This is a genomic window from Paenibacillus paridis, assembly GCF_006345825.1.
Classification (GTDB): domain Bacteria; phylum Bacillota; class Bacilli; order Paenibacillales; family Paenibacillaceae; genus Pristimantibacillus; species Pristimantibacillus paridis.
The window spans coordinates 115,124-166,498 of the sequence record NZ_VCIX01000084.1; the positions used below are offsets into that span (position 1 = coordinate 115,124).

At 49.6% G+C, this 51,375-nt stretch carries 35 protein-coding genes (1 of these 35 running past the window's edge); 28 read left to right on the forward strand and 7 right to left on the reverse strand.

Annotated elements, in window-relative coordinates; all coding sequences use genetic code 11:
- The 5 genes from FJQ58_RS13210 to FJQ58_RS13230 form a co-directional block, all read left to right on the forward strand.
- Positions 1-994, forward strand: the 3' portion of a protein-coding gene (locus FJQ58_RS13210) for an ABC transporter substrate-binding protein (RefSeq protein WP_139994103.1). It extends 317 nt beyond the left edge of the window; 994 of the gene's 1,311 nt are visible here — the last part of the coding sequence; its start codon lies beyond the left edge, outside the window; it ends in the stop codon at positions 992-994.
- A 100-nt stretch (positions 995-1,094) separates the two neighbouring features.
- On the forward strand, positions 1,095-1,991 hold the full coding sequence (locus tag FJQ58_RS13215; protein WP_139994105.1) for a carbohydrate ABC transporter permease: 897 nt from the start codon (positions 1,095-1,097) through the stop codon (positions 1,989-1,991).
- Positions 1,981-2,823, forward strand: a complete 843-nt coding sequence (locus tag FJQ58_RS13220; protein ID WP_139994107.1) for a carbohydrate ABC transporter permease — start codon at positions 1,981-1,983, stop codon at positions 2,821-2,823. Before FJQ58_RS13215 ends, FJQ58_RS13220 begins: the two co-directional genes overlap by 11 nt.
- A 16-nt stretch (positions 2,824-2,839) precedes the next feature.
- A complete protein-coding gene (locus tag FJQ58_RS13225) occupies positions 2,840-4,183 on the forward strand; it encodes an FAD-dependent oxidoreductase (protein ID WP_202915263.1) in 1,344 nt (447 codons plus the stop codon).
- 15 nt (positions 4,184-4,198) lie between these two features.
- Entirely contained in the window at positions 4,199-4,807 is a 609-nt protein-coding gene (locus FJQ58_RS13230) for an SGNH/GDSL hydrolase family protein (RefSeq protein WP_139994111.1), read from the forward strand.
- A 109-nt stretch (positions 4,808-4,916) separates the two neighbouring features.
- Here the strand turns inward: FJQ58_RS13230 and FJQ58_RS13235 are convergent, their stop codons facing one another.
- Positions 4,917-8,594 carry a glycoside hydrolase family 9 protein gene (locus FJQ58_RS13235; protein WP_139994113.1) on the reverse strand — a complete coding sequence of 1,226 codons (3,678 nt, stop codon included), beginning with the start codon at positions 8,592-8,594 and terminating at the stop codon, positions 4,917-4,919.
- Between the two features lie 1,335 nt (positions 8,595-9,929).
- Between FJQ58_RS13235 and FJQ58_RS13240 the strand changes: the two genes are divergently transcribed.
- From FJQ58_RS13240 to FJQ58_RS13270, 7 genes are all read left to right on the forward strand, one after another.
- The gene (locus tag FJQ58_RS13240; protein WP_139994115.1) at positions 9,930-11,570 is read left to right on the forward strand and encodes a response regulator transcription factor; all 1,641 of its coding nucleotides are present in this window, start codon (positions 9,930-9,932) and stop codon (positions 11,568-11,570) included.
- Positions 11,571-11,665: 95 nt separating this feature from the next.
- Positions 11,666-13,303 (forward strand): sensor histidine kinase, encoded by a 1,638-nt coding sequence (locus tag FJQ58_RS13245; RefSeq protein WP_139994117.1) that lies wholly within the window; start codon positions 11,666-11,668, stop codon positions 13,301-13,303.
- 134 nt (positions 13,304-13,437) lie between these two features.
- A complete protein-coding gene (locus FJQ58_RS13250; protein ID WP_420799833.1) occupies positions 13,438-14,421 on the forward strand; it encodes an ABC transporter permease in 984 nt (327 codons plus the stop codon).
- Positions 14,422-14,443: 22 nt separating this feature from the next.
- Positions 14,444-15,355: a carbohydrate ABC transporter permease gene (locus FJQ58_RS13255; RefSeq protein WP_139994119.1), complete on the forward strand. Its 912-nt coding sequence runs from the start codon at positions 14,444-14,446 to the stop codon at positions 15,353-15,355.
- Between the two features lie 78 nt (positions 15,356-15,433).
- Positions 15,434-17,035 (forward strand): ABC transporter substrate-binding protein, encoded by a 1,602-nt coding sequence (locus FJQ58_RS13260; protein ID WP_139994121.1) that lies wholly within the window; start codon positions 15,434-15,436, stop codon positions 17,033-17,035.
- A 111-nt stretch (positions 17,036-17,146) separates the two neighbouring features.
- Positions 17,147-18,505 (forward strand): hypothetical protein, encoded by a 1,359-nt coding sequence (locus tag FJQ58_RS13265; RefSeq protein ID WP_139994123.1) that lies wholly within the window; start codon positions 17,147-17,149, stop codon positions 18,503-18,505.
- 3 nt (positions 18,506-18,508) lie between these two features.
- Positions 18,509-19,657 (forward strand): glycoside hydrolase family 88 protein, encoded by a 1,149-nt coding sequence (locus FJQ58_RS13270; protein WP_139994125.1) that lies wholly within the window; start codon positions 18,509-18,511, stop codon positions 19,655-19,657.
- A gap of 6 nt (positions 19,658-19,663) precedes the next feature.
- Here the strand turns inward: FJQ58_RS13270 and FJQ58_RS13275 are convergent, their stop codons facing one another.
- The 5 genes from FJQ58_RS13275 to FJQ58_RS13295 form a co-directional block, all read right to left on the reverse strand.
- Entirely contained in the window at positions 19,664-20,767 is a 1,104-nt protein-coding gene (locus tag FJQ58_RS13275; protein WP_139994127.1) for a GerAB/ArcD/ProY family transporter, read from the reverse strand.
- A gap of 28 nt (positions 20,768-20,795) precedes the next feature.
- Positions 20,796-21,017, reverse strand: a complete 222-nt coding sequence (locus FJQ58_RS13280; RefSeq protein WP_139994129.1) for a hypothetical protein — start codon at positions 21,015-21,017, stop codon at positions 20,796-20,798.
- Complete coding sequence (locus FJQ58_RS13285; protein ID WP_139994131.1) at positions 21,014-22,225, reverse strand: Ger(x)C family spore germination protein; 1,212 nt, start codon at positions 22,223-22,225, stop codon at positions 21,014-21,016. The genes FJQ58_RS13280 and FJQ58_RS13285 overlap by 4 nt, the downstream gene beginning before the upstream one ends.
- Before the next feature lie 30 nt (positions 22,226-22,255).
- Positions 22,256-23,734, reverse strand: a complete 1,479-nt coding sequence (locus FJQ58_RS13290) for a spore germination protein (RefSeq protein ID WP_139994133.1) — start codon at positions 23,732-23,734, stop codon at positions 22,256-22,258.
- A 183-nt stretch (positions 23,735-23,917) separates the two neighbouring features.
- The gene (locus FJQ58_RS13295; RefSeq protein ID WP_162341483.1) at positions 23,918-24,799 is read right to left on the reverse strand and encodes a helix-turn-helix domain-containing protein; all 882 of its coding nucleotides are present in this window, start codon (positions 24,797-24,799) and stop codon (positions 23,918-23,920) included.
- A gap of 137 nt (positions 24,800-24,936) precedes the next feature.
- Here FJQ58_RS13295 and FJQ58_RS13300 point away from each other — a divergent pair, with 137 nt between their 5' ends.
- The 7 genes from FJQ58_RS13300 to FJQ58_RS13330 all read left to right on the forward strand — a co-directional run bounded on the left by FJQ58_RS13300 (position 24,937) and on the right by FJQ58_RS13330 (position 38,212).
- Positions 24,937-25,704: a phytanoyl-CoA dioxygenase family protein gene (locus FJQ58_RS13300; protein ID WP_162341485.1), complete on the forward strand. Its 768-nt coding sequence runs from the start codon at positions 24,937-24,939 to the stop codon at positions 25,702-25,704.
- Positions 25,705-25,844: 140 nt separating this feature from the next.
- Positions 25,845-27,362: a response regulator gene (locus FJQ58_RS13305; protein ID WP_162341487.1), complete on the forward strand. Its 1,518-nt coding sequence runs from the start codon at positions 25,845-25,847 to the stop codon at positions 27,360-27,362.
- Entirely contained in the window at positions 27,359-29,161 is a 1,803-nt protein-coding gene (locus FJQ58_RS13310) for a cache domain-containing sensor histidine kinase (protein WP_139994141.1), read from the forward strand. The genes FJQ58_RS13305 and FJQ58_RS13310 overlap by 4 nt, the downstream gene beginning before the upstream one ends.
- 133 nt (positions 29,162-29,294) lie before the next feature.
- Positions 29,295-34,631, forward strand: coding sequence for a golvesin C-terminal-like domain-containing protein (locus tag FJQ58_RS13315; protein WP_162341489.1), 5,337 nt, complete (start codon positions 29,295-29,297; stop codon positions 34,629-34,631).
- A gap of 166 nt (positions 34,632-34,797) precedes the next feature.
- Positions 34,798-35,754, forward strand: a complete 957-nt coding sequence (locus FJQ58_RS13320; protein WP_238404029.1) for an ABC transporter permease — start codon at positions 34,798-34,800, stop codon at positions 35,752-35,754.
- Between the two features lie 13 nt (positions 35,755-35,767).
- Positions 35,768-36,646 (forward strand): carbohydrate ABC transporter permease, encoded by an 879-nt coding sequence (locus tag FJQ58_RS13325; RefSeq protein WP_139994145.1) that lies wholly within the window; start codon positions 35,768-35,770, stop codon positions 36,644-36,646.
- Between the two features lie 36 nt (positions 36,647-36,682).
- The gene (locus FJQ58_RS13330; RefSeq protein WP_139994147.1) at positions 36,683-38,212 is read left to right on the forward strand and encodes an extracellular solute-binding protein; all 1,530 of its coding nucleotides are present in this window, start codon (positions 36,683-36,685) and stop codon (positions 38,210-38,212) included.
- 65 nt (positions 38,213-38,277) lie between these two features.
- Here FJQ58_RS13330 and FJQ58_RS13335 read toward each other — a convergent pair whose 3' ends face one another.
- Entirely contained in the window at positions 38,278-40,428 is a 2,151-nt protein-coding gene (locus FJQ58_RS13335) for a heavy metal translocating P-type ATPase (protein ID WP_139994149.1), read from the reverse strand.
- A 212-nt stretch (positions 40,429-40,640) separates the two neighbouring features.
- Here FJQ58_RS13335 and FJQ58_RS13340 point away from each other — a divergent pair, with 212 nt between their 5' ends.
- The 9 genes from FJQ58_RS13340 (at position 40,641) to FJQ58_RS13380 (ending at position 51,140) form a co-directional block, all read left to right on the forward strand.
- Entirely contained in the window at positions 40,641-41,009 is a 369-nt protein-coding gene (locus FJQ58_RS13340) for an ArsR/SmtB family transcription factor (RefSeq protein ID WP_139994151.1), read from the forward strand.
- Positions 41,010-41,186: 177 nt separating this feature from the next.
- Positions 41,187-42,812 carry a response regulator transcription factor gene (locus FJQ58_RS13345; RefSeq protein WP_139994153.1) on the forward strand — a complete coding sequence of 542 codons (1,626 nt, stop codon included), beginning with the start codon at positions 41,187-41,189 and terminating at the stop codon, positions 42,810-42,812.
- 1 nt (position 42,813) lies between these two features.
- Positions 42,814-44,598 (forward strand): cache domain-containing sensor histidine kinase, encoded by a 1,785-nt coding sequence (locus FJQ58_RS13350; protein WP_139994155.1) that lies wholly within the window; start codon positions 42,814-42,816, stop codon positions 44,596-44,598.
- 13 nt (positions 44,599-44,611) lie between these two features.
- The gene (locus FJQ58_RS13355) at positions 44,612-45,598 is read left to right on the forward strand and encodes a substrate-binding domain-containing protein (protein WP_139994157.1); all 987 of its coding nucleotides are present in this window, start codon (positions 44,612-44,614) and stop codon (positions 45,596-45,598) included.
- Between the two features lie 29 nt (positions 45,599-45,627).
- Positions 45,628-46,941, forward strand: a complete 1,314-nt coding sequence (locus tag FJQ58_RS13360) for an extracellular solute-binding protein (protein WP_139994159.1) — start codon at positions 45,628-45,630, stop codon at positions 46,939-46,941.
- 165 nt (positions 46,942-47,106) lie between these two features.
- Entirely contained in the window at positions 47,107-48,474 is a 1,368-nt protein-coding gene (locus FJQ58_RS13365) for an ABC transporter substrate-binding protein (RefSeq protein WP_202915264.1), read from the forward strand.
- Between the two features lie 89 nt (positions 48,475-48,563).
- Entirely contained in the window at positions 48,564-49,466 is a 903-nt protein-coding gene (locus FJQ58_RS13370) for a carbohydrate ABC transporter permease (RefSeq protein ID WP_139994161.1), read from the forward strand.
- Between the two features lie 13 nt (positions 49,467-49,479).
- Entirely contained in the window at positions 49,480-50,325 is an 846-nt protein-coding gene (locus FJQ58_RS13375) for a carbohydrate ABC transporter permease (RefSeq protein WP_139994163.1), read from the forward strand.
- Positions 50,326-50,519: 194 nt separating this feature from the next.
- Positions 50,520-51,140: a hypothetical protein gene (locus tag FJQ58_RS13380; protein WP_139994165.1), complete on the forward strand. Its 621-nt coding sequence runs from the start codon at positions 50,520-50,522 to the stop codon at positions 51,138-51,140.
- The last annotated feature ends 235 nt before the right edge of the window (positions 51,141-51,375 follow it).

Sequence of the window (51,375 nt, forward strand, 5' to 3'; positions counted from 1 at the left end):
GGAGCGGGCCATTCCCCAGTTTCTAGGGGCAGGCCAGCTGGCGGACTTATCCTCGCTTAAAACAGATGCGAGCTATCAATTCGATGATCTGTATCCTTCTACTCTTGATCTATTGTCGAAGGACGACAAGATTTATGGCATTCCGTTCTCGACTCCGCCGAACATGATTTATTACAACCAATCGTTGTTCGAGAGCAAAGGGCTCAAGACGCCTAAAGAGCTTTACAGCGAAGGCAAATGGACTTATGACGAAATGGTCAAGGCTGCAGAAGCGATTGCTGTGCCGGATCAAGGCTTGTACGGCATCAATCTGATCCGTCCGAACGGCTGGACGACGAGCTGGATCGAATCTTTGCAGACACTGGTATGGGCGTATGGAGCGGATTATTTCAGCGAAGACGGCAAGCAATTTGCGTTGAACAGCCCAGAGGGAGAGCAAGCGATTCAGTTCTTCAGCGACGCCATGTTCAAGACCCGCATTCATCCGAAGCCAGGCGACCAAACGACGTTTGAGACGGGCAAGATCGGGATGCAGCAGGAGCTGTTCAGCTATATGGGCAAAGCCAAAGCGATCACGGATTTCAAATGGGATATCGCTCCGATGCCATCGGGCGCGGGCGGGCAGGGCGTTACGCTCGGATATGCCGGTTATGTGGTGACGGAAGGCAGCCCGCATCAAGCGGAAGCCATTGAGTTTGTTAAATATTTGACCAATCAGGAAAATATGACGGTGACCTCGCAGTTCTTTGTGCCAAGCCGCAAGTCGGTGCTGGAATCCGATGCTTTCCTCAACCAGGGCCCTTCCCCTGAGAGCGTAAAAACAGCGGTGCTGGAGCAAATCGGAAAAGGAAAAGTAAGACAGGCCTTTACCAATTTTCAAAAAATAGACGAGAAGATGAAAATCGGGTTTGACTCGATTTACACGCAATCGGTCAGCGTTCCTGATTTTCTGAGCCATTTGGAAAAAGAGGTAACCCCTGTGCTTAACCCATAGAAAGAACAGAAGGCAATCGGGAGTCCATGTTCAGGCGCGCTAGTATTCACAAGTCGCCGAAGGAGGCGGCTCCCGGCCTTCCAAAGGAGTGGAAACCATCATGACAACCTATACCACCCGGGCAAACAGAAGGAACAACTGGTATGGCTATTTGTTCATATCGCCAATGATGCTGGGCTTTCTATGCTTTTTGGCCGGACCGATTCTATACGCCTTTGCGCTAAGCTTTACCGATTACTCCTTGCTGCATCCGGCTTCGTTTGTAGGCCTCGATAATTATGCACAGCTTATGGGCAAGGACCCGTTATTTTGGAAAACGGTTGGCAATACGCTGTACTTCTCTGCGGGGCTGATTCCGCTTAACCTGCTGTTAGCTCTATCGCTTGCACTGATGCTGAATCAAAAATTGCCCGGAACCGGCTTGTTCCGCACCGCGATCTTTACGCCGGTAGTCACCTCGATTGTGGTATGGGCTATCGTATGGAAATACGTCTTCGCTACGGACGCAGGACTCTTGAATCAAATTCTCGGCTATTTCGGCATTCAAGGACCGGCTTGGCTGTATGATACGGCTCTGGTCATGCCTGTCGTTATTGTAGTCAGCGTGCTTAAGAAGGTCGGCATGAATATGGTTATTTTTCTCGCAGCTTTGCAGGATGTGCCTAGTATGTATTACGAGGCGGCTACCATCGATGGAGCCTCCAAATGGAGGCAGTTCCACAGCATCACATTGCCGATGATTGCGCCTTCGATTTTTTTGACGCTCATCATTACGTTAATCGGCTCGCTTAAGGTATTTTCGCAAATTATCGTCATGACCGAGGGCGGACCCGGAACGTCTACTTATGTCTTGGTTTATTATATTTACCAGCTGGCGTACAAGGTCTTTGATATCGGTTACGCATCCGCAGTCGCATTTATTCTGTTTTTCCTCGTGCTAGTGCTTACGCTCGTGCAATGGATGCTGAGAAAAAGGTGGGTTCACCATGAGCAATAAACGAAAAAAAATCGCTTCAAGCACGCTGCGGTTTGTACTGCTTGCTCTGGTTGCCGCGGTTATTCTGACCCCGTTCTACTGGATGATTACGACCTCACTGAAAAACGAGACAAAGGTATTCCAGTTCCCGATGCAGCTGTTTCCTTCACCAATTGAATGGGGCAACTATGCAAAAGTATTCTCGGAGCAGCCGCAATTTTTGCTGCATTACTGGAATAGTTTATATATTGCGGCGCTTGTAACGCTGGGTACCTGTGCGGTAGCCGCATTGGCAGGCTATGCCTTCGCCAAGATTCCATTTAAGCTGCGCAACGTATGGTTTCTGGTTCTCCTCAGCGGCATGATGATTCCGAGCGAGGTGACGACGATTCCGAGCTTCCTATGGTTTTCAAAGCTGAGTTTGGTCGATACGCATTTTCCACTAATCGTTCCGCCCATATTGGGGGCAGGAGGCATCTTCGGAGTGTTTCTGCTTCGGCAATTTTTTATTACGCTGCCGAATGACTTGGATGAAGCGGCGGAAATTGACGGCTGCTCCAGATGGCAGATTTTGATTAAAATCATGGTCCCGCTTGCTAGTCCGGTCTTTGCAACGCTGTCGATCTTTACGTTTCTGAACAGCTGGGAGGACTTTCTCGATCCGCTGATCTTTATCAGCTCATCCGAGAAATTCACCTTGCCTATTGCAATGAAGCTATTTACGGATACGGCGGGCACGGCGTGGCATTTGCTGATGGCGGCTTCCGTAATGGCAACCTTGCCTTTGCTGCTGATCTTCTTTATGGCGCAGAAGAAATTTATCGATGGCATTGCAACGACAGGCTTAAAATAGGAGGAGTGTTCAGATAATGAAGATCATACAAGCAGATGTAGTAGTCATAGGCGGCGGGCCTGCCGGCGTAAACGCAGCCATCGCTGCCGGACGCGGCGGAGCCTTCACCGTGCTGATCGAGAAGTACGGCTTCATTGGCGGAATGTCGACAGCCGCGCTTGTTTACCCGTGGATGACCTTTCATACGGTAGACGGCAAACAGGTTATACGCGGCATTGCGCAGGAAATTGTGGACCGGTTGCAGGCGGCGGGAGCTTCGCCCGGGCATCAGGTGGATACGGTGGGGTTTGTGAAGACGATCACCCCTTACCATCCGGAGCACTATAAGATTTTGGCGGCGGATATGCTGAAGGAAGCGGGGGTTAAGCTTATTTTGCACAGCTTCGTGGATCAAGTCCGCATGTCGGCAGACGGTCGTATTCAGGCGGTGGAGCTGACGTCCAAATCGGGCCGATTGGAGGTTCAAGGCAAGGTATTCGTGGATACGTCGGGGGATGCGGATGTCGCTTATCTCGCTGGCGCTCCGGTAAGAAAAGGCCGCGATGGGGACAACCAAATGCAGCCGATGACGATGAAATTCCGCATGAGAGGCGTTAATTTGGAACGGGTCAAGCAGTATATGCTAGAGCATCCCGAGGAGTTTTACGCCAAAACGCCATGGTCGGAGCTAGAGCAGCTGCCGCTTACTGGCGTCCTCGGCTACTACAAGCATTGGAAAGAAGCGAACTTGCCCATTAACCGCGATCAGGTGTTGTTTTTTACAGGCCCCGAGAAGGACGAGGTGCTCGTAAATACGACGCGCGTTCAAGGGCTGGATGGAACGGACGTGGAGGATTTGACGGAGGCCGAGCAGCTCGGCCGCAAGCAGGTGATGCAGGTGGCCGCATTTATGACTGAGCATTTGCCAGGCTTTGAGCAGGCGTCTATTTCGCAGGTTGGGGCGCAAATTGGCGTTCGGGAGACACGGCGCATTGATGGTCTGTATAGCCTGCAGGCGGAGGATGTCATATCCGGCCGTAAATTCGAGGATACCATTGCGCGAAGCGGATATCCGATTGACATTCATGACCCCTCAGGTAAAGGCGTAACGGCTGCATGGGTAAAAGGAGACGGCGCCTACGATATTCCTTACCGCTGCTTGCTGCCGCAGAAGGTGACAAACCTGTTAATGGGCGGCCGCTGCATCTCAACCAGCCATGAGGCGCTTGCGACTACCCGGCTCACGCCTAGCTGCATGGCTACCGGGCAAGCGGCTGGCACAGCCGCGGCAATGGCCGTCAGGGATAACGTCAGCCCGGTTGATATCAACGTAACCGAGCTGCGCAATCAGCTCCGGCAGGACGGAGCAATTATCGATTAATGGGCAGGTGGAGCAATGGGGAACAAATGGCAAGGGAAAGCTTGGGCAACGCTTGGGGATAGCATTACAGAGACCAATGGCTATCAGCCCCTCGTTCAGGAAGCATTGGAGTTTGCCAAAGTCGACAATTTAGGCAAAAGCGGCTGTCCACTGACGGCAGGAGGAGAGACGGATCAGGGCTCCACCGTCAATGTCGGGGCGGGCATGGGTTCCTATGACTGCGTTACCGTGTTCGCAGGCGTAAATGATTTCCGTCTCCATAAGCCGCTAGGGACGCTTGAGAGCCGCAATCCGCACGACTTTTATGGCGCGTATGCCGAGTTAATTGAAGGGATTTTGCTTCGCAATCCCTATTGCAAGCTGAGCCTATGGACGCCGCTTCAGCGGAACAAGGATGGCTATGATACGGAAAGGCGCAACGACCAGGGCTGTCAGCTGCGGGATTATGTGAATGCCATTCGGGCTATTGGCGTACATTATGCTCTCCCTGTGCTGGATTTGTATGCACAGAGCGGCATAAATCAGCTTACGCTGCCTGCTTTTACCGTAGATGGCCTGCATCCCAATGAAGAGGGACACCGACGAATTGCAGGTATGGCCATTTCTTTTCTGGAGAGTCTGTAATTAAGACGATAGAGTAGGCGCAAAGAAAAGACTGCCGTGGGAAAACCGGCAGTCTTTGCGGTCCTACAGGGCCGCTTGTCATATAGGTGATGCAGCTCTGGTTGAATGTCTAGTTGACCGTAGGGCCAACTTGGACAGCTGTGCTGACGACGGCAGATGTAGTGTCGGTCGTATGGAAGTAATAGGAGTGGATGCCCGGCGGCAGCTTCGTTGTGTACGTGTAAGCTTTGCCGTCGGAATATGTCGTGTCGCTTGCATCCACGGCTTTCATGTAACGAATGACACCATCGAGTGCGAGCTCTACCGCAAAAGGCGTCTCATTGTCGACATCCGTATAGGTGACGTTAAATGTGAAATTTGTAGACTTGTCACCTGTGGCTTGGTCTACACTACCTAAGGTCAAGGTCGGTGCGCTTCCAGAAGCACTGTTTGTAGCTGTTATATCATCGATGTACAGCTCGCTATAAGTGCCGTTAGTGGACATAAGCCAAATCGATAATGCCACATTTTTCTTATTGACGCTATAGGGAAGATCATTCAAGTCTAATTTCAAATCTTTCCATGTCATTGGCACGGTAACCCAGCCTTTCGTCAGGTTGTGGGTTCGTGTGCCATCTGAAAGCTCAATTCTCATTCGTAAATTTTCGTAACCAGGGTTTCTTAGGCTAAAGTTCAAATACCGATAGCCTGACAGATCAAACTCGTCATGCCATGGCTGAAATTTGGCGTAGGAGGTACTGGAGGTTGGCGTTTGCGATAACACTCCAATTTTTCGAATGCCTTCGGTCGATCTAGCGAACGATCCTGTTCCTCCATTTTGGTTATACCAGTTGACCCACTGGCTTTTGCCTCCCGTTGCCCCCCAAAGGCCTTTCCCATCAAAATCATCATAAACCAGAGGTGTCGAGGTATCAGGCAGCGGTGCTGCAACTGTATAGTGAGTCTGGCTAAAAGTATGAGTGCCAGACGCTTCCGTTCCTCTAATTCGAATGATCTTATTACTGTAAGGTTCAGATAGGCTCTCATTGATTGTAGCGGAATAAACGGAGCCGGATACGGTCATTGGGCTGTATGTGGTACCATTAGCGTATTCAATCGCGTTCAGACTAGCTGCGGGATCAGCGAATAGGGTTACATTTCCACGAACATAGTCACCGATAACAGGGGATAGAATCGGGAGTTTTATCGGTTCAGTCCCCCCAATGGACAAGGAAGTATCGGTTGCGCTGAGGCCCATAATCGTATACAAAAGCCCAGCTTGTATACTGATGCTGAATTCGTTGTATCTCCACTGGCCTAAGTCGTCCAAATACACCGAACGGTCTTCATACCATGGGCTTACGCTTTTTTTGTTTCGGGTATCCTTCATATTAGGGCCGCTCACCATAGCTCCTGGCAGTACAACGCCAGGAGCAGTGGCGCTATTCGCTTCCTCATCAAAGCGTGTATGCGGATAGTTCACGAAGTTTGAGCCGATTCCAGAAACCCAGCTAATATTCCAAGGATTTTCACCAAAGACCCAGTACATGCCCTTGAGCACAGCACGGAGGGCAGCGGGATCACCGAAGAGCTCGTAATATCTCAGCATATCACCTAAATAGGATACATGCGGCTCATTAACCCCAAAGTTAGAGAATTGGTTTAAAACAGCGTAAGGTGTATCGTCAGTGTTGGACAGGAAATAATTAACCTGCTGCTTCAACAAGCTTTGGATGTGGGCTTGCGTCGTAGTGTCTGCTACTGGATAAAATTCTGCTAGCGACATGGGGCGCATATCCCAGTAGTTCGTTGAGTACAAATCTTTGAAGGCCAGCGTGTTAATATTGGTGGTGGCTGCATCTTTATATTTGGTATCATTGGTCAACAGGTAGAGCTCTACATCGGCAAGCAGCTTGGCATTAGGGAGTTTTCCAATTGTTTCATAGGAACCGTGTTCTTGATTCGGATTGGCCACGACATAGTCATAAAAAGTAACGGCTGCTGCTTCGCAAGCAGCAGCGAAGCTTGTAAGTGCGGTTACTTTGGCCGGGGCAATGTCGCCTTGTGCAATAGCCGTACGGATGGCACGTGCTGTGGCGGCAAGCGTGCCTGCAGATTTGGCGGAGCCACCCACACCGATTCCTGAAATTTTCCGGTCATCTGCCGTGCCTCGAATATTATCCGTCGATTTATGCGGATGGATGAAGCCTGCATTGTTTCCCAAATTATACATCGCACCGCCTAACTGATTAGCGAATTTAACCAAATACTCGCTTCCAAAAATTGCTTCATCAACGAGATCGGGAATGCCGTTGTTATCAATGTCATATTTGACGTTAGGTGAATCAGAGTAACGAAGATAAGCGAGCGCAATTTGCGCGCCAACCCACTGGTTTCCACCGTATTTGCCATAGTCTCCGGCATCGTACCAGCTGCCAGTTAGATCATATAGCGAGCCGCCGTCATCGAGATGGCCGGCTGGATGAAAGATTTTGGAAGAAGGCGCGACGCTGCTGTAGCCGGGCGGATAAGCATCAGAGGTAGCTACACTTGCACGCTGCAGACGATAGAAAGCGGTCATCTCGTCTTTGAACCCATCCCATATATTGGGCTGAATCGGAAAGGAGAAGGAGTCTATCCCGTTACTTTTTATTGAATAATGGTCTCCAGCTACCGTAATGGAGGATAAGTCAATGGCGTATACATGTTTGTCCCATACGAAGCCTTCATAGGCCAAATTTCCCGAAGTGGCAACGGTAGAGCCACTCAAAACTTCATAGGAGGTGTCCGTTAAAGGAATCGAAGAGATAACCTTGGCGTTTTTAACATCATTGGTGTTGTATCCAGCTTGGCTGACGACGACATCAATGACCTGCTCTGAGTTGATAACGACTGGTGTGGCTTGCGTTGTTGTTCTGACCTCGTTTGAGGTAAGATCGGTTGTACGGAAGTAGTAGGAATGGCTCCCGGCGGGCAGCTTGGTACGATAAATATAGTCTTTTCCATCGATGTAATTTGCGTCTGCGTTGTCGATCTGCCGCATTTCGTATGCCTTATCGTCAATGACTAACTGCATCACATAAGGCTTTTCATTGTCCAGATCTGTATAGGTTGCATGGAAGGTAAACAGTGTGTTTTGGTTACTGATTGATCCGGAATTTGTGGTCAGCGTCGTATTTGTCAGTGTTGGAGCAGTTCCGCCAGAGCCGGTTGTAGCGGATATTTCATCAATAAGCGTTTCGCCATATAATCCGCCTGATTGTCGGAGCCAAATTTCAATGTTAATTTTGGATTTATTGATGGCTGGAACTAGAGCGTCCAAATCAAATTGACTAACGGTCCAATCGGTGGGTACGCTCACAAAGTTGTTGGTCAGGTTGTAGTTTCTGGTGCCATCGCCAATGACAATCCGAATAAGGGAATTGTCGTATCCGGGATTTTTCATTGTAAAATTCAAATAACGGTAGCCGGATAGATTGACGGATTCATTCCAAGGTTGGAATTTTGCCCATGAAGCATTCGACGTTGGGGTCTGTGCAAACTTGCCTACGGTGCGGGAGTCTACGGTTGTTTTGGAGAAAGTGCCGGTGCCGCCAGCTTGGTTATACCAGTTCATCCAATTTTGCTTAAATACGCCGCCCCCGTTAAAATCATCATACAGCAGCGGGTTGCCCGGACCCGGCAGTGGAGGTACCGCTGCCGAAGAGGGGATAGGTGATAGAACAAGCGAGTTTATCAAAAGAATGACTCCTAAACTCCAATATAAAGCGGTCTTGACCTTTCGGCTCATGCGAGAGCTGCTCAACATCCTTCATTCCTCCATTTTTTTATTTCATCGTGCCTATACGGAATGCCTTGGCATTCGCGTCGAATATAAATTCACCTCCATCTTATTTGTAAACGCTTTCAAATAGATTGTAAGAGATGTTGCTTGCTGCTTCTATGATGTAATTTCAGCTTTTTGTGATCAATTCCAGTGTAATATACTCATTTTGGAAAAAGAAAGGTAAAGGTTCTGACCGATTAGACGGTATAGCTCGAGGCTACAACGGTATAAGCAGAATGGTGAATGGATGGGAAGCTCCAACCACCTTTGTTGCGATTATAGCTGCTGCTGGATTTAGGCGGCTAACTAAACATTCTGTTGTATGCTCCGAGCTACGCTTCGTATTAAGGCATAACTGGAGTCCAAACCCGTGTCGGTTTCCAGCAGCAGCTGCTCTACACGCACCTTACCTACCTCTAGCAGCTAGTTTAAATTCCTTTCATTGTACAAAGGGGTTGAATCCAATAAAATGGTTACAAGTAGAGATAATTTGGAGATCATGGGCGTTATCCCTCATAGAAAATATGTGAAGAATGCAGCATTACTTAGCATTACTCGGGAATGCCTTCGGGGCTTGTCACAATGGCGTGGCGTGCCTTTGTCAGTCCTTATGCTGAAGAGCTTCTCGTTTTGGCCGCTGCACGAGTAATCATTCTACGAGGTCGCGGTTGCAGCCAGATTCTTAGATTGGCTAAGACATGTAAGGGTAAGAATCGGCTGCATTTCCAAAAACCAACCCAAAGCTACTCATTTGAAGCCGCTGAGCTAGAATAGATCTGTTTTATAGACCTATTTCGTCGCTATCAAAAATTTTCACCAAAATAGATCTAAAAAATAGATCTATATCTCCAAAACCCAGCCCAAAGTTGTCCATATGAGGCCGCTTAGCTAGATTGGTTTGAAGGCAGGAGTGTGATCCATGATCATTCATGGAGGAAATCCCCAATTACTAATGGACCATCATTGACCAACTGTGCGTCTGTATGGAAGCCTGATTTCAGAAACTCATGAAGCCTAAAATCATCTGTTGAGCTTATATAGTTAGTGTGGCCAAGCTGAAGCCAGCGTTTTAATCTATGTCATAGTCGGCCTATTCAAATCCTCACGTTTTCCAATTAATTAAGCGCTTTCATATCCAGCCTCCCTCCAGATAGTTAGAACATACACAGCTTGAGCAGAAGTTCCTTGATTACATCACATTCCGATTAGGATAGATCATCGCAATGGCAATGTCGCTTCAATAAACTGTAAGAGTAGAATGGCGCTGAGTCTCAGCAGCCAAGGAATCCATGACATTTAGCCGGGAGCGGGGTCCGTATGTACAAAATACTGGTGGTTGACGATGAGCCGCGGGTGAGCATGGGAATTAAAAATTTCCTGCTTGGCTCGGATTTGCAGATTACGTTTGTGGAGACGGCGCTGAACGGGTTCGAAGCCATCGATTATTTAAGAATGGACAGCTTCGATCTGGTGCTTACCGATATTCAAATGAGCAGAATGAGCGGCATCGAGCTAATGGAAACGATCTACATGGAGCAGCCCCATCTGCCAGTCATTGTGATCTCCGCGCATGAAAAGTTCGATTTTGCCAAGAAGTCCATGCGCTTAGGCGCCAGAGACTATCTTGTAAAGCCCGTGGAGCAGGAGGATCTGCTGCGCGTGGTCCGCAAGGTGCTGAATGAGAAAGAAGAAATCGGCAAGAAATCATTGGAGCTCTCCAAGTGGCAGCGGGAAAAGGAAAAATCGGCGTCGTTAAGCCGCAATGAGCTGCTGATGGAGCTCGTGACGGAGAGGAACTTGACGAAGAGGGATTACAAGGAGCTGATCGCCGAGCTTGGCGAGCAAATCCAAGGCCATTATCTCGGCGTAGTCTCGATACGTTTGGGCTTGAATCAAGGCGGCTTCAGCAATCGGGAAATTACCCTTCAGGACCGTAAGCTGCTGAAATACGCATCGATCAATATTATGGACGAGAGTTTGTCGGAGTGGAGCGGATTAACGTTCAATGGGTTCGGAAACGAGCTAATCGGCATTATTCAATTAAATGAGCAAGAGGTATCCGGCCAGCGATTCAACGTCAAATCCCAGCTGCATCTCATCGGGCAGATGATTCATATGAACTTAAAGCAATATTTAAACGTGGAGACGACCGTGGGCATGAGTACGCTGCATTCTGATGTCTTCATGCTTCCCAAGCTGATGGAGGAGGCTAATACGGCAGCCGAATGGAAAAACCTGCACCCGAGCAATCAGGTATTCTATTACGAGGATGTGAAGGCGCAGGAGAATCTGAGCATCATCGAGTGGATGGCGAGAGTCGATGAATTTATGCTGGGCCTCAAAGCTGGATTCGAAAAGCCGCTGCCGATCGACACGGAGCCGATCATTAAACCGCTAACGGAGCTGGCCACGACGGAGGAGCTGTTCAACAGCTATTTCGGCATGCTGGTTTACCGCCTATATGGGTTAATGCTGGAATATGGAACCGCGAACGGGATTTCGCTGCAGCGGTTCGACCCTGATGCCTACTTCCGAAATACAGCAGGAACAGCGAAGATTGAAAGGCTGCAGGGTTACATTCAGGAGACGGCTAAGCTTGTCCGTTTGCTGGTGAAGGAACGGGATCAGACGATTCTTGCCAAGATTACCGGCTACATCCGTCTGCACTTCCGTAATCCCGCGCTGAAAATTCAGGATATCGCGAATGAAGTCCATTTCAGCACCGCGTATTTGAGTTATTTATTTAAACAGGAAATGAAAAAAAACTTGTGGGATTACGTGACGGAGCTACGCATTGACGAGGCGAAGCATCTGCTTGCCACCACCGACAAGAAACGGTATGAGGTGGCTTATGAGGTCGGGTATGAGTCTCCGGAGCATTTTGGCCGCATGTTCAAGCGGTATGCAGGCATCAGTCCCGCGGAATATCGAAAAGAAGGCCAGGGGGGATTGGGCTGAAGCTCAAGTATAAAGTCACGCTAGCGTTTGCTCTGTTTATTGTGGGGCCATGCCTCGTTGTAGGCTGGGTGTCGGCATACAAGGCTTCGGATTCGATGAGAGATGAGGTAGGCAGAACGACGCTTCAGCTCGCCAAGCAAAACCATGTCACGATTGAAAAAACGTTGTCGTCGGTCAATGACAGAACCATCACGCTGCTGGACAACCATTTTTTTAGCGATCCCAAGCAATACGGCTTCTGGACGAACATTGAAACGCTTGGGCAGATTAGAGAGGCCGATGCGATACTGGAACGGTGGTCCTCGGACGGAACCGAATACACCTTGTATATGATGAATACGGCGGAGAAGAGCACACCCTTTGATCTCTCGCATAAGACCAAAGGATTTAAATACTTCAACCAGGATATCGTTGAACAGCCGGAGTGGGCGGAGCGAGCCTTGCGGGAGGGCGGAGCCGGAACGCTTCATTTGCTGCCATCGGAGAGCGGAACGCCAACCGTCAGCTTTATGAGGAGTATACTGAATCCCGAGGAATATGAAGAGTCCATCGGATTTCTTGTCGTCTCCAAGCTTGAAGTACTGCTGACCAGGGACATCATATCCGTACAATTGCCCAAAAACGCAGGGATCTATTTGTTCAACGATCAGAATGAGCAGCTGATGAAGGCGGGACCGGAGGATTCACGGATGGCGAATATCGCCAAGGGGGCCGTAGGCCGTGGGGACGGCTATTATTTTGCAAGCGATGACAATAAAAAATGGCTGTATGCGTACTCCCATCGTTCCGCGTTCAACACCAGGCTGATTTATAAAATTCCGCTGGATTCCATTACGGGCAATCAAACGGTGTTTCAATGGACCATAATGATCGTATCCGCGGTTTACTTGGCTTTTGTCCTTATTTTCGTTCTTTATTTGCTTCGAATTATTGTCACGCCGTTGATTCGACTGGTGTCTATTACCAAAATCTACGAGCCCGGCAAGCAGTTGGATATGGACCAGAAGCTGCTGCGTTCCGATGAGTTTGGCATTTTGTACGGGGCATTTCTGAAAATGACGACGAGATTAGACCATTCCATTGAAGAGAATTACGGCATGAAAATTAAGCAAAAAGAGAATGAGCTTGCCACGCTGCATTCGCAAATCACACCGCATCTGCTCTACAACACGCTCGATTCCATCTATTGGTACGCGCTGGACAGCGGAAACACCGATGTTGGCGAAATGGTCAAGGATTTGTCGAGGCTGCTGCGGATCGGGCTGAGCAAAGGAAAGTCGATCATTACCGTAGCGGAAGAGATCGAGCATGTGAAAGCGTACAGCCGGCTTCAAATGAAGCGTTATCCCGGCAAATTTGAGGTGTTTTGGCAGATTGATGAATCCTTGGCCATGTATAGGACACCGAAAGTGATTTTACAGCCGCTCGTGGAGAATGCTATCTTTCACAGTGTCAGCAGCATGGACGGCGAAGGCGCAATTTGGATCGGGGTCCGGCGCGCGGACAAGGAAATTCAGATGACGGTGGAGGATAACGGCTTCCTGCCCGTCGATATGGAGCGGCTGGAAACCATCGTTAACGGCGATACCAACGACAAAGGGTACGGCATCCGAAATGTCCATCAGCGGATTCAGCTGCATTTTGGCGAGGCTTACCGTCTTCGTTATGAGAAGCGGGAAGGCGGGGGAATCGTGGCGATCATCAATCTTCCTATGCAAGAAAAAATTATCTAAACGAAGGCTCTGGCTGCTGGCTGGAGCCTTTTTTTTGATCGAGGCTGGCGAGTTTATTTTACATCACACTCTGATAGGAATAGATCATCGTCAGGAAGACGGCGCCAAACTATACTAAAGTCAACAGGAAGGAGGTGGACACATTGAAAGCAAAAACAGTGGTTCAGGGCACAAGCCTGCGGAGCCATTCGAAATCCGGGACGGCGTTATTTTTTCATTTGCTCTGGAAGTACAGGTATTTGACGATGATGATGCTGCCCACCCTAATCGTGCTCATTCTAAATAACTATCTGCCTATGTTCGGAGTGTTCATTGCATTTAAAAATATGAATTATATCGATGGCATTTGGAAAAGCCCGTGGGTAGGCTTCGATAATTTCACCTTCCTCTTCTCTTCCGGATCGCTGTGGCGGATAGCCCGGAATACGGTGCTGTACAGTCTGGCGTTTATGATTATCAACCTAGGCTTATCAGTGGCAATTGCCGTTGCTATTAATGAGCTTCGCGGCCGGCTGCTGGCAAAGGGGTATCAGACCTTTCTGATTATGCCGTATTTTTTATCAATGGTCGTCATTAGCTATCTGGCGTATGCCTTCCTGAATCCGGACAAAGGTTTTCTGAACACCACGGTGCTCGAGCTGTTGGGCAAAGACCACGTGTTCTGGTACTCCGAGCAAGCTTACTGGCCGTACATTTTAACCTTAGTCAACGCTTGGAAAGGCGTCGGCATCGGAGCGGTTATCTACATTGCAGCGATAGCAGGCATTGATCCGGAATACTATGAAGCGGCCGTCATTGACGGAGCATCGAAATGGCGCCAAATCTTCCATATTACGCTTCCGTCGATTCAGCCGATTATTATCATCATGACGATTCTGTCCATGGGGCATGTGTTCAATTCCGACTTCGGCTTATTCTTTCAGGTGCCGATGGATTCGGGAGCGCTTTATCCGGTGACCGACACGGTCGACACGTATGTTTATCGCGTGCTCATGGAGCTGAATGATATTGGCATGTCATCCGCAGCGGCGCTCGCGCAATCCGTCCTAGGCTTCATTATGGTCATACTGACAAACTCGGCGGTGCGCAAAATCAATAAAGACCAGGCCCTTTTCTAGGCCATAAGCAGAGGTGATGACAATGAGCTCGCAAACCAGCCGTCGGGAAAATAAAATTACCCCGCTAACGAATGTTTTTTTAAACGCTGGCTTTATACTTCTTTCCTTAGCCTGCGTGCTGCCCGTGATACTAGTAATTATTGTGTCGATTACCCATAATGATTCCTTGCTGAACAGAGGCTACAGCTTTATCCCCGAGAAGCTGTCCTGGATCGCTTACGAGAGCTTGTTTAAAGATTATTCAACCATTGTTGGCGCCTATGCGGTAAGCATTGGAATCACTGTAGTCGGCACGATTCTGAGTGTCATCTTTATGGCTTTGTACGCCTATCCAATATCCCGGCAGGACTATCCGTTCCGCGGCATCTTCACCTTTGTACTTTTCTTCACCATGCTGTTCAACGGAGGAATCGTCAGCAAATATATCGTGTTTACGCAAACGATTGACCTGCTGGACTCTTACGCAGCTTTGATTTTGCCGCTGCTCATTATCCCGTTTAATGTCATCATTATGCGAACCTTCTTTCAATCGACGATCCACCCGGCGTTAATTGAGTCGGCCCGTATCGACGGCGGCGGAGAATTGCTTATTTTTATCCGCATCGTCCTTCCGCTTTCTTTGCCGGTAATGGCAACTATGGCTCTGCTTAGTACGATCGTTTACTGGAATGACTGGTTTAACGCGCTTTTGTTTATCCGCACCGAGGAGAAGTACCCGCTGCAATACCTCATGATGCGCGTCTTAAATGACGTTCAGTTTATGAGATCGAACGTGCAGCTGGCTGCGCAGAACCCGCAGCTGATGAGCGATTTGCCAAATGAATCGCTGCAAATGGCGATGGCCGTGGTGGGCATGGGCCCAATCCTGCTGGTGTATCCGTTTTTCCAGAAATACTTCGTTAAAGGCCTAACGGTAGGCGCAATTAAAGGTTAAGCACCCGGTAGTAATGGCCTGAAGCTCTGCAGACTAAGGCCAGCTATTATAAATCAGTTATCAGGAGGGTTAATCGAAATGAGACAGAAAAAGACGGTCATGTTGATACTTGCAATGATGCTTGTCCTATCGGTATTTCTGCAAGCGTGCTCAAGCGGCGGCGGGAATGAAAAACCGGTAAATACGGCAGCCGGAACAAACGGGGAGAAAACGCCCGAGCCGGATAAGGCGACGAATGAGCCTGCGGGTGATCCCGAGCTTGCGCCGTATGAGGTGTCGATTGCTTACTTCGGAACTCCGCAAGAGGACGATGCGTTAATTGAGGAAAAGCTGAATGAATTTTTCAAGGAAAAAATCAATGCAACGATCTCTCTTCAGCCGATTGCCTCCAGCGATTATAAGAGCCGGACGGAACTGATGATGAATACCGGGGAGAAGATGGATCTAGTCTTCACGGCTTCATGGCTTAACTTCTTCGGCAATGCCTCCAAAGGCGCTTATCTGGAGCTGGATGAGCTGCTGGAGAAACATGGCCAAGGCATTAAGGAGCTGATCCATCCGTTGTATTTGGAAGCTCCCCGCCTGAAAGGCAAGCTATATGCGATTCCAACAAACAAGGAAATTACGCAAGGCAAGGCGTTTATGTATCGAAAGGACATTGTAGAGAAATATAATATTCCGATAGAATCCATCAATAAAGAAGCTGATTTGGAGCCATGGTACGAGAAGATCAAGAAAGAAGAGCCAGCCATGATAAACGAATATATTGGCGGGGGCTCAGGCAATTATGGCGGCGGTCTTATGATGTATGAGACCAATTCCAATTTCCGTCCAATCGGGCCGACACCGGCCAAAACCCCGATGTTTTTGCTGGACTACAAAGCGCTTGATATGACGGTCAAAACAGTGCTAGACCCTGAGATTGTGGAGCTGAATAAAACCGAGCTCGAATTATACCGCAAATATTACGAAAAGGGCTATATCAATTCCGATGCAGGCACAAGCACGACGGATGTTGGCGAGCTAAGAAGGCAAGGAAAGATCTGGGTGCAGTCAGGCACGTGGAAGCCGGGCGCGGAAATTGAATCGCAGCTTGCGGATAACAACAAATACGAGTACGTGTCGCATGTCGTGGAAGAGCCAATCGTTACGACGGATCTGGCTGCAGGCTCTATGCTCGCCATTTCTAGGACGTCCAAGGACCCGGAACGGGCAATGATGGTTTTGAACTATTTGCATACCGACCCCTACGTGATTAACTTGTTCGTAAACGGGATTGAGGGCAAGCATTACAAGAAGGTCGGCGAGAATCGAATCGAGCCGATTGCGGATTCAGGCTATGGCAAGACGGCTCTATTCTGGGTCATTGGCAATCAAATGCTCAACTATTTGAAGCCGGGCCAGCCGGACGATCTTTATATCAACTGGGCGAAGTTCAACAATGAAGCTACACGTTTTCCATTAATGGGTTTTGTGTTTGACGATACGAAGGTCAAAAACGAGATCACGCAAATTACAGCCGTCGGTACGGAGTACAAATTGATCTTTACGGGCGCTGTCAAAGACCCAACGAAGCTGCTTGAAGAGAGAAACAAAAAGCTGAAAGCGGCAGGGCTTGAGAAGGTTCAAGCCGAGCTTCAATCGCAAATTGACGTTTGGTGGGCAGAGAACAAGAAATAGACGCTGGTGAAATGAGATGGCCAAAGAGTCTCCGAGCGGGGACTCTTTGCTATCCGTACGTTCACGCACATTTACAAATAGGTGATCAGCAGTAGGATGGGGGACATAGCATTGAGACCGGAAAAGCTAATTTACACATTTGTCAGCTACGCATCGCATTATGATACCTCTTGGGGGAAAGGGACGGCTGTGGAAGGCGTTGATCGAACGGCAGCCATTGCCCATCAATATGGAATTCCGGTGACATGGATTGTGAACGGAGGCTCCGTTCCGGTGCTGGCCGAGCGGATAAGGGACTGGCATGACCGTTATGGGGACGATGTCATATTGCAAAGCCCGTTTTTTGTCGAGGATGCTGGCATGTCTAAGGAAAAGTTGAAGGCCAAGCTTGCGAGCGATTGGCTAATCGTAGAGGAAGCTTTCCCATGGGCCAGAACAAAGGTAGCCGCGCGGGGGAAAATATATAATGAATTGATTGAGGTGCTGGAGGAGCTTGATTTCAAAGGGATGTGGGGCTATTGCTGGGAGCAGGTCTGGTGGGACGGCATTACCCACAAGGGCATTCCTTGGGGCTCTTGGTACGTGGACAGCAGCAGGTATAAGGTTCCTCATCCCGGCAAAGGGCAGGTGGTCGCTTGCGAATGGACGGCGCGGGATTTGAACTTAACTTACCATTCGGGAAGTCCCTGCGTTTATTCTACGGACCCGAACGATGTGCTCCGTGCTGGCCTCTGTACGGGAAATAACATTGATTATTGGAAAAACGTATTTCAAGACTATTTGGACAATACGGACCATAATGAGCAGGTCTACTTCCTGCAGCAGCAGGAAGCTCATGAAATGGAATTTACCGAGCAATTTGCCGTGTTTCCTGCCGCCGATGTCGAGGCATGCGAGGGGATGCTGGCGCTTTTCTTCGAGCATATTACCAGCTTCCCCATTACGCTTACTACTTTGCCGAAGGCTATTTCACTATACCATGAGCAAAACGACATTACCGCGCCCGTCTCCATGTTAACCAAAGATACGCAAATCCGGCCCGAGATCAATGAATATACGATGACGCTGGGCGGCACGGGAGCAGGGCCTTGGCCGACAACCTTCCTCTATTATGACCATGAATGCCAAATGTCGTTTGTGGAAGGGGAGTGCAAGCCGCACCGGCTGCGCAATTACATTGGCAAAGGAAATATGAACGAGGAATTTCAGGAGGAGCTTCCGCAAGTCTTCGTGAACGAGTTCGAGAAGACAGCGGATCGGATTCATATGTCCTTTGATATCGGGCACTGGACGCCGATGCCGTTTGGGCTCGCTTATTGGGATGAGCTGAGCGTCTATGAGCTGGAGGCCTGCTCGGAAGGCGTTCAAGTGCAGTGGATTAAGGATGAACTGGTGTTTTTAAGGTTTCATTTGACCGGAAAGCCGGCCAAGATTGAGCTGACGCTAGTGAAGCGGGCAGAAGGAGTGTGAGGAATGTTGCCTTTGTCTATCAGGGAACGGGCCGTCTTCGATCAGGCGGTTCATTTCGCGCTAGGGCGAATCGATGCGAATATACCGTTGTTTTCGAAGCTATTCCCTGCTCCCGCAAGCGAGAAATGGATATATTCTGGCATTGGGAATGAGGATTGGACCGCCAGCTTCTGGACGGGCATGCTTTGGCTTGCTTATGAGCTGACCAGTAACGAGAAATACCGGCAAGCAGCCGAGCGCCACATGCCAAGCTATAAGCAGCGGGTAGAGGAGCGGATCGCAATCGATACGCATGATTTGGGCTTTCTGTACAGCTTATCCGCCGTGGCTGCCTACCGGATCACGGGCAGCAAGGAAGCGAGGGATATCGCACTTAAGGCTGCGGATCTGCTGGCCGAGCGTTATTTTGCGGAAGCGGGGATTATTCAAGCTTGGGGCGACCTGAGTGATCCGGAGCAATGTGGAAGAATGATTATCGATTGCCTTATGAATTTGCCTTTGCTTTATTGGGCGGCAGAAGAAACGGGCATTAGCCGCTATGCGGAGATGGCGAAGGCGCATGTGAAGCAGTCGGCCGCTTACCTTGTTCGCCCGGATTACACGACTTACCACACTTATTATATGGACGTGGAGACCGGAGCTCCCAAGTACGGAAATACCCATCAAGGCTATGCCGATGACTCCTGCTGGGCAAGGGGGCAAGCGTGGGGGATTTACGGCTTTATGCTTAGCTATGGGTATACGGGAGATGAATCGCTGCTCATGGTATCTAAGTCGCTCGCGGATTATTTTCTGGAGAGGCTGCCTGAGGACGGCATCGTGTATTGGGATTTAATCTTTATGGAGGGCGATGAGCAGGAGAAGGATAGCTCGGCCGCGGCAATTGCGGTGTGCGGCTTGCTGGAGCTGGCGGAGCATCTGCCGGAGGGTGACTTGAACAAAGCGCGGTATGAGCAGGCAGCTCGCACGATGCTGTTATCCCTCTCCGAAAGCTATACAACCAAGAACGGTCCGGCATCCAATGGTTTGTTGAAGCATGCCGTTTACAACAAGCCTAGAGGGATGGGCGTGAATGAGTGCACCATTTGGGGTGATTACTTTTACGTGGAGGCACTAGTCAGAGTTCTTACGACATGGCGCCTGTATTGGTGACGGCATCTACATGATTTTGTCCTGCTCACCTGCAAGTTTGGTTCGAATAAAGCCTGTGGTAAGGAGGAGAACAGGAATAATCAGCAGATGGATCATGGAATAGCCCGCCCAGACCTTCTGAATGATGTCTGCAACATATACGCTGTTAAGATAAGTGTTCCAAGCGACTACGATGAACAGAACGGCGATCGGATACACGAGAGAGTGGTAGCTTTTCAAATGGAAGACCGTTTTGATGCCTGAAAGGATCGAGAAGAACAGCAGGGTCGTTTTGATAAAAAAGGTCATGACCCATAAGGTTACAAGTATGCCCTCCAGTCGCTGTATAAAGTTGCCGATATTAATCGTCTTGGCCAGAACGAAGGCGGGAAAGGTGCTGTTCGCCGTTTGCTCGATTCCGAGTATAAGCACGCTGAGCAGGACTAACGTTGATAGGAGACCGTTGCCAAGCACGGAGCCTGACCCAAACGCCGTTTCTCCCTGCTTGCGTTTCATGACCATCGGGGCAAGGACCATCATGACGATCAATTCTTGAAACATGGACGTGTGGATGCCTGCCTTTAGAACAGGCGCCCACCCATCCTCCAGCACGGGCCGGATATGATTCCAGTCAATTTGAGGCACGAGAGCCAGGGCCAGCAGGACAAAGAAAAAGATAATCCAGGGAAACATTAATTCTCCTACGCGCGCCAAAATAACGATTCCGAGTCGGGCGCACATGACGGCTGCCGCTAGAAACAACAGTTGAACGGCTTGTATCGGGGTCTCCTGTAGAATTTCGCTGGTGAGAAAGAAACCTAGATTGCCAATCAGCGTCCCTGCCAGGATTAAGAAATAAAAGAGATATAACAGCGTGATGGCTTTGCCAATCCACCTTCCGAAGACAAGCTCGTTGATTTCAAACAACGTTTTTCCAGGATATAGCCTCATGATGGTTATATACAATAGGACCATAAGGAAATTAATGGATAAGCTGATAAGCGAAGCGATCCAGGCGTCTTCCCTGGCGACATAAGCAAGTCCCGAAGGCGTGACGAGTACAGAGGTGCCTACTGTCAACCCGAAGGTCAGGATAAAAAACTGTCGGGCGGCGATTTCAGTTTTTTTCATCGGTTATCTACTCCTTACGTCTCCATGGTTACGGCATAAACGATTGGATTGGATTTGTCATAACGCGAATCCAATCCAGCGGCTTTGGCAGCGGAATTCCGAAGCATTCCGCTGCGATGGCGGCCAGCGCAATTCCCCAGATAAGCAGGAAGACGAGGACATCTCGCCGGGATTGGAGGCCTTTTAAATAAGGCATTTCGATAAGCGGCACCAGCAGGAGGAACACCATGATTAAGACGCTCCAAATCATCGTTGATCGATCTCCCTTCGAACAGGCTGAATAATGGAGCCGATATGGCGGACGGCAACGGAAGCCTTGATCTGGATGCTCATCGTCTTGAAATGAGACTCCCAATGATTACGGTATTTTGCCCATACCTTCGGATATTCCCTGTGAAGAACTTCGCCAAACCCAAAAATATCCGCGCCGTATTTTGCTTGAACATCCCGGATGTTGTTCCCGATGACCCCTTCAAGCTTTTCTTTCAGCTGATTCTGTATATAGTCAATATTTTTGGACTTGCTTAGATCAATTGCGCACTGAACCGCATTTAGGTTCGTTTCCACATGAATATAAGCCGTAAACTGAGGCTTTCCTTGCTGATCCAGCTTAACGTCCATCTTGGTATCGGAGCTGAAGATTTCAATGCCAACGACCTCTTTTTCGCTTCCCGGGCATGGCACATGCCCAATCGTAGTGGATACTTCATTTAAAATATAGTTAACGGTCTTGCTCTTGGACTCTTCCAGCCAGCCTACCAGCTTATCCTTCTTGAATACAGCAATCCCCGCATGCTGAAGCTGAGCATCGGGATTAATCTTTTTGAGATTGCTGCTGGAGTAGCCTACAGCTTGGCTTCCGATTACCCTGACGCCAGACAGGATGGGGTTGGAGCCTGCGCGCTCCAGCTCGGTAATGTATTGCTGCAGCGTGATCATTCCGGTGGCGGCCCAGTTCTTATGCGAGACTAATATAGATGAGAACAGGGAATTTGCGGGTATCGGCTCAAAGGAGGTCAGCACGTTTAGAACGTCCCTCGCTTTAGAATGCTGGGCAACCAGCATGAAGAAATCCGTTCGAAAATCGGGACTCCGCGAGACATAATCCAGAACATCGCTAATTCCGCTCCGGGCCAAGGCCTCGCCAAGAACCAGTACCCGCAAATGGGATAAGTATAGCTGTCTAGGCGCTTGGCTTAATACGCGCTGAAGGGCATCCGGAATCGTAATGCCTACGGCTTGGTAGGTGACAACAGGCGTAGCTCCCACGGAGCTTCGCTGTTTGCCGATCTCGCTGGAGTTAATGACCTGCGCAGTGACCAGAAAGCCGCTCTTATGCGTATCCACGCCCAGAGCAGCTACCACGGCCAGCTCATTGAGCTCTTTACGGCTCCAGCAACCCGGCAAAATCAGCAGTAGGATAAGCAGAAGCCAGATTGCTTTTCTATACATAAACATCACGTAGCCTCCCCCCGCATTCCGTTGTTGTCAGTAATTCTTCTTGCCGGAGCGTCCGAAGTATTTATTCATGACGGGACGGGACAGCCGAAGCAGCGCGTCCTTCTGGTCCGACCAGCGAAACGGTGCAAAGGAGGTCATATAAGGGATACCCATCGATTGCAGATTGCATAGATGCAGCGCTAGCATGATTAAGGCAATCGACATGCCGAATAAACCGAATGATGCCGTAATCGCCATGAGCACAAAACGCAGCATCCTAACGGAAATCCCCATATTGAAGGTAGGAAGCGCAAAATTGGCAATGGCCGTAATCGAAACGACTATGACCATCGCCGCAGAGATCAGCCCGGCTTCGACCGCTGCTTGACCAATGACCAGCGTGCCGACGATGGAGACGGATTGACCGATCGACTTTGGCAGGCGGATGCCGGCTTCACGCAAAATTTCAAAGGTAACCTCCATAAGCAAGGCTTCTATAAAAGCTGGAAACGGAATGCCTTCCCTCTGGCCGATCAGGCTCATAAGCAGATTAGCCGGTATCATTTCCTGATGGAAGGTCGTAATGGCGATATAAAAGGATGGAGTAAGGAGAGCAATGGCAAAGCAGATGTAGCGCAGAAATCTTACTAAGCTGGCGAAATCGCCCCGCTGGTAATAATCCTCGCTGGATTGGAAGAAATGCAGGAACAATGCGGGAACCACCAATACGAAGGGTGTGCCTTCTACGAATATCGCAATCCGTCCATCCAGAAGCGCGGCAGCGATGATATCCGGCCGCTCGGTATTATAGACCGTCGGAAAAGGGCTATAACGTTGGTCTTGGATCATCTCTTCAATGTAATTGCTCTCCAAAATACTCTCCAGCGAGATGTGCTCTAATCGTTTGTGCAGCTCCAGCAGCACATCGGGATCTGCCTTTCCCTCCATAAACATGATGGCGACCTTTGTTCTAGATTCCTCACCCATCGTTAGCTCGCGCAGGCGCAGCTTCGGATTTTGAATACGGCGGCGAACCAGCGAGGTATTATCGCGAAGGGATTCGGTAAATCCTTCACGGGGTCCGCGCACGACGGATTGTGAGCTTGCCTCTTGCACGGCTCTCTGTTTAAGATTTTCTGTTCCCACAAGTAAGGCTGAGCTCATGCCTTCCAGATAAATAATCGTATTTCCCGATAATAATGCTGCGATGACAAGGCTTAGCAAGTGGGCCTCCTCGACTTTTCCTTCTGAAATCGCATGCTCTTGAAGCCTTGTATAGCTATTCTCCGCATCTGTTGTACCGGTAGATTCAGACCATAAAGGAGATTCATCATGGATGGATTCCAGGACTAGCCGAGGATCTGCCAGACCTTCAATGTATACGATTACGCCCTTATTTCTGCCGATCATAATGCTTCGATAGACGATATCGGGGCTGTCGCTCAAGGCGCCGTGCAAGTGGTTCGTGAATGCTTCCAGATCGGCAGGCACATGTTCGACGCCTTCTCCTATCATTAACTGTGTCATAAGTCACCTCGCCAATCGGAAAATTATACAATGAATATAGTTTTCTTATATTTTCCTGTTTACTGAAAAATTATCCATGTATATGCGCTGCTCATCTGGCAACTGGACAAGAAAAACCGTCAGGGGGACCCTGACGGTTTAATGCTGTGTATCTCCCGCGCTTTTTAGTCCGCTCGATAATCATTAGAAACGATGGTTTCTGCGATATTCGGAGGGATTAATTTTGCATTTGCTTTTGAACATGCGGCTGAAATAAAAGGCATTCTGATAACCGCATTGCTCAGCGATATAATCGAGCGTATCGTCGGTTTCGACTAGCAGCGACCGCGCCTTTTGCAGCCGGAGAGAGGTCACATATTCGATTGGAGATTGGCTGAACGATTGCTGGAACCGTCTCGTCAAATGCGAGGGGCCGATACCCAGCTCATCGGCTAACTGGCTTATATTCCAGCCATATTCCAGGGCGTGCTCCTCCAAATACGACTGGACTCTGGCCATGACAGGGTCCTGCTTCGTCCTGCGGCTTCGCTCTGCACTGGACGCTAGTTCCAGCGAAAGAATGGCGAGCAAGTCGCCGAAGAAGTGTCTGATATAGTCCATGCCTTCGCCTTCTTCAGAACGCGCGTATGCATCTCGCAAATAACGGTAGGTGGATTCCAGCCGCTGCAAGTCCCGAATGGCCAGCTTGCCGTGCGGCCAGGTCTGCTCGGTTGCGAACTCGATGAACAGGAAGGAGAGAGGCTCCACCACTCTCCGCTTCAGCTTCATGCCGGGCGGACAGAGAACAACTTCGCCGAAGCCAGCTTCGGCGAAGGGGAAGTTCTTGAGACGGCAACCCTTGGATGCACTCCCTTTGAGCCAAGCTTTCTTGGGCGCGCCGTCCTCAGGCAAGTTCTCCCCTCCATTGCCATCCTCTTCTTCGACTCCGTTCCCCTGTTCCATCGCGAAGGAGAAACGTCCCGACAACGCGGCAAGCATGACCCAGTCCCGGTATTGATCATCCTCCATCTTAAATTCCGCACGTATTCCGCTGATGTAGATTCTCTTGATTTGCAACGTCTGCAAGTAGCGTGCCCCTCTCATGGGAAATTGGAAAAAAAGTATATGAAATAGTATAAGGGTATGCATGTCAAAAGTAAATTAAGGGGTTTAATATAAATATCAAGAAGTCGATCGCAAAAAAAAGTGAAGGGGAAATGAAGATGAGCAATATTAAGCTGTTATCCGACGAGCAAGTGAAAAGTTATAACGAGCAAGGTTATCTAGTGCTTCGCAACGTATTCAGCGAGGAAGAAGCACGCGTTCTGCAAGCGGAAAGCGACAAACTTCTGACGACGGAGCGGTTCATGGATCGAGGCAATGTGCGCGCTGGCTACAAGAGCTACGCGAATGGAGATGTGAAGATTGAAAGAATGGATCCGGTACATGATATATCGCCGTTGTTCGCAGAACTGGTGAAGGATGAACGCATTCTCTCCCCGCTGCGCGACATTTATATGGATGAGCCGCTGCTGTTCAAGGATAAGCTGATCTTCAAGCTGCCTGGAGCGAATGGCTACAGCATGCATCAAGACTCCGCGTGGTGGCAAGGCTTCCCGATCGAAGGGCTGATCAGCGTCATGATCGCTATTGACGGCGCGACGGTAGAGAACGGCGGATTGGAGCTATTCCCAGGCTATCATGACCGATTACGTTCGACGCCAGGCGAGCTGCGCAATATGAACGCAGCCGAAATCGCCGAGATTGATCCGCAGAAAGGCGAGATTGTCGAAACGAATCCCGGCGACGTCATTATCTTCCATTCATTTACGCCGCATCAGAGCGGAGCCAATACTTCGGAGAATAGCCGTAAACAGCTTTATTTAACTTATTCACCATCAAAGAACGGCCAGCTGTACAATGCGCATTACCAGCATTTCAAACGGTATGGGCTGGCGGGCAAAGATTTGAGCAAATATTATTTCTTGTAATCGCATGAGTCGCCGCCCACCTTCTCCTTATTGTCAGGGGAAGGTTTTCTGCGCCGCTCGCCCCATCTTTTAGCTGAAATCGGATTTCGGATCGGGTATGCTGTATGGGAACGCTCCTGACAATGGAAGGGTGGACGATTATGTATTCGTTATTGCTCGTAGAAGATGAAGAGGTTATCCGCAATGGGATGCGGCATTGTCTGGATTGGCAGTCATACGGCATCGACGAGATGGAGGAAGCTGAGAACGGCCGGATCGGATTGGAGCTTGCTCTGCGTATGAAACCGGACATCATTATAACGGATGTTGTGATGGCGGAGATGGATGGTATCGAATTTGTCCGCAGATTGCGGCAGGAGCTTACGGATAAGCCGATTCGTGTCATCATTATCAGCGGACACGAGGATATCGAATACGTCAGATCGGCGCTTAAGCTGCAGGTTGTTGATTATTTGCTGAAACCTTTCCATACGGAGGAGCTGGAGGACGTGCTGCGCAAGGTGGTGGAAGCTTGCGCATCGGACCGGCGGCAGGCCGAACGTCTCGCCGGGTTGGAGGAGAAGGCAGGCCGGTCGCGGTTGCTCGCGCGGGAACGGTTGCTCCAGGAGCTTTGCCACAGGCCGCTCTCATCGGATGAAATGTCGATTTATTCCGAATATGCGGGGGAGCCGCTCACCTTCGAACCGGGCTGCCGCGCCGCATATATCGAAGGCGGCATGTTGCGGGAGGCCGAATTACGGGCGCTTGAGGGAGTTTTGGCGACATTTACTATGGATCAAGGGGCGATTGGAGGCGTCGTAGCTGGCGGCGATTGGCTTGAAGATGCCGGCGTTCAGGCTTGGCTGGCAGACGCGGGGGCAACCGTCGGAATTGGCTCGGCAGCAGAGCGTCCGGAAGAGCTGCATCATTCTTTCCAGCAAGCGAGGATTTCATTTATTGATGCGAAGGAAAGCAGTGAGAGCGCCATATCCGTCGCTTATCGGCCGGATGGGATCAGCGATAAGAAAGAATGGATTCTCTCCGAGATGGCAGCATGCGAGGCGGTAATGCTGGATGCGCTGGAGCGGGGCGATCGGGAGGCGCTTGGCGATGGGCTTCAGGCGTACACCGGGCTAGTCCGCCGTTTCGATCAGGCCAGGCCGGATTATCTGCAAGCATTCTTCAGCATGTTTCTCGCGCAAGCGAACCGGCATTTCGCTGTTCTGCTGGAATCCTCTGCGCAAGCTTCGAGAGCGTTGGAGGAAATCGGGGCAACCCGTGAGCAGCAGACGCTAATTCGGATCTTCAATGACGCCATCATAAAAATCATGGAAGCGATTAACAGCAGGGCGGATCAACGCAGCGTCATTCGGCTGGTCAAAGGTTATATCCGCAGCTCCTTCGGCGAGGAGCTTACTCTGGCACAGATTGCAGAGCACGCGCATCTTTCCCCGAATTATCTGGCCAATCTGTTCAAGAAAGATACGGGGATGACAATCAACGCCTATATGACCGAAGTTCGGCTTGAGGAAGCGAAGCGTATGCTGCTGGAGGACAATCGGCTCTTGATTCATGACATTTCGGAGCGGATTGGCTACAAGGACAGCAAATACTTTACGAAGCTATTCAAGCGGGAGTTTGGATTGAGTCCAAGCGAATATAGGGAGCGATATGGATGAAGACGCTGCTCGGCAGATTTCTTCTCATCGATTCAAGGATGAAGCTGCGCAATAAAATGCTGATTTCTTTTGTGTTGATGGTATTGATTCCATCGGTATGCATCGGCTTCTTCTCTTATCAGAAATCGTCGGCGATCATTAGCGAGCAGACCAGCCACGCCTACCTGGAGGCGCTCCGTCAGACGACAATTAATATTTCGTACCGGTTGGACGAAATCGAGAATATATCCGAGATGGTGTATGCGAATGAAACGTTGCAGAAGCTGCTTCGCAAATCACAGCAGGAGAAGCTGTCGGTAGGCGAGGTTATTGACGATTACAAGTCGATCATTGAGATATTGGAAAATTTGGAGAAAAACCGCAACATATTTCGTATTCGGCTTATGATCGCAAGCAACCCGATGTACGCGATGGAGGGCATCAATATTTTGAGCATTGAACCCCGCATGCTGGAGGAATGGAACGCGAGACTTTCAACCAAGAAACGATCGATGGAATGGGTTTATAGCCCGGGCACGACCTATCCCGGCATTGGCGTCAAGGAGACGGTATCTCTGTACCGGACGATTAAGGATTTCAAAAATGTTCGCAATTTGCTGGGATTGGTTGCGATTGACGTGGATCAGGAGACGATTAATGCCGTATTGCGCGATATGAATCTGAATCTGCCTTATCAGGCTGTGTTAATGAACCGTCAGGAAACGATCGCCACTTATTCGCAGGGCATGGACGGCATCCCGATGGATTCGGACGAGCTTCACGCCGCCTTGGGCGAAGGAAGCGGAGAGCGGCAGTCTTATACGACAGTTCGCATGCACGGCGATCGTTATTTGCATCTTGTGCAGCCGATGGACGATCTGGACTGGCAGCTGGTTGTGCTAATTCCCTCTCTTCGCATTACGGATCAAAGCTCGCTGCTTGGTTTGTACATTCTGCTCCTGTCGGTTTCGCTGATTGCTTTCGGCATCGGGCTTTCCTACTTGTTATCGAATCGAATTACGAGCCGGCTCTCCCATCTGATCCGCAAGATGAAGGATTTGGAGCGAGGGCAATTCGGCAAGCTGGTGGATGTTAGCGGCCAGGACGAAATTGCGGTGCTGCAGCAAAGCTTCAATAATATGTCGATACAGATCGAGTCGCTCATCGGAGAGGTATATGCGATGACCCGAAAGCAGCAGCAGGAGGAGCTGAAGGTGCTGGAAGGACGAATCAACTCCCACTTTCTCTACAATACGCTGGATACGGTGAAATGGATGTCCCTCTCCTCCAAGGCGCCAGAAATTGCCAGAATCGTTACGAATTTATCCAAGTTTTATCGGATCAGCCTGAACAAAGGGCATGCAAGGCTCAGCGTGGAGAAGGAATTGGAGCATGTCCAGGCTTATGTGGCGATACAAGAGACCCGGTTCAGCGGCAAGCTCCGTTACGAGACGAAAGTGGACCCCGCGATGCTGCACAAAGAAATCATTAAGCTGATCCTGCAGCCAATAGTGGAAAATGCGATTTTGCACGGCATTAACAAAAGCGCGTCCAAGCAAGGACGAATTCGGGTGCGCGGGCTGCTTCGCAAGCATGCCATCGTGTTTTACATTACGGATACGGGGGCCGGCATCAGCGCGGAGCGTATTTCTTCGCTGCTCCAGGATGGCGGCGCAGGATACGGCGTCAGGAATGTGCATGAGCGGCTCAAGCTTTATTTTGGAGAAGGCAGCGGGGTTAGAATCCGTAGCAAGGAAGGGCAGGGAACATCTGTAAGACTTCTGCTAGTGTTGGATACAGAAATGGTCCAAGATCTTTGAAATGACCACCAAATCGTAGAGGAGCCCTGTTAACAGGGCTTTTTTCTTTCCCTATAATCTTTTGTAAGCGGATACATTAAAATCTAAACGCTCCGTGATATGAACTTAAATTGTGAAGGAGTGAATGTTCGACATGGCACAAAACAAATCTCGTGCAGCTGCCAGAAAAGGACGACAGGTTTGTGTGGTATGGGGGTTAGTCGCGCTGCTGTTTTTGACAGCCTTTCCCGCGAACTTTGTATCTGCGGCAATAATCGAAGATACGCTTGCCTCAGGTGAAGTAGGCGTTATCTTAGACGATAATGGCGCTGGGGTCGTTAGAACGGGTACGTTTACTAACGTTACGGAGAGTGAAGCTTACAATGGAGGTTTTGTCTATGCGAATGTGAATCGTACGACACCGCAAAGCATTACGTTTACGCCTACGATTCCGCAGGACGGTTTGTATCATTTCTATGTACGCAAGCCGGGAAAAAACAGATATTACCAAGGCAATGTGCCGTACACGATTCATTCCGAAGAGGGCACAAGTGTGGTCAATCTGCCAACGAGCGCAGATTCCAAGGAAGAATGGGTGCAACTGAATGCCCAGCCGCTCGCCTTCAAGGCAAGCGGGATGTATACCATTGTAGCAGGAGGGGCTGGCTATACAGCCTTCCCGCCAACAACGGAAACAGGTAATTATCCGATCGCGATTGATGGCATCAAGCTGATTCGTACAGCAGACCTGCCTGTTGATCAAGATGACATGGATGCCGTTCTGGCTGAGAAAAGCAAATATGAACCGAATGCATGGATTGGGACAAATACGTCAGTTGCCTCCAGCGTGTATGCTTCGATTGTGAAGCTGAAAGCTGGCCAAGCAGCTAACAGCGGTATACAAGTGAGTGCGGCTGTGGCGCCGACAAGCCTATACCTAGAGGGTACTGCCAATGATGTTTTTTTGAAAGCGTCGAATATAACGACTGCGAATGCGGTGGAAAATGTTACGCTTACCTTTAGCAAAGGGAATGCGACAACAACACTGGACGTAGCGGTGACGATCGAAGCGCCGCTTTCAGTGGACTACAGCAATTTCACGGATACGGCGACCTGGTACCGGGACTTTGCGCCTGGCATTTTTAATCCGAACGAAGGAACGATTGAGATCACTGCAAGAATAGATAAACCCTACAAGGAGTTCGGCAACGAATGGGATTTCTTATTCCGTCTAGTTCCAGCGCAGAGCGGACCAGGGAATACCCTGATTAATGCACATATTCCGCCACCAGGAACGAAACCGGCAGGAGCGAATCCGATCTATGAGCAACCACTGATCTTTACTGTACGCAATGGCGATGGCACGAAAGGTGTTAACACGTTGGCACAACCTAGCCAAATGAATTATGTACAAGGCGTTCCTTTCAATATCGCTTTTTCCTGGAAAATGGGCGTGGGCGGTTATACAGCTATTTATATGAATGGTGTAGAGCTATCCCGGACGGCTACATCCTTGCCTGCTGTCATGGAGAAGTTTATTCCCTATGAATTCATGGTTGAGCGCGGAGCGCCTTATAACATCACGAATGTGAAGATTTCAACCAAAGCGCTCACGATTGGTGAGCTTGAAACGAACACAACAGCGTTCACACAAGCGGCGGATACAGCCTTGATCGCCAAAACAACAATGAATCAGCCTGTTCAGTCAAATAAATTCGTAACACCATGGCATACGTCTTCCCAGTACAGCATCGTTAAGCCTGCATTCCGCAGTGAGAAAGAGGTTTTCCTTGCGAATGAAGCGGCTGTGTATCCGATCATGAGTGTCAATTATGGCACTTCAACCAAAGAGTATACTGTAAACATACAGGCCAAAGATCCGTATGGTCAAGTTGCGTTTACAACACAGAAAACGGTTATCGTACCAGCGGACGGGAATTATCATTCGCAGGATCTGGCGTTACCGCAGTTGGATGGTCTTATTGGCTTCTGGTATTTGGAAACGACAATTAGTTCAACGCTATCGGATGAGATTACGTATCAAAGCGCGATATCGAAAGTGCCTAATAACAATACGCTGCTGCCGGATGGCAAGTATGCCGATTATTACGGCAACCATACGAGCTACAGCTACTCCATGCTGCCTTGGCAGAAGATCAATACGAGCATTCAGCGGACATGGGAAGATGCGAGAGCGTTCATGTGGTTCAAGATTGAACCGACGAAAGGCCACTTCACATGGGATCAAACCGATGGTTATGTGCAAAGAGTGACGGACGCGAACATGGATGTTATGGCGGTTCTGGGTTATCCTGCGGATTGGGCGTCTACCCGAGTTGCGCCTAGCGAAATACCAGAGGAAGGCTGGGAGAATGATTATATGTACCGTTCGGAGCGTTGGGTTCCGAAGGATATCCAGACGAAGGATGGGGTCCCGGGGTCTGGCGAAGACTGGTCCGATTATGTATATCAAACGATGAAGCGTTATGCAGGCAAAGTGAAATATTATGAAGTGATGAACGAAGTGAATTTCCATCCGCCATTCACGACAGCATCCTTCTCGGGTACGAAGGAAGAATATTTCCTCATGCTGCGTATCGTACATGAGCAAGCGCAACGGGTGAAAGCCGAGTATAAAGCGGAGACAGGCCTGGATTTGGAGCTTTATGTCACGACAAGCGGATTCGGGACACCGCCGACTGCGACAGATCGCCAGATGGCGATTGATGCCTTGAGTGCTCCGTACAATCAATACTACGACATTTATGTTATTCATGGGTATGAGGGCACGATAGGGATCTCGGATATTCTAGCGGCTTATGCGACTGCGAAGCAATCGCGCCCACAGCTCCAGCTATGGCAGGGGGAAGTATATCCGCTAGGCAATAAAGATCAATCTTGGCGTATCTATGATCATGTACAGAAATATACAGATTTCTTGGCAGCGGGCTTTGATAAATTTATTAACATGGGAACGCCAGAGGGAGATACGTATCTCACGCGGCACTCGAATTCACCGACAGAGGTGTTCCAATCTACGGCGATTTTGCAGGATTTCATCCGGAAAATCGATCACTATATAGGTTCGTACACAGGCTTCACGGGAGCTAATTTGCTTCCAATTAAACATTATATGCAGAACACAGATGGCAGCTATCTAAGTATTCTATCCGCTGACAGCACGACGCTTGATGTGAATATTCAGAATCCGAACAGCGTGAGCCGCATTACGGATAGCTATGGCAATGAAGTCGCAATGACCGTTGAAGATGGCATTGGCTTGTTAACGAAAAGAAATTCGGTATTCATAATTAGCAGTGAACCTCTAGTTATCGCAAGTGTAGTGGGCGAGGGCTCTCTGACAGCGCTGAAGAACGGCGGCTTCGAGAGAATTTCCGGCGACCCGACAGGCGGGCTAGCAGCGGTTACAATGAATAACTGGGAGATGGGGTATAATCGCGGCGTATATGGCACGAATGCCTATGTCACCCAAACTGGCGCGTATCAAGGTCAGAATGCTGCGGAATTCAACTCAGCAGGAGCGCCCAACGGTAGAACGTTTATGTATCAGACCTTCGAAGTTACAGAGCCTGGCAGCTATGTCTTATCCGCGCGTATCAAGCAAATAAGCGGCGGGTCAGACGTGCAACCTGAACTTAACATCTGGGATGGTACAAGCGATCATCAGCTTCCTGCTGTGACGCTAACGAATGCTTACCAATCGTACGCGAATATGATCACGGTGACGCAAGCAACTACGCTTACTGTGAATATCGGAATTTTATCCGGGAATGGCAAAGTCGTATTCGATGAAATTGTTTTCAGTTTAATTCCTGAGAATGTTGAAATCGCCATGGATAATTCGGATGAAGCAGGCGTAACCTTCACCGGAACGACATGGGAGAATACGAAGACGAATACGCAAGCCAACAAAGGGAACTTTGCGCTTAACACAAAGAAGGCAGGCGATGCCAGCGTCATCTACACGCCTTCGATTCCGCTAGACGGGATGTATGATGTATCCATCTGGCACCATCCTGTGCTAAATGCAGCCCAAGCGCCATACACGATCCGACATGCGCTCGGGACAGATACTGTTATCGTTGACCAATCGGTTGACGGCGGGAAATGGGTGAATATTGGCAGCTACCCGTTTAATATCGGCGTGGATGGGAAAGTAACCATTACGAACAGTTTCTCTGTCGGTAATTTCATGCTGGCAGACGGCGTTAAATTCGTAAGAACAGGTCCCATTGCCCAAGATATTGCGCCTCCAAGCATGCATGCTGATGTGACTGCACCAACGAATGATATGGTTACTGTGACGGTTACTTATGCATCCGACGCGACGATTAAGGAATACAAGCTTGGCCTTGACGGGACTTGGGCAGCGTATAACGCACCGATATTGGTAGCCGATAATGAAACGGTATATGCGCGGGGAAGCGATTCACTGGGGAATGTATCGCCGGTGAGCAGCTATATGGTGAGCAATATTGATCGTAGTGCCCCGACAGGCACGGTAGCTTTTGCAGCCTACACAAGTCCCGCAAACGGGAATCAACAAGCAGTTGAAGCGACATTGACGACAAACGAGCCAGTAACGCTCACGAACAATAATGGAGCCAGCAGTTACATTTTCTACGAAAACGGCAGCTTTACATTCACGTTTGTTGACGCGGCAGGCAATCAAGGGGCGGCAACGGCTGTTGTCAGTACTATTGTTACATCAGGGGGCGGAACAGATTCAGGAAACACAGGAAGTACCGGCTCAGGCAATGGCACAACAGCTATACCCCCTGCGAAACCATCTCCTGCACCAGAAGCGAATCCTGTCGATGTTTTCAATGATAGCGTAGTGAAGTCGACGGGTCACGTTGTCGCAAGCATTGAGGCTAAAGTAAATGACGCCCTTAAAAAAGCGCCTAATGAAGGGCCTTCGGACATTCAGGGGCATTGGGCCGAGAAAACGATAGAAACTTTCGTGAAGCTTGACATTGTCAATGGTTATGCGGATGGTTCGTTTAGGCCAAACGAAAGGATTACCCGAGCAGAGTTTGCTTCAATTATTACTCGCGTGTTTGATATTACAGGCGGTCACCATACCGATATTGTTTTACTGGATATCGATCAACACTGGGCGGCCCAAGCGATTGAAGCACTCGTGCAAGCGGGGGTAATCAATGGTTATAGCGATTCTACATTTAGACCGGATCAAACCATCAGCCGGGAAGAGATGGTCTTAATGATGTCGAGAATGTTGAGTATGCAAAAGGTGAAGCAAGATGGAACAGCTGCGTTCACGGATATCGATGATTCTTACGCGAAAGATGAAATAACGGCTGCAGCCAAGGCGGGAATGCTCAGCGGAAGAACGAATGGCAAGTTCTCCCCTAAAGAATCATCCACTCGCGCAGAGGCACTGACGATGGTCTTGAATGCTTTGATTCTTAATCCACAAATCAAATCGTTACTGGAATCGTTGAATTAGCGGTGCAAGTAATAAAGCGCCTAGTACCGCTTTTGTGTAACCGCTTGCAAAGTGCGTAATAACGCCCACCTAACCGTAACCCTGTCCCGTTTCCGTTCTTCTGCAGAACTCTTACAATAACATTAGGAAGTAGATAACGGACATACGAAGGAGGGGATGTTGCGGTATGCAAAGGATGGAGAAAGCAGAGTTAACACAGAAGAGAGCGCATCCCGCGCGCGCGCGGTGGCTGCTGGACCTGAAGAGAGATTATGTGCTGTACCTGTTGTTGCTTCCAGGTCTGGCCGCGTTGCTGCTCTTCAAATATTTGCCGATGTACGGCGTGGTGATCGCCTTCAAGGACTTTAATCTGATCAGCGGCGTATGGGGGAGCCCGTGGGCGGGGCTTAAACATTTTGAGGAATTGTTCCGGGCTCCCAAATTCTACAGCGTGCTGGAGAATACATTGCTCATCAATTTCTACAAGCTGGTCTTTCAATTCCCGCTGCCTATTCTGCTGGCGCTTATGATTAATGAAGTGAGGAACCTAATGTTCAAGCGGTTTGCGCAGACGATCACCTACTTGCCGCATTTCTTGTCGTGGGTCATCATTAGCGCGGTGTTCATTAATGTGCTGTCGCCGCAAACGGGTATTCTCAAAGATGTATTCGCTTTCTTTGGCATGAGCCATGTGATGATGATTGCGGACGAACGATTTTTCCGGGGAGTGCTTGTCGCTTCGTCGGCCTGGAAGGAAACCGGATGGTCCTCCATTATTTATCTATCGGCGATTCTGGCCGTTGATCCGCAGCTGTTCGAGGCTGCCAAGATCGACGGAGCGGGCAAGCTGAGACAAATTTGGCATATCACCTTGCCGGGCATTCGCAGTGTCATTGTCTTCATTATTATGCTGCGCATCGGTACGGCGCTTGGCAACGATCTGGAGCAGGTACTTATGTTATATAGTCCGTTCGTGTACAGCGTAGGCGATGTAATTGGAACGTACGTTTACCGGATTGGGCTTGGCCAGATGAAATACAGCTTCACGACGGCGATTGGTCTCTTCCAATCCTTGATTGGGATGGCTTTAATCTTCGGCGCCAACACGCTAAGCAAGAAATTCGGCGAGAGAAGCTTATGGTAGGGGAGGCTGTATAATGAACACCAAGCTGCAATCCAAAGGAGAAACGGCGTTCTCCATCACGAACTACATTCTGTTGCTGCTCGTCATTCTGATCTGTCTCATTCCCGTCGTGAATCTTGTAGCCAAGTCGTTCAGCGATGAAGCGAGCATACTGGCAGGAGACGTGTTCCTGTGGCCGATCAACTTCAATGTAGACGCGTATGATGTCGTGTTGAACAGCCAGAGATTTCTGGTATCCTTTCAAAATTCGATTATCATTACAGTGACGGGCACGATTCTCAACGTGCTGCTGACGATCTTCACCGGCTATGCCTTGTCCCGTTCAAGACTGCGGGGAGCCAAGGCCATTATGATGCTTTACGTATTCACCATGCTCTTCAGCGCGGGTATTATTCCTACGTATCTGATTATAAAAGAACTCGGTTTGTTGAATTCTTTATGGGCGCTTATTCTGCCATCGCTAGTTAGTCCTTTCAACATGATCATTGTACGCCTGTATTTCTACGGCATACCTGATAGCCTGGAGGAATCTGCGAAGATGGATGGCGCGGGCAACCTGCGCATTTTGTTCCAGATTATGATCCCGCTCGCTTATCCGGTTATCGCTACGATAGCGCTCTTCTGCGCGGTCGAATATTGGAACAGCTACTTCGATGCGTTAATGTACATTAACGACAGCGGACGTTTGCCTCTGCAAGTGTTTCTGAGAGAGATGCTGATGAGCGTGTCGGATGCGACGAGCAATATCGATATGCTGTCGAGCGCCGATGTGCCGCAGGAAGCGATACGCGGGGCAACAGTTGTAGCGGCTACGCTGCCGATCGTGATCGTCTATCCTTTCTTGCAGCGTTTTTTCGTCAAAGGTATGGTGCTTGGCGCCGTAAAAGGCTGACAATAGCAAACAAACATATTATGGGAGGTCAATTGGATGGGTATGAACAGAAAAACAAAAAAAGCGGGTATTGTCCTGCTTGTCCTGTTGCTGGCAGTAGGTGTGCTCGCGGCTTGCGGCAATACAAACAATGCTGGCAATGGCAAGGGAGCGGGCGCAACAGCGGATCCAACAACGGCGGCGACGGATGCGCCGAAGGAGAAGGTGACGCTGCGCATTCTCGGTGAGAACAACGTGGAGGAATTTCCTGCCGGTACCGATGTGAACAACAATGTCATCATTAATGAGCTCCGCGAGCGGACCGGATACGATATTCAATGGGAGCTGCTGCCGAAGGACCCAGAAGTGGCTAGGCAGAAGCTGAACGTGCTTATGGCCTCTGGCGACACGCCTGATCTGATTATCATGAATGACAAGGCGGTCTTCGGCAACTTCGTGCAGCAAGGTTTGCTGACGCCGCTGAACGATCTGCTTGAATCCGACGGCCCCGATATCAAAGGTACATTGTCGGAGGATCAATGGAAGTCGGCTTCCTTCGACGACCAAATTTTCGCGGTCCGTACGGTCAATTTCTCCAGTGCGATCAACGGGCTGCTCGCAAGGAAAGATCTGCTTGCGGCCGCCGGAGTTGGCGAGATCAAGACGCAAGAAGAATTTTATCAAGCGCTTAAGGCGTTGAAGGCGAAGGACCCGTCGATCATTCCGTACGCAGCCAACCTGGCGCAAGGCTTAACCTCGCTGGATGCTATCGCAAGCATGTTCTATCCGCCGGTTGATTATGTCCAGCAGGACGGCAAGGTTGTGTATACGCCGCTATTGCCTGCTGCAAAGGAGTTCCTGGCCTTCGCGAATAAACTGTATGCGGAAGGGCTAATCGATCCGGAAGCGATCGTATCGAAATCCGAGAATTTGAAGGAAAAGCTGGTTAGCGGCCAAGCGGCCATGAGTACGTTAGGCTGGTACGAAGAGCCATCGATAAGCAAAGCTTTGGCGGAGAAGAAGCCGGGAGCAGAGATGGTGTTTATGGCGCCGCCGGTTGGCGACAACGGAGCTGCCGGTTTCTCACGCAACTCCACAACGGCCAAATACTTTATGATTCCGAAGGCGAGCAAGCATGCCCGGGAAGCGGTGCAATTCCTGAACAGTGTGGCGAATGACGAAATCATCAATATGATCTCATTTGGCATCAATGGCACGCATTACGAAACGAAGGACGGCAAGATCGCCGCGCTTCCAGAGCAGGAAAATATCCGTTACCGCGTATATTACAATATGTTCGACACGGTTGAGCTTGGTTTGCAGCGACTTGAGCAGAAGGGATTCGCGCCTTACTTCGAGGCTGTCGATAAAACGGCGAAATACGAAAACGTGGTAAACCTTGTACCTCCGGTCGAATTGGTCGACAAGACGAACCAGGAGCTGATTGATCTGCGCAACGAATATTTCCTGAAAATAATTACAGGAGCACTGCCTTTGTCTGCTTATGACGAATATGTGGCCAAATTCAAGCAGCTTGGCGGCGAAGCGGTTATTGAAGCACTGAACGCTGCGTATAACGGCACCTAAATGCATGAAACGAAACGGTATCCTGCAATTCGCAGGATACCGTTTCGTCTTTCATGCGGCAATATTTAGTTCCTACTTAATCCTGTCCGTTTCTTCCCTTCGATTAAGATCGTCAAGCTCACAAGCGTAACGAATATCGTTGCTCCCATATCGGAGAGAATGGCAATCCACAGCGTAAGCCAGCCAGGAATGGTGAGCAGCAGAGCAATGACCTTTAGACCGAGTGAGACAATGATGTTAAAGCGGATAACCCGATTCACTCTTTTGGCGATGGAGATCGCTTCAGGAAGCTTGCCCAAATGATCCTGCATAAGCACGATATCCGCCGTCTCGATCGCGCTGTCCGTTCCTTTGCCCATCGCAATGCCGAGCTGCGCGGAGGCAAGGGCAGGCGCATCGTTAATACCGTCTCCGATCATGGCGACCGTATGGCTTGCGGATAGCTCCTTGATCCGCTTTACTTTATCCTCTGGCAGTAGGCCTCCATAAAAATCAGATACGCCGACGGCAGAAGCTACCTTCTCTGCTGTTTTCTGATGATCGCCAGTCAGCATGACGGTGCTCTTGATGCCAAGCCTGTGCAAGTCTGCGATAACAGACCGGCTTTCCTCGCGTATTTCATCAGCGATGCCGAACATGCCCAGCACCTGCTGCTCATCGGCAACGAGAACTAACGTTAACCCCTCTTCCTTCAGTTCATCAATCCGTTTCTGAATAAGCCCCGGTATTTGGATATGGGCAATACTTTGTTCATTACCGAGCCAATAGGAATGACCATTGACTTTGGCCTTGATTCCCCGCCCGGTTAGCGTTTGGATCTCATCCGGATTAGGCGCGATTACGCGGCGGCGTTCCACTTCTTTCATTATCGCTTTCGCTAGCGGATGGGAAGAGGATTTTTCGATGGCACCAGCTGCTTGGAAGAATCGCTTTTCGTCATAAATTTCCATTTGGGCGACATGGGGCTCACCCTTCGTAAGCGTTCCTGTTTTGTCAAACGCCAGCACGTCGATCTTGCCTAGCTGCTCAAGGAACACGCCGCCTTTGACGAGTACGCCGTTGCGGGCGTTGCGGGTAATGCCTGAGACGATGGCAATCGGAGAAGAAAGAATGAGCGCGCAAGGGCAACCGACAATCAATACGGACAACCCTTGATAGAACCACGACTTCCAGTCTCCTTGGAGGAGGAGGGGAGGAATAATCATAACAAGTGCGGCAACAATCATAATGAGCGGCGTATAATATTTTGCGAACTTATTGATAAAGAGCTCCGTGGGCGTTTTGGTTTCCTGCGCTTCCTGAACCAGATGCAAAATCTTAGCCAGAGACGAATCCTTATAGGCTTTGTCTATTCGTACAATGAGAAGGCCCTCGTTGTTGATGCTGCCGCCGAATACGGGTTCGCCGGATTCTTTCTCTACGGGAAGAGACTCGCCGGTAATCGCTGCTTCGTTGACGGAGCTTCTGCCCTCGGATACCGTACCGTCGGAGGGGATTTTTTCGCCAGGTTTTATTTTGACAAAGTCGCCGATTTGAAGTGTGGAGATGGGTACGACAGTCTCCTGTCCGTTCTCCCACTTTAAGGCTTCCTTAGGTGCAACTTGCAATAAGGTTTCCATGGAACGACGGGCCTTCTCCATGCCGTAGCCTTCCAGCAATTCATTGAGTCCAAACAATATAGCGACTAGCGTGGCTTCCTTCCACTCCCCTATAGCGACTGCTCCGACCAAGGCAATGGTCATAAGCGTATCAATATTAAACTTTAGCCGGAAAAGGTTTTTAAGTCCCCTTAGAAACGTGGTGTACCCGCTAATAACGGTGGCAGTTAAATAAAGGAGAATAACCGCTTGCTTGTCGAGCAAGCCATCGAGCAGCAAGGCCGCTGCATAGATAACGCCAGATACAATGAGTAGGTTAAGCGTCTTCGAGTTGCTGCCTTCATGGCTGTGAGCATGGCCTTCATGACTATGGCTGTGTCCATGATTATGGTCATGATATTCAACAGCGGTATTTGACTCTGCTCCCGACTCGATATAGGCATTGTCGGACTTTAATATTTTTTCCACGTCATTCATGGAAATTTGGGGATCTACCGTTAATTTACCGGAATTATAGCTAAGTTTAGCATCTGAGCCATGCTCAAGCTGCTTGATTTCTTCCTCCATCCGCAAGGCGCAGCCGCCGCAGGAGAGTCCTTTGATGCGATATTCGTTCATACGTAAGCCACCTTTCAAAACAATACATGAACACTTGATCATATGATATGCGATTCCACATTTTATGTCAAACTTAGATTCTCCAATTGGGCAGGAAAAGATGAGGGGGCCTATTGAACAGATGGATAAGCGAAACTGCAGGTAAGCGCGCTCCTTTAAACGTAATGTTTCTGATATAATGATGAAAAAGAACAGAAAAGCGGTGAGAAGGCATGAGTAATCAGATGATGGAGGAGCAGTGCGCAGACAGCTGCCAGGGTACCGAAATGAATCCGGACAAGCTGACCGAAGCGAGGCTTCATGATCCTACCGCTAACGATTTGGCGGAATTGTTCAAGGCGCTAGGCGATCCTACTAGGGTGAAAATGATTCATGCTTTGCTGCATAGCGAGCTTTGTGTCCATGATTTATGTATGGTATTAGGCATGGCTCAGTCCGCGGTGTCCCATCAGCTCCGATATTTGCGCAATGTGAGGATGGTCAAGCGGCGCAAAGAGGGAAAGACCGTCTTTTATTCCATTGACGATGATCATGTGAAAGAAATTTTCCTGCAAACCTTAAAGCATTTGGAGCATGGATAATCTGATATGAACAAAAAGACGAATTCCGACTCGGGATTCGTTTTTTTTGGAGAATTTGGATGCTATGCTCGATTACGGCAAGGCTTGTAAACCGATTGTAAGGTTTATCCTTCTCATGCATAATGAGTGTAAGTGTTCATGATAATCAACGCATTCCAACAGACTGGAGAGGCTTTGATGTATAAAGTGATTATTGTCGATGATGAAGCGGTAGTTCGAATCGGATTAAAAAATACGATCCAGTGGCACGAGCATGGCTTCGAGCTGATCGGCGATTATGCCAATGGCCGGGAGGCCTGGGATGCCATCGAGCTGGACCGGCCGGAGCTGGTCATCTCGGACATTAGCATGCCGTTTATGGACGGGCTGGAGCTGGCCGGACTTATTTCGGCGCAATATCCATACATAAAAATGATTATTTTGACTGGCTTTGATGAATTTGAATATGCGCAGCAGGCGATCCGGCTTAAAATATCGGATTTTATTCTCAAGCCGATTACGGCGCAGGAAATCCGGCAGCTGCTCGATCGCATCAAAGGGGAAATGGACGAGGAGAAGCAGCGGCGCGAGGATCTTAGCAGGCTGAACAGCCAGCTGGAGCAAAGCTTGCCTTTGCTGAAGGAACGTTTTCTGGAGCGTTTGGTAGCGGTAGGGCTTGGCGAAGCGGCAATCGCGGAGCGGCTAACTTATTTCAGCCTTCCGCCCATGCCGCCGCCGTATTTGGTTATGGTCGTGGATATTGATGATTTTGGCAGCCGTGTGTTCTCTTCGTATGAACATGATGCCGAGTTTTTGCGGTTTGCGGCGTACGATATCTTTCAGGAGACAGCCGCGCGTGAACAGGTGCTTGCCTTCCGAACCCGGGAGGAGAGGATGGTTGCGATCGTTTACGGAGAGAACGACGAGAGTCTCTTGTATGAGCGAGTATTTTCGCTTGCAGAGGAAATACGCTATCATATCGAGAAATATTTGAAGTTCACGGTTACTGTTGGAATCGGCCGAGTCTGCACGAATGCCGAACAGCTTCCGGCTTCCTACAAAAGCGCGTTGTCCGTGCTCGATTACCGCTTCCTGCTGGGCAAAAACAGGGTGCTAAGCATTACGGATATTGAGGGGAAATCCTCAAATGTCTTGCCGCTAAGCAATGATTGGGACCGCAAGCTTGCCGCGGCCGTCAAAACAGGCGCGATCCAAGAAGCGTACCTGTTAATTGAGTCGGGGGTCGCCGAGCTGAAGCGCTCCATGGTTCCGGCAGAAGCCTGCCTGCTCCAAATGCAGAAGGTAGTGCTGTCGCTTATGAATTCGATCCAAGAGCTGGCCATTCATGAGATCGATCCGGCCTTTGGGGAGCAAATCAAGCTGATGGATATCCTGAAGTTCAAGACGCTGGATGAGGTTGAACTGTGGCTGAAGGAAGTTGTGCGATCGGTCATATCTACCGTTACGGATAACCGGAATTATCTGACAAACAAGCAGATTCACCAAGCGGTCAAATACATTGATACGAACTATGCCAATGAGAAAATGTCGCTTCAGGACCTGTGCCGCCATGTGCTCATGAGCACAAGCTATTTCAGCCTGGTATTTAAGCAGCATACGGGAGAAACCTTTATCGAGTATCTGACGGGGACGCGAGTAGGCAAGGCGAAGGAGCTGCTTCATAACTCAACGCTGAAGCTGTATGAGATCGCCGAGCAAGTCGGCTACAAGGACCCGAACTATTTCAGCATTATTTTTAAGAAGCATACCGGCATGACGCCTAAGGATTACCGTGACAAACAAATTAAGGGGAGCGGAGTCTAGCATGCTCAAGGAACGGTTCTTTCCCTTATTTCCGCTAAAGAGCATTCAATCTAATATCTCTTTGGCGTTCTCGTTATTGATTTTAGCGGCAATCGTGTTGACCAGCTTGGTTAGTTACCAGGTGTCGGTCTCTGCGGTAGAGAGAAACTCCAAGGGCTACATTGAAGAAATCATTAAGCAGGTCAACCTCAATATACAATCCTATGTCGATAATATGGAAAATATCTCGCTGCTGGCCCTGACCAACAAAGATGTGAAATATTATATCTCCGACAATAGCTTTATCAGCTCAGAGAACCGCCGTATCTACGAAAAACGAATTTCGGATTTATTCCAAGCCATCCTCTATACGCGCAACGACATCGCCTCCATTATGGTATTCGGCTACAACGGCCGTTTTGTTTCCGACCGGAGAATTACAACCATGAATCCGAACACCAAGCTGGAGGACCAGGCATGGTACCAGATGGCGAAGGCGGCAGGCGGGCAATCCGTCGTATCCGCGCCCCATGTGCAAAGCCTGATCGAAAACGAATACCGCTGGGTCGTATCTTTAAGCAGGGAGCTCAAAAATACGGATGGCATAACCGCCGAAGGCGTTCTGCTCGTGGATTTGAACCTCAGCGTCATCAATGATATTTGCAATAACATCAACCTCGGTAAAAAAGGCTATCTCTTCATCGTGGACGATAAAGGAAATATCGTTTACCATCCCCAGCAGCAGCTGATTGACAGCAACCTGCGGACCGAACACATCTCAGAAGTTCTTCAAGCATCCAGCGGTCAATCCTTCATTATGGACAAGGGCGACGGCAAACGCATCTATTCTGTGCAGGACACGAATTTCGGCTGGCGAATCGCCGGGGTCGCCTATACGGATGACCTTATTGCTAGCAAGGACGATTTGCGCAATTCGATTATATTCTACTCGTTGTTCGGACTGGCTATTTCCTTGCTTATCTCGGTTGGGCTCTCTCACCGTTTATCCAAGCCGATCAAAGTGCTGCAATCGGATATGAAGCAGGTGGAGAAAGGGAATTTCGATATTCAAACCGAGATTGGCCAGATGAACGAGATCGGGCAGCTAGGCCGCTCCTTTAATCTGATGGTCAGTCGGACCAAGTTTTTAATGGAGGAAACCATTCAGAATCAGGAAAACAAGCGCAAGAGCGAGCTGCTGCTGCTTCAATCGCAGATCAATCCGCATTTTTTGTACAATACGCTGGACTCCATTGTCTGGATGGCCGAGCAGAAGCAGCATGAGGAGGTCGTACTGATGACTTCCGCGTTAGCTAAGCTGTTTCGCGCCAGCATTACGAAGGACCAAGAGCTGGTGCCGATTCGCGTGGAAGTCGAACATATCACCAATTATTTGCTCATTCAGAAAATGCGCTACAACGAGGAGCTGAACTACGTCCTTGATATCGATGAGGGCATCTTAGGCTTCAAGACCTTAAAGATATTGCTGCAGCCGTTTGTGGAAAATGCGATTTATCATGGCATTCGCAGCATGTACGGCATGGAGGATGGGCTGATTACGATCCGTGGAAGACAATCGGGGGAGCATATTCGTTTCGAAGTGGAAGATAACGGGCTAGGGATGACGCCGGAGCAGGCCTCGCGGCTTCTGATCAACTATGAGGAAGACGGGCGAAATCAGGGAATTGGCATTCGAAATGTCAACGAGCGGATCAAGCTGTATTTCGGCCATGAATATGGCATTCAAATCCGTAGTGAAATCGAGGAAGGCACATGCATAACCATCGTAATACCCAAACTCGCTTAAGGGGTGCAGACTTGTGCGCAAGCATCGATTAACCTTCTGGCTTGTCCTGATTATTGCCGCTGTCGGCATCTATACTTTATTTAATTTTAGATTATTTTCAGGCGCGCATCAGGAGGAGAGAAATGTGACGGTCATCCTGAAAACCTTGAACGTACGGTTGGATTTCTGGCAAGCGGTCAGTCAAGGCGCCGAAGCGGCAGCCAAGGAGATGGGCATCCGTTTGAGTGTGGACGGGCCGCTCTCCGAGGACGATGCGGAAGGGCAGCTGCGGCTGCTCGAGGAAGCGATCGAGCGAAAACCGCAGGCGATTGTGATTGCCCCTATTGCGGACAAGCGGATGCCGGAAGCGTTCGCTAAGGCTCGCGAAGCAGGCATCCAGCTGGTCATTATCAATGACTCGCCTGACGCGGCGTCGGCTCCCGCCATCGTGACCACCAATCATGGGAAAGCAGGGCGCCTCGCTGGAGAAGCGGCTATTGAAGCTACGGAGGGTCACCCCTTGATCGCAGTCATCGGCGATGAAGAGTCGTCTGCCGTTTCAGAAGAACGGCTGAAGGGGCTGCGGCATGCCCTCGCTGGTTACCCAGAGAGCGTAGTTGGAACCTACTACGCAGACAACGCCGAGGATCGTGCTTATGCGATCGTTATGGAGCTGCTGCGAAGGGGGGAGCCCATCAATGCCATTATTGCTTTGAACGAGCCGGCATCGCAAGGGGCTGCCGCTGTGCTCAAAGAGCTGAATAAAGCGATGGAGATCAAGCTGATTGGTTTCGATAGCACCAGCGACGAGGTTCAGTTGCTGGAGTCAGGAACGATGACGGCCTCCATCGTGCAGAAGCCCTTCAATATGGGTTACCTTGGCGTGAAAATAGCGCAGAAGCTTATGACCGGCGGCAAAGCAGAGCCGGTTACCTATATCGAATCCAATGTCATAACGAAAGAAAATATGTACACAACAGAAAATCAGAAGCTGCTGTTTCCCTTTATTAATAGCAAATAGAATGCTTTTTTGGAAGGACAAGATGCACGATGCCGCTTAAAAAAGTCCGTAATGATAAGCCTTTTGCGACCGTAGCCTTGCTATTGGCCGGCTCCCTTCTGCTTGCTTCCTGTATGAATGCGAGCCCTTCGTCCAGCGCCCCTCCAAAGGAGGAGAGAGCTCTTATCCGCTTCGTGGCTGCGGAATACAGTACGGAGACGAAGCCACTGCTGGAGAAGCTGGTGAAGGAATTTGGCAGAAGGAACCCGCTGATTGATGTTGAGCTGCAGGTGGCCAACTGGGATATTCTAGATGGCGTCTATACCTCGATGATTAGCAAGAATCAGCCCCCGGATCTGCTGAATACGAATGTGTATGCCCACTATGCCAAGGATGGCTTGCTCAACAATATGACCGACATTATGTCGCCTGAGCTGGCGAGCAAGCTTTATCCGAATTTAGTCGAAATGGATCAAATGGATGGCATCCAGTATGCGATACCGTACGTGGCGACTACAAGAAATCTTTATTATAACAAGGAGCTCTTTCAGAAAGCGGGCATTGCCGCCCCTCCTTCAACCTGGTCTGAGCTTGCGCGGGCTGCCCAAAAAATCAAAGCGTTAGGCGTGGCGGAAGGGGTCGGCGTGGACCTGACGGATAATGAAACGCATGCTTCTTTGTCCTATGTCTTCTATGGCTCGGGCGGAGGGTGGATGAAGGATGGAAAATGGCAAATCAATTCACCGGGCAATGTCGAGGGAGTCAGCTTCCTGAAGGAGCTGTTCGATAAAGGCTTGACCGATCCAGAGCCTACCGTGACGACGCGCGATGAGAAGCAGCGCATTATGGGCGGAGGGCAGCTTGCGATGATGATCTCCGGCAACTATTTCTCGACCGTGGTTCCGAAGGAGTACCCCTCACTTCAGTGGGGCAAAGGGCCGATGCCTGTGAAGGATGGGCAGCCGCCAATCAGCTTTGGCGTGCATGACGTGCTTGTTTCATTTAAGACCGATCACACCAATCAAGAAGCGTTGTCGAAGTTTCTTGACTTTTTATACGATGACCGGGAATACGAGGAAATGATCAAACGCGAAGGTTTTCTGCCCGCTACGATGACGGTAGGCACCCGCTTATCCGAGCAGGACGAGGAAATGAAGAAAGACCTGGAAGCGCTCCGCCAAGCAAAGTTTTACCCGGTAAGGGAACCCTCCTGGCAAGCCGTGCTGGATTACGCGCGCAAGATGGGTGACGCTATTCTGTATGAGCATATGAGTCCAAAAGAGGCACTCGACGAGCTGCAGCATTTCGCCGAAAGCAAGCAAAGTCAGATCAATGCAGCGAAAAAACAGACGGAAGCTGAGTAAATCGCTATAGCGATGGCAAGGAAAAGAAAATAATCAAGAATATATGGAAGATATTCAATAGAGTTCAGAGCCCTCCCAAACTATGATGAAATTACGCATTTGAGCTTTGTTAAGAGCTCGTAAATGGCAGCGTAAACACATTATTTTTTGGGAGGGTTTGCTTTCATGATGATGAAGAAAAAGTTTGCAGCGCTCGGAATTGCCGTTATATTGGCTGCCGTGTCGTTAGCAGGATGCGGATCGGGCAACACCAACAGCGAGGCAACGAATAAGCCTACCAATGCGGCGCCTGCCGCTGAGGAAACTAAAACGCCGGATGCCGGCAATGAACCGGCTAAGCTGACCGGAGACTTCGAGATCCAATACTTCGTTGGCGGCTATGGCGACAAATGGTGGAAGAAGGTTATCGCTGATTTCCAAGCTGCGAATCCCGACCTGAAAATTAAAGAATCATCCGGTCCCAAAATCAATGACCAAAACCGGCCCCGCTGGATCGGCGGCAATCCTCCTGACTTCGTATACATCGACGGACCGGTTCTGAATGACCGCCAGATGGTAGAGGATGGCCAGCTGGAAGATTTGACGGACTGGCTGAAGGATGCCAAAAACGTTGACGGCGACCTCATTACCGATATCCTCGCGCAACCCGCTCAGCAATTTGATGGCAAAGTGTACAATATTCCGCTCGTCTTGAACTCATGGGGCGTATTTTGGAACAAAGCGCTCTTTAAGGAAAAAGGCTGGAGCGAGCCAACGGACTTCGCATCCTTCCTTGCCGTGAGCGACAAAATCAAAGCGGACGGCATTACGCCTTTCATTCATACAGGTAAATACCCGTATTATATCAACGGTTCGATTCTGTATCCTGCAATCGTGTCGGCGAACAACAACGATTATACGATTCTGCAAGACATGGCGGCGAATAAAGTGGAAGCGTTCGAAAGCCCTGCGGTGCTTGCGGCGCTGAACAAAATTGTAGAGCTGCGCGACAAAGGCTTTATCGACAAGGCTTCCATCCAAATCAATCATACCGATTCCCAAATGCTGTTCCTGCAAAATAAAGATGCATTCATTCCTAACGGCTTGTGGCTTCCTAACGAGATGGCCAAGGATATTCCTGCCGGCTTCGACTTTGGCTTCATTCCTTCCGTTACGCAGGAAGCGGGCGGCAAAGTGGTGGCGAACACCTCGACGTCTACAGTAGCGATTGCCAAGAACGGCAAGAACAAAGAAGCGGCCAAGGCGTTCCTGCAATTTATTTTCTCCAAAGCTCAAGCTTCGCAATGGGCTGAGCTAAGCGGCGCGCCATCCAACATTAAAGGCGACATTAGCGCTTCGAACGCGCCAAGCTTCGTGAAGGACGCCGCCAAATATTTGACGGATCCGAATACGATCGTTATTCCGACCATTACGTACAACGCGGACGTGGATAAGGCGATGATGGACGCAACGGATGCGTTGACCATCAGCACGATTACGCCGGAGGAATGGGTGAAACGGGTAACGGACGCTGTCAAAAAAGCGAGCAAATAAATAACCTTTAACAGATGCAGAGCAGGGGCGGCCGAGGCAAATAAACGCCGCGGCCGCCTCCTGTGAGTTTACTCGGGGGGATGGGGAGCATGAACTCAGGGACAGTCAAATGGCAGAGAAATCTATTTATCGCATCATTCATCGTTCCTACGCTGCTGTTTTTTGGCGTATTTACGATTTATCCGGTCGCGCAAGGCCTGTATTATTCCTTCTTTGATTGGTCCGGCATGTCGGACAAGAAAACATTCGTCGGCTTCGATAATTTCGTAGAAATGTTCCATGATCCGATCATTTGGAGAGCGATCGGCAATGATTATTTCCTTGTCGCGGGAAAAATCGTCGGCATTATGCTGCTGGCAACCTTTTTCGCGGTGGCGCTGACTCGCTTCGGCTTTAGGCTGGCCGGGTTTTTTCGCTCGATTTTTTTCATACCGAATGTTATTTCCGTCGTTGTTATCGGCGTATTGTGGAATTTCATATATAATCCGCAAATCGGCTTTCTGAACGGTTTTTTATCGTTGTTTACGAAGGAACAGGTGACGATTACTTGGCTGGGCTTTCCCGGCCATACGATATGGATGCTTCTTCCGCCGGCCATTTGGGCGGGGATCGGCTTTTATATGATTTTGCTCATCGCGGCTATTCAGAGCATTCCTGAGTCGTATTATGAGGCGGCCAGCATCGAGGGCGCGGGGCAGTGGAAGCAGTTCTGGAGCATTACGGTACCGCTCACCTGGGAGCAAATCAAAGTGTCTATTTTGAACATTATGATGACGACGCTGAACGGCTCCTTCGTAATCGTCTGGATCATGACCGAGGGCGGACCGGACAACAGTACCCAGGTGATGGGCTCTTATTTGTATCAGATGGCGTTCCGGCAATATCATTTCGGCTATGGCGCGGCTATAGGTTTTATTATTTTGGTATTGTCACTCATTACGACCATCGTGCTGCAGCGGTTGATGCGCCATGATACGGTCGAGATGAGCTAAGGGGGATACAACGATGAACATACAGCTAAAACATCCGGTCGCCAAGCTGGTCGTATCTGTTATTTTGGTGTTATGGGGCATATCGGTTCTGTATCCGCTTTTGTGGACGCTATTCGATTCGCTCAAAAACAACGAACAGTTTTTTATGAATGCGCCTTGGTCCTTGCCTGAGCTGCCGCTGCTCTGGAGCAATTTCTCCTATGTGTGGAGCAAATATAATTTCAGCACGTATTTCGTGAATTCGCTTGTCATTACGATCGGATCGACCGTACTAGCGCTGCTGCTGTCGGCGACAACCGCTTATGTGCTGGCAAGGTACAAGTTCAGAGGCAGCAATGCGTTGTTTCTGCTTTATATTTCATCGATGATGGTGCCTTTTGTACTTGCGCTCATTCCGCTGTTTTTCTTAATGAATTCGATGGGCTTAATCAATACGAAGCTGGGCTTAATCTTTGTGTATACGTCGAGCTTGCTGGCCTTCGGCATATTCGTGCTTGTCGGGTTTTTCAAATCGCTGCCAAAGGAGCTGGAGGAAGCCGCCATCGTAGACGGTGCCTCGTATTACGGGACGTTCTTCCGGGTGATGCTGCCTTTGTCGCAGCCAGGCTTGATAACGATTGGCATCGTTAACATCCTGAACATTTGGAACGAATACATCGTAGGGACGATTCTCATTAACGATCCCGACCAATACACGCTGCCGGTGGAAATCGGCGTCATGCAGGCAGAGATGCAGTACCGCACGGAGTGGGGCCCATTGTTCGCGGCGCTCTTGATTACGATTGTTCCGGTGCTGATTATCTATATCATCTTCCAGCGGCAGATCGCCAGTGGGATTACGGCTGGTGCGGTGAAATAAGGGACAAACGAGAACAAAATTCAGCAATTCCGCGCGTGAGCAGCCAAGCCTCAGAGAGGATCGGCTGCTCTTTTTTGCATGGCTGCCTATTTGCTTTCCTTCGCTGCGGGTCATTATAATGAAGAAAATGGAGCGGACAAGCGGAGCTCATTAGGGTTGTTCGCTTACCCTGCTACCGGACGGAGGAGCCTCACATGAACTTATTTTATATGCAGCCCGAACGTGACGGAGTTCTACCGATGCCGATATTCTTGAAAGACAATTACATAGGATTCGATTGGCCGGGAATCGGCGATCTTGAGCATGTCGGCAGGGAGGAATGGCAGGAGCTTGCCGTTCACACGTGCTTGGAACAAGGGCAAGCACTGCTTGACCGTCTGACAGAGATTGGTTTGTTTGTTTATGCGATGCAGGATGGGGATTATCTACTGGTTGCTGATGGCGAATATGTACATCTGGGCGATTTGGGCGACTACTACTATGTGGAAAGCGCTGGCCAAGCAGAGGATATCTACAGTCATCGACGGGGCGTCACCTGGTTAAAGCGAATGCTGAAGGCGGAATTGCATGCGGAGCTGCAGCCATTGGCAGGAGGACAGGCCAACTTGGCAAGGCTTGACCGGCCGGTGAGCCAGGAACTGCTGGAGAAATGGACGGCTAAGCCTGCTCACGAAGGGCATGAAGCCAGCCGAATGAGGCATGTGGATGACGAAACGATTGCGGAAGCATTGGAGATTTTGAAGAAAGCCATGAAAAGCAAGGACTTAGAGCGCAAGGAACGGGCGGCGATCGCTATCTTGAGGTTTGCGAAATAAAGCGGAGCGGGATTGTGCGTATTATCCTGCGCGCATGCAGGTTGCGGTTTATTTATTGGTTAGGCGGGCTGGATTCAATTTAGCTGGAATTTCTCCCGCTAAAATAGCGTTTTTCGCTGCGAATATGAAATAGTGGGAATTTTTCCACTAGCGTTGCATCAACACTAACATAGAAAAAAGCATGGATGACCATTTATTAATAACTAATCAAAATCTGAATTTTATGGACAAAAAC

What these genes read in the sequence shown, in the direction of transcription:
- FJQ58_RS13315 (WP_162341489.1), top strand. Translation starts at nt 29,295, where the DNA reads ATGGCACAAAACAAATCTCGTGCAGCTGCCAGAAAAGGACGACAGGTT.
- FJQ58_RS13255 (WP_139994119.1), top strand. Translation starts at nt 14,444, where the DNA reads ATGAGCTCGCAAACCAGCCGTCGGGAAAATAAAATTACCCCGCTAACG.
- FJQ58_RS13275 (WP_139994127.1), bottom strand. Translation starts at nt 20,767, where the DNA reads ATGAAAAAAACTGAAATCGCCGCCCGACAGTTTTTTATCCTGACCTTC.
- FJQ58_RS13325 (WP_139994145.1), top strand. Translation starts at nt 35,768, where the DNA reads ATGAACACCAAGCTGCAATCCAAAGGAGAAACGGCGTTCTCCATCACG.
- FJQ58_RS13305 (WP_162341487.1), top strand. Translation starts at nt 25,845, where the DNA reads ATGTATTCGTTATTGCTCGTAGAAGATGAAGAGGTTATCCGCAATGGG.
- FJQ58_RS13375 (WP_139994163.1), top strand. Translation starts at nt 49,480, where the DNA reads ATGAACATACAGCTAAAACATCCGGTCGCCAAGCTGGTCGTATCTGTT.
- FJQ58_RS13235 (WP_139994113.1), bottom strand. Translation starts at nt 8,594, where the DNA reads ATGTTGAGCAGCTCTCGCATGAGCCGAAAGGTCAAGACCGCTTTATAT.
- FJQ58_RS13245 (WP_139994117.1), top strand. Translation starts at nt 11,666, where the DNA reads ATGAGAGATGAGGTAGGCAGAACGACGCTTCAGCTCGCCAAGCAAAAC.
- FJQ58_RS13240 (WP_139994115.1), top strand. Translation starts at nt 9,930, where the DNA reads ATGTACAAAATACTGGTGGTTGACGATGAGCCGCGGGTGAGCATGGGA.
- FJQ58_RS13345 (WP_139994153.1), top strand. Translation starts at nt 41,187, where the DNA reads ATGTATAAAGTGATTATTGTCGATGATGAAGCGGTAGTTCGAATCGGA.
- FJQ58_RS13290 (WP_139994133.1), bottom strand. Translation starts at nt 23,734, where the DNA reads ATGACACAGTTAATGATAGGAGAAGGCGTCGAACATGTGCCTGCCGAT.
- FJQ58_RS13215 (WP_139994105.1), top strand. Translation starts at nt 1,095, where the DNA reads ATGACAACCTATACCACCCGGGCAAACAGAAGGAACAACTGGTATGGC.
- FJQ58_RS13370 (WP_139994161.1), top strand. Translation starts at nt 48,564, where the DNA reads ATGAACTCAGGGACAGTCAAATGGCAGAGAAATCTATTTATCGCATCA.
- FJQ58_RS13225 (WP_202915263.1), top strand. Translation starts at nt 2,840, where the DNA reads ATGAAGATCATACAAGCAGATGTAGTAGTCATAGGCGGCGGGCCTGCC.
- FJQ58_RS13300 (WP_162341485.1), top strand. Translation starts at nt 24,937, where the DNA reads ATGAGCAATATTAAGCTGTTATCCGACGAGCAAGTGAAAAGTTATAAC.
- FJQ58_RS13380 (WP_139994165.1), top strand. Translation starts at nt 50,520, where the DNA reads ATGAACTTATTTTATATGCAGCCCGAACGTGACGGAGTTCTACCGATG.
- FJQ58_RS13285 (WP_139994131.1), bottom strand. Translation starts at nt 22,225, where the DNA reads ATGTTTATGTATAGAAAAGCAATCTGGCTTCTGCTTATCCTACTGCTG.
- FJQ58_RS13335 (WP_139994149.1), bottom strand. Translation starts at nt 40,428, where the DNA reads ATGAACGAATATCGCATCAAAGGACTCTCCTGCGGCGGCTGCGCCTTG.
- FJQ58_RS13360 (WP_139994159.1), top strand. Translation starts at nt 45,628, where the DNA reads ATGCCGCTTAAAAAAGTCCGTAATGATAAGCCTTTTGCGACCGTAGCC.
- FJQ58_RS13365 (WP_202915264.1), top strand. Translation starts at nt 47,107, where the DNA reads ATGATGATGAAGAAAAAGTTTGCAGCGCTCGGAATTGCCGTTATATTG.
- FJQ58_RS13320 (WP_238404029.1), top strand. Translation starts at nt 34,798, where the DNA reads ATGCAAAGGATGGAGAAAGCAGAGTTAACACAGAAGAGAGCGCATCCC.
- FJQ58_RS13280 (WP_139994129.1), bottom strand. Translation starts at nt 21,017, where the DNA reads ATGATTTGGAGCGTCTTAATCATGGTGTTCCTCCTGCTGGTGCCGCTT.
- FJQ58_RS13260 (WP_139994121.1), top strand. Translation starts at nt 15,434, where the DNA reads ATGAGACAGAAAAAGACGGTCATGTTGATACTTGCAATGATGCTTGTC.
- FJQ58_RS13230 (WP_139994111.1), top strand. Translation starts at nt 4,199, where the DNA reads ATGGGGAACAAATGGCAAGGGAAAGCTTGGGCAACGCTTGGGGATAGC.
- FJQ58_RS13330 (WP_139994147.1), top strand. Translation starts at nt 36,683, where the DNA reads ATGGGTATGAACAGAAAAACAAAAAAAGCGGGTATTGTCCTGCTTGTC.
- FJQ58_RS13310 (WP_139994141.1), top strand. Translation starts at nt 27,359, where the DNA reads ATGAAGACGCTGCTCGGCAGATTTCTTCTCATCGATTCAAGGATGAAG.
- FJQ58_RS13340 (WP_139994151.1), top strand. Translation starts at nt 40,641, where the DNA reads ATGAGTAATCAGATGATGGAGGAGCAGTGCGCAGACAGCTGCCAGGGT.
- FJQ58_RS13220 (WP_139994107.1), top strand. Translation starts at nt 1,981, where the DNA reads ATGAGCAATAAACGAAAAAAAATCGCTTCAAGCACGCTGCGGTTTGTA.
- FJQ58_RS13270 (WP_139994125.1), top strand. Translation starts at nt 18,509, where the DNA reads ATGTTGCCTTTGTCTATCAGGGAACGGGCCGTCTTCGATCAGGCGGTT.
- FJQ58_RS13350 (WP_139994155.1), top strand. Translation starts at nt 42,814, where the DNA reads ATGCTCAAGGAACGGTTCTTTCCCTTATTTCCGCTAAAGAGCATTCAA.